Source organism: Pseudomonas anatoliensis (assembly GCF_017976235.1).
Lineage (GTDB): Bacteria > Pseudomonadota > Gammaproteobacteria > Pseudomonadales > Pseudomonadaceae > Aquipseudomonas > Aquipseudomonas anatoliensis.
On sequence record NZ_JACVHC010000007.1, the window covers coordinates 336,604 to 393,193 of the forward strand.

Genomic DNA, 56,590 nt, shown 5'->3' on the forward strand with positions numbered 1-56,590 from the left:
GCCCGCGCTCTGGCGATCCTCAAGGAACTGCAACCGGCGATGGATGTGATTTCCGGGGCCGTCAGTCGCGCCAAAGAGTTCGAACCGTCGAGCAGTTGCGACGTGTTCCGTATCGGTCTGTCGGACGATGCCGAGTTCGGTCTGTTTCCACCGCTGTTGCGCCAGTTGCAGCAAGAGGCGCCGGGCATCGTCGTGGTGGTGCGGCGTGCCAATTACCTGCTGATGCCGGCCCTGCTGGCCTCCGGAGAAATCTCCGTCGGCGTCAGCTACACCACGGATCTGCCCGCCAACGCCAAACGCAAGAAACTGCGCGACATTCCCTGCAAAGTCCTGCGCGGCGATGATCGCCCGGGGCCGCTGACTCTGGACGAGTATTGCGAGCGGCCGCACGCAATGGTGTCGTTCTCTGGCGACTTGAGCGGCAATATCGACCTCGACCTGGCCAAGCTTGGCCGCTCGCGCCGTGTGGTTCTTGGCGTGCCGCAGTTCAGCGGCTTGCGTGCCTTGCTCGCTGGCACCGAAATGATCGCCACCGTGCCGGATTACGCCGCGTGTGCATTGGTCGAGGGCTGTGGCCTGCGCGCCGAAGACCCGCCGTTCCCGATTGATGCCGCGCAATTGTCGATGGCCTGGAGCGGTGTGCACGACAACGATCCGGCCGAAAAATGGCTCAGGGCGCAGATCAGCCAGTTCATGTCGGCAGCGCTGGACATCCCCTCAATCTGAAACAACCCCAAACCCTGTAGGAGCTGCCGAAGGCTGCGATCTTTTGACTTTGGTTTGAAAAAAAAGATCAAAAGATCGCAGCCTGCGGCAGCTCCTACAGGAGTTGTCGAAAGTGAGCACACCCATCCAATTTCCTCGCGCCCGGCATCGGCATTATTCAGGCCAATGACATTTCAAGGGTCGGGTCATGAACGCTTCACAATGCGATGAACGGGCGGGCGACGTCGGTTTGCTGTTCCTGCGGGTCAGCGGCGGGTTGTTTCTGCTTTGCGTGCACGGCATGCCCAAGTTGCTCGACTTCACAGCGCAACTGCAACTGATCGAAGACCCGTTCCACCTCGGTGCCCACCTCACATTGATCCTGGCGATCTTCGCCGAAGTCCTCTGTCCGCTACTGATCGTCGCCGGGGTGCTGGCGCGATTGGCCTGCTTGCCTATTCTCTTTGTGCTACTGGTGGCCTTGCTGATCGTGCATCCGCAATGGTCTGTGGCCGAGGGGCAGTTCGGTTGGCTGCTGTTAATCCTCTTTACCACTGTATTCATCGCCGGGCCCGGACGGCTGGCGCTCAATACTCGTTTGCCCGGAGTGCTGCGTTATGCCTGAAGTCCTGAGTCCAACAGCACCGGGGGCCGGTGAGACCGTCACGCTGATCGTCAAGCACCGGGTCAAGGCCGGGTTTGAAAAGCCCTATGAAGCCTGGCTGCGCAATATTGTCCGGGTGGCGGGGCTGCGCGAAGGGCATCTGGGCGTTGACGTTGTGCGCGGCAAGCTGGCGGGACTCGACGCATACACCTGCGTTTTGCGTTTTAGTTCGACCGAAGCCATGCAAACGTGGCTGGAGTCGCCGCAGCGCCAGGCGCTGGTCGACGAAGCCGCGCCAATGCTGGCCGATGGCGACCAGACCGAAGTCGCCCCAATCAACGAATTCTGGTTCGCCCCGCTGGCCGATGCCGCCACGCCGCCGCCGCGCTGGAAGCAGGCCGTGATCACGCTGTTGGTGATTTTTCCGCACACCCTGCTGGTGCCGCTGATCTGGGGGCCGCTACTCGGGTTGCATCCACTGCTTTCCAACTACGTGGTCGCCACGTTCCTGATCACCCTGACCATCGTGCTGTCGGTGGTCTACGTATTCATGCCCCCCGTGACCCGTTTGTTCGCGCCCTGGCTGGAAGCCGGTCAGGCCCATGCCCACGTCGACCCCACAGAACACCCGTCACGCTGAAGCCCATTCATTTTTTGTCGAAGGAACTGCGATGAGCGCCGATCTGATTCTGTTCAATGGCCAATTTCATACCGTAGACCGCACTAAGCCGCTGGCCAGCGCGGTGGCGATCAAGGACGGCCGCTTCGTGGTCGTTGGTAACGACACGCAAGCCATGGCCTTGCGCGGTCCGGGCACGCAAGTCGTCGATTTGCACGGCCGCTGCGTCATTCCCGGGCTCAACGACTCGCACTTGCACCTGATTCGTGGCGGTTTGAACTACAACCTCGAACTGCGCTGGGAAGGCGTGCCATCGCTGGCCGATGCCTTGCGCATGCTCAAGGAGCAAGCCGACCGCACGCCGACCCCGCAATGGGTGCGCGTGGTGGGGGGCTGGAACGAATTCCAGTTCGCCGAAAAACGCATGCCGACCCTCGAAGAGATCAATCAGGCCGCGCCGGACACCCCGGTGTTTATCCTGCATTTGTACGACCGCGCGCTACTCAACCGCGCCGCATTGCGCGTGGCCGGCTACACCCGTGACACGCCGAACCCGCCGGGTGGTGAGATCGTGCGCGATGCCAACGGCAACCCGACCGGCATGCTGGTGGCCAAACCCAACGCAATGATTCTGTACTCGACGCTGGCCAAGGGGCCGAAGCTGCCGCTGGAATATCAGGTCAACTCGACGCGTCAGTTCATGCGCGAACTCAATCGCCTCGGCCTGACCAGTGCGATCGATGCTGGCGGCGGTTTCCAGAATTATCCGGACGATTATCAGGTGATCGAACAACTGGCCAAGGACGACCAGTTGACCGTGCGCATCGCCTACAACCTGTTCACCCAAAAGCCGAAAGAAGAGCTGACCGATTTCCAGAACTGGACCGGCAGCGTCAAGTTGCATCAGGGCGACGACTTCCTGCGGCACAACGGCGCCGGCGAAATGCTGGTGTTCTCGGCGGCGGACTTCGAAGATTTCCTCGAGCCACGCCCGGACCTGCCGCAGACCATGGAGCAGGAATTGGAGCCGGTGGTGCGCCACCTCGTCGAACAGCGTTGGCCGTTCCGCTTGCACGCCACTTACAACGAATCCATCAGCCGCATGCTCGACGTGTTCGAGAAGGTCAACCGTGACATTCCGTTCAACGGTTTGCCGTGGTTCTTCGACCATGCCGAAACCATCACCCCGCAGAACATCGAACGGGTCAAAGCGCTGGGCGGCGGTATCGCGATTCAGGATCGTATGGCGTTCCAGGGCGAGTATTTCGTCGACCGTTACGGTGCAAAAGCCGCCGAAGCCACGCCACCCATCAAGCGCATGCTGGCCGAAGGCGTGCCGGTCGGCGCCGGCACCGACGCCACGCGGGTGTCCAGCTACAACCCGTGGACCTCGCTGTACTGGATGGTCAGCGGTCGCACCGTCGGTGGGCTGGCGCTGTACGAAGAAGGTTTGCCACGCACCACCGCGCTGGAATTGTTCACCCACGGCAGCGCCTGGTTCTCCTCCGAACAGGGCAAGAAGGGCCAGATCAAGGTCGGGCAACTGGCGGATCTGGCGGCGTTGAGTGCGGACTTCTTCCACGTCGAGGAAGAGGCGATCAAGTGGATTGAGTCGGTGCTGACCGTGGTTGGCGGCAAGATCGTCTACGCCTCTGGCGATTTTCAGGACCTCGGGCCGGCCAGCGTGCCGGTGCTGCCGGACTGGTCGCCCGTGGTCAAAGTCCCGGGCCACTGGCGGCCGAATTCTCCGTTGCAGGCGCAAGTGCACCAGTGCAGCGGCCCCTGTGGCGTGCACTCGCACAGCCATGAAAAAGCGCGTTTGTCGAATGCGCCGGTCAGTGACTTCGCCGGTTTCTGGGGCGCGTTCGGTTGCTCCTGCTTCGCCTTCTGATCTCTTTCAAAAGCGTCGGCCATGCGGTCGACGCTTCACGCAACATCCATCCGTCCATCAAGGAGTTTCCCCATGAGCGTTCCTTACACACGTTTGAACAAAGACGATGCGGTTGTGCTGTTGGTCGATCATCAGACCGGCCTGATCTCGCTGGTGCAGGATTTTTCGCCGAACGAGTTCAAGAACAACGTGCTGGCGCTGGGCGACATCGCCAAGTTCTTCAAACTGCCGACCATCCTCACCACCAGCTTCGACGCCGGCCCCAACGGCCCGATCGTGCCTGAGCTGCTGGAGCAATTTCCGGACGCGCCGTTCATTCAACGTCCAGGCCAGATCAACGCCTGGGACAACGAAGATTTCGTCAAGGCGATCAAGGCAACCGGTCGCAAGCAACTGATCATCGCCGGTGTGGTGACTGACGTGTGCGTGGCATTCCCGACCCTGTCGGCGATTGCTGAAGGCTTTGAAGTGTTCGTGGTAACCGACTCTTCCGGCACCTTCAACACCACCGTGCAGCAAGCAGCGTGGGCGCGGATGTCGGCGGCCGGTGCGCAACTGATGAACTGGTTCTCCGTGGCGTGCGAGTTGCAGGGTGACTGGCGCAACGACATGGAAGGCCTGGCGAATCTGCTGTCGAATCGCCTGCCGAACTATCGCAACCTGATCAACAGCTATACCAAGTTCACCGCTAAGTAAGATCAAAAGATCGCAGCCTGCGGCAGCTCCTACAGGGGGAACGCAGTCCAATGTAGGAGCTGCCGCAGGCTGCGATCTTTTGCTTTAACGCTTCTGCAACCAGCCCAGAAACCCACCTTTTCTGACCGGTGCCGCGTTGGCCAACAACGCCAGTTGACTGCTCTGCTGCCGTACGGCCTGCAATTTGTTCAGCGCCGTCCCCACCTCTCTGCGCTTTTCCATGCACTGGCGCGTGAGGGTCTTGTCGAGACGGTAGATGATCGAAGACGTCATCGCGGTAAACGTCGCCTGCGAAGGCGTGTCCGCCAGAATGCTTTGCTCACCCATGACCTCGCTCGGCCCCATGCGCCCGGCTTCAGTCTGGTCAGCGCCATCCGGCACCGTCGCGCTGACCACGCCGGTAGCAATCACAAACAGACTGTCCGGCACTTCATTCAAATCAAGCACGACCTGGCCGGCGCTGTACTGCTGCGCGACCATCGATTCTGCCAGTCGGTCGCGTTCATCAGGACTCAGCGAACGGAAGATCTTCACTTCATCGAGCAATGCACGGGCGCGGGTCGTAGGCTCGATCACGCCGTCCGGATGCCGCGAAATTCCGGCAGCCTCAAGATGCCGATGAGCAAGGTCGAACAGTTGATTGCGCACTTCGCTTTTCTTGCCCAGCTCGGCAATAAAACCGCTGGCCACGTATTCGGACATTTCCTCACCGGCTTCTTTCAACACCACTTTCGGCGCCGGCGACAACAGCAGGCTGCTGCTGCCTTGCAGCGTGCGATCAAGGGCATCCAGTACGCGGCGCGGGCGAATGTGGTTGGGGACTTTGATGCTGATCGACACACCGTGCATGTTGTTCGGGCGACTGAGGTTGACGATCTTGGCCTTGGCCGCCACCGAGTTCGGCACCACGGCCATGGTGCCGGCACTGGTCAGCAAGTGCGTGGCGCGCCAGTCGATGTCGAGCACCTTGCCCTCGACGCCGTCGATCACCACGAAGTCGTCGACTTGATACGGTTTTGTGGTGTTGAGCACGATCCCGCTGAACACATCAGCCAAGGTGCTTTGCAGCGCCAGACCGACGACGATGGCGACCACACCGGAGGTTGCGAGCAAGCCTTTGACCGGCAACTCCAGCACGTAACCCGCCGCCGCGACAATCGCGACCAGAAACACCAGCGCACCGATCACGTCCTGCAACAAGCGACCGCTGTGGCCGATGCGGCGCATCAGCGCCAGGCCGATCACCTCCGTCAGCACTCGCGCCGCATACAGCCACCAGAGAATGCCCAACGCCGTCGCCCCGAGCTGCGCCACCCGGTCATCGACGAACAGCGGCGCCTGCAAAGGGCTGACACCGGCATTGATGACCAGCGCGCTAAACCCCAGGAACAGCGCCAGCCGCACCCCGACCCGTGGCGCACGATGGGTAAATGGCGTGAAGTGCCAGAGCACGGCGTCAACCACCAGCAGCAGGGCACTCCAGGACAGCAGGTGGGCGAAGAGGAAGGACATTGGGCATTCTCCGAGGCGGATGGGAGTCTGAGGCGAGGAAGCTTCAAGATCAGGCACAAAAAACGCAGCCCCGGCACGTCCCCTGTAGGAGCTGCCGCAGGCTGCGATCTTTTGCCGTCAAGGCTGCAAGTGAGTCTTGAGTTCAGCCGCCGCCTGACGCACCGCCGCCTTCACCTCAGGAATCTGACTCAGCGGATTGAGCAAACCAAAGTCATGAATCATCCCGTTGTAGCGCACCGACGTCACCGGCACGCCGGCCGCGTCGAGGTGCCGCGCATAACCTTCGCCTTCGTCACGCAGCACGTCGAACTCGGCGGTCTGCACCAGTGCGGCGGGCAGGCCTTTGAGCTGTTCAGTGCTGGCGTTGAGTGGCGAGGCATGGATCTGGGCGCGCTCGGCCGGGTTAGTGGTGTAGTTGTCCCAGAACCACTGCATCATGCCTTTGGTGAGGAAGTGGCCCTCGGCAAATTGCTGGTACGAGCCGTCGTCGAATTGCGCGTTGGTCACTGGCCACATCAACAACTGGAAGCGCAGGGCCGGGGTTTTCTGTTCCTTGGCCATCAGCGCGACGACCGCCGCCATGTTGCCGCCGACGCTGTTGCCGGCCACCGCCAGGCGCTTGCCGTCGACGCCGATGTCCTTGCCGTGCTCGGCCACCCATTTTGTGGCGGCGTAAGCCTGGTTGATCGCGGTCGGGTACTGCGCTTCCGGCGACGGCGTGTAATCGACGTACACCGCTACCGCGCCAGAACCCACAACCAGATCACGGATCAGGCGTTGGTGAGTCGGGTAGTCGCCCAGCACCCAGCCGCCGCCGTGGAAGAACATGAATACCGGCAGTTCACCTTTGACCTTGGCCGGACGCACCACTTTCAGGTTGATGGTCTGGCCATCGACCTTGATCGCCTTGTCGCTGACTTCAACACCGGACAGGTCCACTTTCACCGAAGCCTGCGCACCGGTCAGCACTGCACGGGCGTCTTTCGGGCTGAGTTGCTCCAGCGGTTTGCCACCCCCAGCGGCGAGGGCGTCGAGGAAAGCTTGGGTGTTGTGCTCGACACCGCTGGTCTCGGCGGCGAAAGCGTTGCCGATGGACAGGGCGAGGAGGGTAGCGGTCAGCGTCTTTTTAATGATCATGTTCAATTCCTTTTTCAAGTGTGTTCGCGATTGGCTCGTAGGTTGGTTTCAACACCGTGGACACAGATTAATAGGGTGCCGTGAAGTGAAAAAGCGGCTATAAAGCGTTTAACTGTCCACCAGAGAGTGACAATGAACCCGTTTGAAGACATGCGTATTTTTTGCCAGGTCATGGACTCCGGCAGCTTCACCGCGGCGGCCGATCAGTTGGGCCTGTCCAAGCAATTCGTCAGCCGCCGCTTGATGCAACTCGAAGACCGCCTCGGCGTGCGTTTGCTCAATCGCTCGACCCGCCGCCTCGACGTTACGCCGCTGGGCCAGAGCTATTACGAATCGGCGCTGCGCCTGCTCGGCGAAGTCGAACAGGTCGAACAAGGCATCGCCGGGCAGACTGCCGAGCCTCGCGGCACGATTCGTCTGAGCGCGCCGTTGTCTTTTGCCGTGGCGCATCTCGGTTGCTTGCTGCCGGTGTTTTTGCAGCGCTACCGCGAGGTCACGGTGGAAGTGGATTTGAGCGACCGTCCGGTGGATCTGCTCGGCGAAGGTTACGACCTGGCGCTGCGCATCGGTGTGCTGGAAGACTCGACGCTGATCGCTCGCCGTATCGCCAGCATCGAACGGGTGTACTGTGCCAGCCCCGCGTATCTGGCCGAACGCGGCACGCCACTCAAACCGGAAGATCTGCTCGGGCATGACTGCTTGCCGTATGGCCATGGGCGTTCAGTGCAGTGGCGGTTCAACGCGGGGCAGGGCAAACCGCTGCTGGTGAATGTCGCCGGGCGCATGCGCGTCAACAACGGTGAGTTGCTCAGGGATGCGGCGGTGCAGGGGATGGGGATTACCTATCTGCCGACGTTTATTGTTGGCGCGGCGTTGAAAGAGGGGCGATTGGTGGCGGTGCTGGATGATCTGCGGCCAGAGCCGCTGACCTTGTCGGCGGTCTACCCGCAGCACCGTCAGGCCTCACGCCCGGTGCAGGCGTTGGTCGAGTTTCTGCGGGAACGGTTGAATCAGAGCAACGTCGCCCTTTAAGCCGTACGCAAATCAACTGTAGGAGCTGCCGCAGGCTGCGATCCTTTGATCTGGTCTTTAAAAACAAGATCAAAAGATCGCAGCCTGCGGCAGCTCCTACAGGGATTGCGGTGTTTTCAGGATGGTTTAGTTAGTGCGTTTGTCATCGCCTGGTTCGCCACCGACATGCACGCCGCGATCGTCCCCGACCTCACCGGCACGGTGTACACCATGATCGTCGCCTGGCTCTGAGTGGGTGCCGCTGCGTCCCGAGGAGGATGCGGAACTGCCGGAGTGTCCGGCGCCCTGACCACCGCTGTCACCGCGGCCACTGTGACCGCCGCCGTCGCCATGGCCGCTGCCTCCACTGCCGCCATGTCCACCACCGTTACCTCCGCTGCCGCCACCGCTCCCTCCATGACCGCCGCCGCTGCCGCCACCACCGCTCCCTCCATGGCCACCGCCACCGCCGCCACTTCCGCCTTCCTTCGCCTGAACACTGGAAATGCCCGACAGGCTGTCTGGAATCATTACCGTAGACGCCGACAGAACCGCGCCGATGGCCATCGCGAGCATGAGCTTTTTAATGTGCATATCGTTCTCCGTTTTGTTGTCTGGGGTGGGAACGTGGATGTGCTTTGTTGCGATTGATCCGACCCGTTCCCGCGGTCAGTGAATGCTGGAAGCCAGTTCGAAAATCGGGATGTACATCAGGATCACGATCACCCCGATCAGCAGGCCGATGAAGGTCATCAACAGCGGTTCGAACAACCTCACGAACCACTCGATCCAGCGGCTGATTTCTTCGTCGTAGAAGTCGGCGCTGCGTTCCATCATTTGCCCCAGGTTGCCGGATTGTTCACCGGCGCGCAGCAGGCGTAGCGACACCGGTGTCACCAGACGATTGAGCTCCAGCGCGGTGGACAGCGACTGTCCCTCGCGCACGCGTTCGCAGGCCTGATCGAGCCGCGCCCGCGAAGCTACGGTGAGCAAGCCGCGCACCATGCCCATGGCAGTCACCAGTGGAATCCCGCCTTGCAGCAGAATCCCCAGCGAACGGTAAAAACGCGCCAGTTCATACATGAAAATCCGTTGGTGCACGGCGGGCAGTTTCTCCACCAGTCGATCCAGCCCACGGCGAAACCCAGGTTGTTTCTGCACCACGGCGAGGGCGGTGACGATCGCCGCCAGCCCGCCAAAAAACTCCAACTGATGCGCGTGCAGAAACAGGCCGCCGCTCATCAGTATCTGCGACAGCCACGGCAGATTCGAGCCCAGTCCTTCGAACACCAGACTGAAGCGCGGCACCACGTAGCCCATCAAAAACAACACCACACCCCCGCCGACCACCAGCAACAGCAACGGGTAGATCGAGGCGCTGACGATCTTCTGCCGCACCTCGTCCATGCGTTGGCGGTAACTGACGTAACGACCCAACGCCTCGCCGACCGCGCCGGTCTTCTCGCTGGACTGCACCAGCGCCACGTACAGCGGTGGAAACACTGCCGACAACTGACCGAGGGCCTGTGAGAAGGATTTGCCTTCATACAGCAGGCGCACCAGTTCACTCAGGGTTTTGCGCGCAGCAGGGGCGGTTTCTTTTTCGGCGAGGCTTTCCAGCGCATCGATCAACGGCAGGCCGGCATTGAGCAGGGTGGTCAGCTCCTGGCTGAACAGCACCAGATTGAACGTTTCGCGCTGACGCAGGCGCAACGAGCGCCAGTGTTTTTCGGCATGCAGGCTGAGCACACGCAAGCCTTGATCCTCGGCAATATGCCGCGCTTCGCTATGCCCCGGCGCCTCGATACTCAAGGAAACCACGCCCGCCTTGCCGACGGCTTTCAGATGAAATCGCATGGGCCGCGCTCCACTTACTGCCAGTTGGTCACTTCGGCGTTTTCGCCTTCACCGCCGGGTTGGCCGTCCTTGCCCATCGACAGCAAGTCGTACTCGCTGTTTTCGCCGGGGTAGCGGTAGGCGTAGCTGCGGCCCCAGGGATCCTGCGGGAGTTTTTTCTGCAAGTACGGGCCGGTCCATTTCGCCTCGTCACTCGGCGCAGCCACCAAGGCTTGCAAGCCTTGTTCGGTGGACGGGTAGTGGCCGACTTCCAGGCGATACAGATCCAGCGCCTTGCTCAGGCCTTCGATCTGCGCCTTGGCCACTTTCACTTCCGAGCGGCCAAGTTGAGCGAAGTATTTCGGCGCGACGATCCCGGCCAACAGGCCGAGCACCACCAGCACCACGAGCAATTCGAGCAGGGTGAAACCGCGTTGGGCACGCGGACGAAAATGCAGCTTCATGATGACCTCCCGTGAGTGGCAGTCGAGTCGCCTGAAGGGTCTATGCAATTGCCATGCTCAGCCTCGACAAAATTCGTCTGATGGCCGCAAGCCCTTGCATTACGGGGTTTTCACGAGTCGGCACAGTGCTTGCGTATGGCTCAAACGTGATCGGCCATTGGGGCATTTCCCCCAATTTATCGGGGTCGGTCCGGGGAGGCCCGACATGAAATTTCTGACTGGCGGATTGCTCGGTTGTGTACTGCTGAGCGGTGCCGCGCAAGCCGATGTATTCATCTCCGTGGACGCCAAGGGCAGCTACGTTCTGTCCAATGTGCATCGTCCCGGACGCACTTATGAACGGGTGATTCACGAGGCGCAAGCGCCCCTGGTCAGCCTTGATCAGCAGCCGCAAATGATCGCCAGACAGCCGTACGCGGAACTGGTCTCGGCGGCGGCCAAGGTCAATCAATTACCTGAAGCGCTGCTGCATGCGGTGATCAACGCCGAGTCGCGTTACAACCCCGGCGCCACCTCACCCAAAGGCGCGGGCGGGCTCATGCAATTGATGCCGGCCACCGCGCGGGAAATGGGCGTGACCGACGTCTACGACCCCAAGGCCAACATCCAGGGCGGGGCCAAATACCTCAAGCGCCTGATGACCCTGTTCGACAACGACATCACCCTCGCCGTGGCGGCTTACAACGCCGGGCCTGATGCGGTGCTCAGCCGGGGACGGGTGATCCCGCCGTTCGCCGAAACCCAGCGTTACGTGCCCAGCGTATTGCGCCAGTACCGGCGCTTGCAGGGGCTGGCAGTGGACGCGCCGTTGTAAAGGATGTCCCCGGTTTCCCCCACTATCGGGGCAATCCCGGCAAGCGCGAAGAGTGGGGAATCGGGTGGGGAATATCCCCCGGAATCTCAAGTGATTTAAGTAGACGGTTGAAAACAAACGGATTTTTTTGTGGCACGCGGATTGCTCCAAGGGTTTTGTCGAGCATCGTTCCCTGCGAGCACCCATTTCGAGGTTTCTGATCATGGCCGGCCTTCATTCCGCTCCGTCCCTCATCAAACTGCTGCTGTTGCTGGCCCCGATGCTCAGCGTCGACGTGGTCAGCGCGGCGGTGCGCTGCGAACGAAACCTGGTGGCCAACGTCGTGGCGTTCGATCAGCCGCTGATGTTCAACCGCCTCGGCGCGCAGAACGCCAACGGCATGATGTTCGCGCTGCGCCGCGACGTGGTCGATGACCACGACGTCTCGCTGGCTTTCGGCGGCGCGGCAGTGCCGGGCAAAGTCTCGTTGCGCGCCGACAAGCGTCCACGGCCACTGGTGTTGCGCGTAGCCGCCGGGGATTGCCTGACGATCAATCTGCAGAACCTGCTCGACTATCAGGCCAACCCGAACAAGCACTTCGAAGTCGAGGGTGAAGAGGAAGGCGAAGACGGCGTACAGAACGCCAATGCCGGCGAACAATTCAAGGTCGATGAGCAGGTCGCCGACCGCCACGTCGGGTTCCAGGTCAACGGCCTGCAAGCGGTGAACAGCATCGACGATATTTCTTCGTACACCGGCCGCAACGCCAATAGCCTGGTGGTGCCGGGGGCCAGCCGTTCCTATACGTTGTTCGCCGAACGCGAAGGCGCGTTTGCCGTCAGCAGCCGTGGCGCAACTTTCGGTGGCGAGGGCGCCGCGGGTAACGTTGCCAATGGCCTGTTCGGTCAAGTGGTCGTGGTGCCGAAGGGCGGCCGCACTTACCGCAATACGCTTACTGAAGAAGAAATGCGTCTGGCGACTTCGGGGCGCACGCCGGCCGGTCATCCAATCGTCGATTACCAGGCGCGCTACCCGCAGCGCGAACCGTGGCTGCGCGAAGGCAAGGCCGGCACACCGATCATCAATATGGTCGATGGCAACGAAATCATCTCCAGCGAAAGCGATGCCATCGTGATGGGCAGCAACGCTGACGGCAGCTTTCCAGCCAGCACCTATCCGCTGGAGTCGGTGGGCAAACGCAACCCGGCGATCCCCAATCGACTGGAACCGTTCCGCGATTTCGCCTCGCAGTTCCAGGACGAAACCGCTGCGACTCAAGCCTTTCCTGCCTACTGGGCCGACCCGGTGATGGCGCATGTGCTGGAGCCGACTCGCGACTCGTTCATGATCAACTACGGCTCCGGCGGCATGGGCGCGGAAGTGGTCGCCAACCGGTTGGGCGTGGGGCCGATGCACGACTGCCTGTCCTGCGCCTACGAAGAATTCTTCCTCAGCTCGCACACCGTCGGTGACGTGGCGATGCTGGTCGACGTACCGGCCAACGCCGGGCTTGAGAACATCGCGCCGGGGCAGATCCCCCGCGCCGATCAGATTGGCGTGAAAGCGACCATGGCCCTGTATCCGTCTGAACCGTCCAACGTCAACCACAGCTACATCGGGGACTTCGTCAAATTCCGCAACACCCATAACGGTCACGAGCAGCACATTTTCCACCTGCACGGCCATCAGTGGCTGTTCAATCCCAATGACGACAACTCCGATTATGTCGACGCCCAAGGCATCGGTCCGGGCGCCGGTTACACCTATGAAATCGCCAACGGCGGTTCGGGCAATCGCAATCGGGTAGCCGGTGACGCGATCTATCACTGCCACTTCTATCCGCACTTCGCGCAGGGCATGTGGGCCATGTGGCGCGTGCACGACGTCTTCGAAGAGGGCACTCGCCTGGAAGTCTCGCAGCAAGGTGAAGACGGCTATCACAGCGAACCGTTCGCCTTGCGCAGCGGCAAACCGGCAGCGGGTGCACGCGCCTTGCCGGACGGTGAAATCATCGCCGGCACGCCGATCCCGGCCATTGTGCCACTGCCCGGCAAAGCCATGGCGCCGATGCCCGGCAAAGTAGTGGTGGTGCCGAAAATCGGCGAAACCCTGATTGCCGGCAATGACGACGAAGAGGAAGAAGAGGGCGACGACGGCGAACATCACGGCGGCAACGCGGCTGGCCAAGCCATCGGTTCGCTGGCGCTGGTGGACCGCAGCGAAGCCAACCGCAACGCTGACGGCACATTGAAAAACCCTGGCTACCCATTCTGGATTGGCGGCATGGAAAGTTCGGTCGGCCAACGCCCACCCACTCCACCGCTGGACATGCTCGACGCTGCCACCGCACAAGCACTCAAGGCCAGCGGCAAAGCGCTGTGGGCCAACCTCGACCCTGCGCAATCGGGCGGCTGGGATGGCGGTTTGCAACGTCATACCCTCGACGGCGTATCCGCTGGTGGCGAGGCGAACACCGTGACCACCTCGCTGGATTTCTCCAAGGAAGTCACCCGCGCCAAGCCGATTTATCTGCCGGAAGAAGGCACCGAAGTCGAGCAATCGGCGATGGCCTTCCACGCGAAAAAAGATCACCCAAGCTTTGCCTTGCTGCCCGGCAACCAGGTGGTGGCCAAGGCCTTCCGTACCAACGGCGCCTTGCCGATGGCGGGCGCGCCGTACTACGAACCCTGCATGGATGATCGGGCCAAACGCCTGACCAGCAGCGCCGGCACCGGTGAATTCAACAGCGGCGAACGCATCGACGGCATGTCCTTCACCGGCGCCTCGACCTTTACCGCCGACCGTCCGCGCATCTACAAAGCGGCGAATATTCAGTTCGACGCGGTGTACAACAAGGTTGGCTATCACTTCCCGCAGGCGCGCATTCTGGCGCTGTGGGAAGACGCCTGGCCGGTGATCACCAAGCAGCGTCCGCCAGAGCCACTGGTGATGCGCATGAACACCTTCGACTGCGTGCAATACCAGCAAACCAACCTGGTGCCGGCCACTTATGAGATGGACGACTATCAGGTGCGTACGCCGACCGACGTGATCGGCCAGCATATTCACCTGCCGAAATGGGACCTGACCTCGGCCGACGGCTCGTCCAATGGCTGGAACTACGAGGATGGCGTGCTCTCACCAGGCGCCGTGCAGGAGCGCATTCTGGCGATCCGCGAGTTCAACCAATGCGAAGGCACCGACCCGCGCGATGGCACGCAAGCATGCCCGAAAGCCAAGGCGCACCCGTTCTTCGGTCAGTACGGACGTAGCGACTGGATGGGCGCACGCACGGCGATGCAACGCTGGTTCGTCGACCCGGTGGTCAATGCCAAAGGCGTTGATCGCGGCCTCGGCACCATCTTCACCCACGACCACCTCGGCCCATCGACGCACCAACAGATCGGGCTGTACGCCACCGTGCTCGCGGAACCTGCCGGTTCTACCTGGTTCCACGCCGAAACCGGCGAGCCTCTGTACAGCGGCGCACGTCAGGACGGCGGGCCGACTTCGTGGCAAGCGGTGATCAACACCGGCGACCTCGACGGCGACGGCAAGAACGACAGCTTCCGCGAGTTCTTCCTCGAATACAGCGACTTCCAGCACGCCTATGAAGCCGGCGTGTACGTGGGCGCCGGGCCGAACGGCGTGCCCAACCCGCAAAGCTTCCCGGCCACGGCTGACAGCTTCCGCTACGCGATCAACCCGCCGGTGCGCAACAACGCCAGCACCTTGCTCGACGGCATAGTGGAAGTGCAGGGCGGTCAGGTCCCAGGCTGCCCGAGCCGGCCTTGCCCACAGGCGATCTCGGTGGATGACCCAGGCATGTTCGTCGTCAACTATCGCAACGAGCCGCTGGCCCTGCGCGTCTACGACCCGAACAAACTCGGCCCGGACGGCAAGCGCGGCATGCAGGCTGACGGCCTCGGCGGTGATCTTTCGTTCGCCATGCACAGCCGCACTGATCGGGCGATTCCGGCGATGAACCTGGCGCCGAACCTGATCACGTCCGCCACCGGCCCAACCGGCGGCACCACGTTGTTCCCACCGCACATCAACAAGGGCGGCGCGGAACCTGGCGATCCGTTCACGCCGATGCTGCGCACTTACACCGGCGACAACGTGCGGCTGCGGGTGCATGCCGGCGGTCATGAAGAGGAACACAACGTCACCCTGCACGGCGTGAAGTGGCTGCAAAGCGGTTCCGGCTTCGGCAGCAGCTCCAACTCGGGCTGGCGCGCCTCGCAGATGATCGGCATCTCCGAGCAGATGGGCTTCATTGCGCCCGTGTCGATGCTGTCCAGTTCGGCGGCTACCACCGGGGATTATCTGTACTCGATGGACGCCTCGATCGAAGGCTATTGGAGCGGCATCTGGGGCGTGATGCGCAACTACACTGCGCAGCGCAGCGACCTGTTCGCCTTGCCGAACAATGCCAAACCGATGGGGATGCGTAACACCGTGGCGTTCGACGGCAGTTGCCCACGGATCAGCGCCAACCCCAACGGCATCGGCACCCGGCCGACTGTGCAGCGCAATTATGAAGTGGTCGCGGCACTGGCCAACGACATCCTCGGCAACTCGCTGGGCCTGACCATCGGAGACCCGGACGGTATCGGCCAGCATGTCGGCGGGCCATTGAATCCGGCGGGCGGCACCCTGGTCCTGAACTCGCGCACCGTGAGCATTCCACAGGTCACGGTGACCGATCCGGAGGATGGCGAAACCATCACCATCGGCGGCCAGAGCGGGCCGTTGCATGATCCGACCGCGATTCTGTATGTGCGCAAATCTGACCTCGATGCGACAACCGGCAAGCTCAAACCCGGTATCCCGGTCGAACCGCTGGTGCTGCGCGCAGCCGCCGGTGACTGCATCAACATCACCCTGGAAAACCGCCTGCCGAGCATGATGCCCGACCTGACCCAGACTGCGGTGATGCAAGGCATGGTCAAACGCGACCGCAACAGCGGCCAGGGTTCGACCACCTTCAGCAATAACCTGATGCGGCCGTCCAGCCATGTCGGTCTGCATGCGCAACTGCTGGCCTATGACATCACCAAATCCGACGGCGTCAACGTCGGTGCCAACCCGATCCAGACCGTGCCACCGAGAGTCGGCAGCAGCGGCGCGTACCCGACCCGTACTTATCAGTACTACGCCGGGCACCTGGAGCGTGAAGGCAAACCGGTGACTCAGTTGGGCCGCAGTGTCGACAACATCAACGCCACGGCCATCGAGTTCGGCGGCTTGAATTTCACGCCGGCTGACGTGATCAAGCAATCGCAAAAAGGTCTGGGCGGCGCGATGAGCATCCTGCCGATCGGCTCTACCTGGGTCGACGATGCGCGCAAGGCCAACGCCACGGTCACCGCGCCGGGGCAAACCGTCTACCGCGACTTTGCGATGGTCTGGCACAAGGCGTTGAACACGCGCTGGGCCAATGGCCGGCCGGTGGAAGGCATTGCCGCCGAGGGCTTCGGCATGCCGACCGATCCGCAGGACAACTCGAGCATGGCCATCAACTACAAGACCGAGCCGATGTGGTATCGCTTCGGCCTTGCCCCGGATGCACCGTTCGGACATGCCGATGGTGCCGGTTATGGCGACATGGTCAACGCGCACATGGCCTACAGCAACGCGCTGGTCGGCGGTGATCCGCAAACGCCGGTGCTTTACGCCAAACCGGGGCAACCGTTCCGTACGCACATTCTGATGCCAACCGGTGGCAGCCGCGGCAGCACCTTCCAGATGGATGGGCACGTGTGGTCGGTCAACCCGTTCCTGGCCGAGAAGAGTGATGTCGGCGGCTATCCGACGGGGACGCCGGGCGTGGGGTCGGTGCGGTTCGGTTACAACCCGATGTCGATGTACATCGGCGCCCGCGAAAGCGTGCTACCGGCGGCGCACTTCAGCTCGATGATCCCGAGCGCCGGAGGCAGCAACGCGATACCGGGTGATTACCTGTTCCGCGACTACGGCGCCTACGGCAACACCTCGGGCCTGTGGGGATTGTTGCGAGTGACCAACGAGCCAGAACCGGCACCGCCTGCGCAGTAGCTGGATGGTGAAGCAGATGCCGCCATCGCTGGCAAGCCAGCTCCCACAGGTTCAGGGGTTGGCAGGGAGAGTGCGGGATGAATGCGATCCCTGTAGGAGCCAGCCTGCTGGCGATTGGAATCGACGCGGTTTTTGCTGGTGAAGCAACTGCCGCCATCGCTGGCAAGCCAGCTCCCACAGGTTCAGTGGTTGGTAGAGGGAGTGGGGGATGAATGCGATCCATTGTGGGAGCTGGCTTGCCAGCGATTGGATCGACGCGGTTTTGGCTGGTGAAGCGGATGCCGCCATCGCTGGCAAGCCAGCTCCCACAGGTTCAGTTGATGTAGGGAAAGTGCGGGATGAATGCGATCCATTGTGGGAGCTGGCTTGCCAGCGATTAGGATCGACGCGGTTTTGGATGGTGAAGCAACTGCCGCCATCGCTGGCAGGCCAGCTCCCACAGGGGACGGCGGTGTTTTGCAATTAGAGTCAGGGGAGAGCGACATGGACAGGATCATCAATTTCATCGGTGTTTGTACGCTAGCCATCGCAGGCGCTTTGTTGACGCTTGGCGAGGTTGCGCTGGCGCAGACCGAGCCCGGCCAGACCCTGGCCCGCGACGGCGTATCCATCGCCTTCAACCTCCAGCCGCTGGCCAGCGACGGCAAGTTGCGTGAAGGCGAGTTTGCCGACGTGCAGTTCCGTGTCACTGACGGCGTGTCAGGCCAGCCATTGTCCGGCGTGGCGCCGGGGGCGTGGATCGATGCGCAGGCGCTGGCCGCCGATCAGGCCCAGGGCCGCGACCAAAGCTGCAAATCCCGCGTCGGCGTGTACCTCAAATCCAACATCGGCGCGCGGCCACTACTCGACCTCAACAGCTATTTCCTGCTGGTGATGAACCGCGATGCCAGCGTCGCAGTGGTCGATCCCTCAGTATCGGTCGGCGGCATCACCAGCACCCTGGCGCGCATCGAACTCAAGCAGCCGCCGATGGATTGGGTCACGCCCAAAGACAACAAACGCGTATTCATCTCGATGCCGATGGCCGGCGAAGTGGCGGTGATCGACAGCGAACAATTCAAAGTCATCGATTCAATCAGCGCCGGTAGCCAACCGGTGCGGGTGGCGCTGCAACCGGATGAACGCCTGCTGTGGGTCGGCAACAATGCCGCCAAACCCAACGAATCCGGCGTCACTGTGATCGATGCCCAAAGCCTCAAACCGCTCAAGCACCTGGCAACCGGCCTCGGTCACCACGAAATCACCTTCAGCAAGGACAGCCGTTTCGCCTTTGTCAGCAATCGCGACGACGGCACCCTGAGCGTGGTCGATGTCGCCAGCCTGAGCATCGTCGAGCAAATCAAGACTGGCTCCAGCCCGCTGTCGGTGGCGTACTCGCCATTGTCCGGCGCGGTGTACGTCGCCGATGGCAAGGACGGCACGGTGACGGTGGTCGACAGTGCCAGCCACAGCGTGCGCCGGGTGATCAAACTGCAACAGGGGCTCGGCCCGATGGGCTTCAGCGCCGACGGGCGTTTCGGTGTGGTGCTCAACACCGTGGAAAACCGCGCGACGGTGATTGATGCCTCCACCGATGCCGCTATCCACGACCTGGACGTGTCCGCTGAACCCTATCAAGTGGTGTTCACCAAGGCCTACGCCTACGTGCGCGGACTGGCCTCGCCAAAAGTCACCATGATCAACCTGGCCTCGCTCGGTGAGGGCCGCCAGCCGATCAGCCAAGGCTTCGAAGCCGGGCCGCAAGCGCCGCGCATGGCCGGTGACTTGCCGCTCGCCTCAAGCCTCGCGGTGTCGCGCGATGACAACGCGGTGTTCGTGGTCAACCCGGTGGACAACACCACCTATTTCTACGCCGAAGGCATGAACGCGCCGATGTCCGGTTACCCCAATCGCGGGCAGATCGCCCGGGCCGCGATGGTCATCGACCGCAGCCTGCGCGAGGTCTCGCCGGGGCTGTACAGCGCGCGAGTGAAACTGCCGGCGGCGGGACGTTTCGACGTGGCATTCCTGCTCAATCAACCGAACATCATCCATTGCTTCACCGCGCAGATCGAACCAGACGGCATGCCGGAAAAACATGTCGGCGTGCCAAAGGTCGAGTTCCTTCTGGACAAGACCGCCGTCGCGCTCAACGACCCCTACGTGGTGCGTTTTCGCATCGTGCAGGGCAAGCAGAAAATCCAGCGCAGCGGCGTCAAGGATGTGCAGTTGCGCTACTTCCTCGCGCCGACTTCACACCCCCGCGAAGTGGCCGCGCAGGAAGTTGCCGATGGCGTGTACGAAGCGCCCGTGACCCTCGACCGCAGCGGCGCCTGGTATTTGCATGTGCGCGCGGCATCGCTGGGTGCCGGGTTCGATGACAAGACATTTGCCAGTGTTCGGGTCACCCCCGGCCAGACTCAGTGAGAGGACATCACCATGAAAGACATCACTTGCCGTGGCTTGCTCAGCCTGTGTCTGCTGGCCGTCAGCGTCCAGCAAGTCCAGGCGCATTCGGCGGATGAACACGCCGGCCACACCGCGCCCGCCAGCAGTACGCAGGAACACGCCCAGGTGAAATTCGCCAACGTGCCGCTGCTCGATCAGAACGGCAAAACCGTGCGTCTGGAGCAAGATCTGGTGCAGGACAAAATCGTCGTCATCAGCTTCATCTACACCAGTTGCACCACGGTCTGCCCGGTGGTCTCGTCGATTATGGGCAAGGTGCAGAAACAGCTCGGTGCGCGGGTTGGCAACGAAGTGCAGTTGGTGTCGATCAGCATCGATCCGCAACGCGACGACCCCAAGCGCTTGCAGGATTACGCCCGCGCGTTCCAGAAAGGCCCGGGCTGGAGCTGGCTGACCGGTTCGCCACAATCGATCAATGAAACCCTCAAGGGTTTGGGCAGTTTCAGCGGCGACTTGAAGAGCCATCAGCCGCTGATCCTCGTCGGCGACGGCAACAGCCGACACTGGATGCGCTACTACGGCTTCACCGACCCGACAGTGCTGGCCAAGGAAGTCGAGAAACTCAGCGGCCAGCGCACTCATGCCAAACACACCGCCATCGCCATGGAGCAACAGCCATGAGAATGCTCGACTGGATAGCGCTCACCGTGTGTTTCTGGGTGTTCAGCAATGTCGCGTTTGCCCACGAGGGGCATGCCCCTGAGCCGTCAACCGCGGTTGCCGCCGCGCCCGCTAAAGGTACCCACGACGCGCAAGCCTGGTTCACCGATACGCCGCTGCAAAATCAGCACGGTGAAACTCTGCGCTTCTACAGTGATGCGCTGCAAAACCGCGTGGTGCTGCTCAACGTGATTTTCACCAGTTGCAACGACGCCTGCCCTTTGATCACGCGCAAGCTCAAGGAAGTCCGCGAGCTGCTCGGGGACAAGGCCGACGGCATCACCTTCATTTCCCTTACCAGTGATCCGCTGCGCGATACGCCGGCGGTGCTCAAGGCTTACACCTTGAAACAGGGTTCCGATGACCCTCATTGGCTTTTTCTCACCGGCGACAAGGCGCAGATGGATCTGGTGCTGAGCCGTATCGGCCAGATCGTGCCGACGCCTGAGCAACATTCCACACAGTTGATCGTCGGCGATGTCGCCAACAAACGCTGGAGCAAGATTCGCCCCGATGCGCCGGCCGCCGCCATTGCCCAGCGCCTGCAATTGCTGACAATGCCCGTGGCCGGTCGCTGAGTCCGCGCCATGAACAGCGCCCGCGTCCTCGCCCTGATCCTGCTCGCGAGCGTCAGCCTCGGCGCGGTGGCATTGCCGCTGACGCCGGAGGAGGCGGCTGGCAAACGCCTGTACCGCGAAGGTCTGTCGGCCAGCGGTGAAGCGATCATGGCGCGGGTCGGCGCGGCGGATATGTTGCTGCCGGCCACCAGTCTGCCGTGCGCCAATTGTCATGGCGCCGACGGCCTTGGGCGACCCGAAGGCGGGGTGCGTCCGCCGCAGTTGAGTTGGTCGCGACTGACCAGCGCTTACGGCCAGCAACAGGTCAACGGCCGCAACTATCCGGCCTATAACGATGCAAGCCTTGCGACAGTCATTCAACAGGGCCGCGACCCCGGCAACAACCGCCTCGACCCGAGCATGCCGCGCTTTGTGCTGTCGATGAAGGATCAGCGCAATCTCACCGCTTACCTCAAACGCCTTGCCGATGAACGCGACCCCGGCCTCGATGCCGAGACCTTGCATCTGGGCACGTTGCTGCCCAGCCAGGGGCCACTGGCCGAGGAGGGCGCGACGGTCGCAGCGGTGCTCAACGGCAGCGTGGCGCGGATCAATGAGGCTGGCGGGATTCACGGCCGGCAACTGCGCCTGACCATCGCCGATCCTGGCGCTGATCGCACCAGTGCCGAACAAGCGCTCAAACGCCTGATCGACGATGAACAAGTGTTTGCCCTGATCGCGCCGATGGCCCCGGCATTGGGCAGCGAACTGGCCCCACGGCTGGAACAGGCTGGCGTGCCGCTGATCGGCACTTTGTCGTTGCTCGGAGCGGTGCAGGCCAGCCCGCAAATTTTCGAGCCGTTGCCGGGCTTGCGTGAACAGTTGATCGCTCTGGCCGATTACGCGACCGCCAGCCTGCGCGTGTTGCAAGGGCCGACACTGATCGCTTATCTCGACGACCCGGCGCAGGCGCAGACAGCCAAAGTGCTTGGCGAGTATTTGCACAGGAACGGCTGGCAGAACGTCCAGATTCAGGCCTACGACCCGACAGGTGACAGCTTGCCGCTGGGCTCGCGCTCGGTGTTCTACCTGGGCAGCGGCGGCGGCTTCAGCCATTTGGCGGCGGGTTTGCAGCGTGCCGGGCAGGTGCCGTATCTGTTCGCGGCGTCGAGCCAGGTGGCCGGGGATCTGTTGAACGTGCCGCAAGGATTTTCACGGCGGGTGTTCCTCGCCTATCCCTTCGTTCCCAGCGACTGGACCCAGACCGGGCGCATGGCCCTGACGCTGCTGCGCGAGCATCAAGGCCTCGGCGCCCAGCATGCGGTGCTGCAAGTCGGCGCATACGCCTCGATGCTGCTGCTCGGCGAAGGCATGAAGCAGGCCGGACGTGACGCCAGCCGCGAGAAACTGGTGGCAGCGCTGGAAGGCCTGCACGACTTCGACACCGGCCTGACCCCGCGCATCAGCTTCGGCCCCGGACGACGTCTGGGCTTGAGCGGCGCACATGTGGTCACCGTGGATTTGCCCGATCAGCGTTTCTATCTGGTTGCACCCTACAAACCGATTGTCGCCAGCCCCTGAATGGAGGCTCTGCTCATGAAGCTCAAGATGCTGTTAATACTGCTGACGTGCTGGTTGCCGATGGCTTTCGCCAGTAATGGTCCGGCGGCTGCGCGGGTCAATGGCGAAGAGATTTCCGAGTTTCGTCTTGAGCGATTTTTTGCCGAATACCTGGAGGATCAGGGCCGCGCAGTGGCGAGCATTCGCAGTCCCAAGGCCTATAAACAGCTGCGTCAGGCCGCACTCGATGCGCTGATCGACAAGGAATTGCTCTGGCAGGAATCACGCAAACGCGGCCTGCAAATCGATGACCAAACGGTGCAGCAGCAAGTCGAGCAAACCCGCCAGGCCATCGGCGGCAACGAACGATTCGTGCGGCGTTTGCAGGATGCCGGTTTCGATGAAGCCTCGTTCACCGAATACACCCGCCGTGAGCTGGCCGCGCAGCAAATGTTCGCCCAACTGATCCGCGCCAACACTTTGCAACCACGGCACCTGCTGGTTCGGGTCGAGCCGCAAGCGGATGCCGCCACAGATGCGGCGGCGCGTCTACGCTTGATGAAGATGCGAGCTTCTATCATTGATGGCGCAATCTTCGCCAGCGATGCGGTACGCTCGCCATTCGGCTGGCATTTGATCTATGTGGCGAACCACTTGGAGGCGGGCGATGTCCCAGATTTGCAGGGGCTTGAAACAGCTCGGACGCAGCGCGCCCGACAGCAACAGACCCAGGCTCGTCGCCAGGTGCTCGCGCAATTACGGGCGCAGAACAGGATTGAACGAACTGACGACGATTGAAGGTTCCCCCCCAACAGTGGGGAATGGCTTCGATGCCCATTCAGGTGCTTCCCCGTTTCTGGGGAACGGGGTACCGGGACGAGCGGGCATTGTCATGAAATTCAAGGACATGAAGACTTAAATTTACCGGCACTCAGCCTGGCATGAAGTGTGCGTTAGCCATTGTAAGGCGCACTTCAGCGGGTTCAGTTTTCGGACTTGCAGGTTTCAAGGAGTCGACCTTGGTTAACAAAGTACTGGTTGTCGAAGACGAACAGCTGCTTGCACAGAACCTGCAGGATTATCTGTCGGCGCAAGGGCTGGACGTCCGGATTGCACATGACGGCGCGACGGGTATCGGCTTGGCCGAGGCGTTCGCTCCCCAAGTGTTGGTGTTCGATTACCGCTTGCCCGATATGGAAGGATTTGAGGTGCTCGACGCGGTCCGCCAGAACAGGACGTGCCATTTTGTGCTGATAACGGGTCACCCGACCGCTGAAGTCTGTGAGCGGGCGCGGCAACTGGACGTCAGCCACATCCTGTTCAAACCGTTTCCATTGGCGGAACTGGCCCGAGCTGTCTGCGACCTTCTGGGCATCCAGCGCGAAGCGAAACCCGGTGCGAGCCCTTCCGAGGGCTTCGTCGAACGACGCCAGAGCAGGACCGAGAGCTTCCCGTTGCAGTTGTACGATGGCAGTTGGGTGCTGGCGGATCGCCGAAGAAACAGGTTGGCGACCCTGGCACCGGACGACGATCAAATGCTCACCGGGGAGTAATGGCGCGATAGACGTTCCGGCACTCGCCGCAATTGCCTCCCGCGCCGTCAGGGCCTCAAGCCCCGGGTGTTGGAGAGCAAGCCATGGATCGTCTGTCCGTTGTCGTCGAACCGCAGGTTGCGCAAAACGTTGCATCCAGTTTTTCAAGTGAACAACTGTCCCAGGCCCGGGCGCGGGCCGCCAGTTCCGGCGAACGGGTGCTGGATGCGCTCGGCGTGCTCTGCGAACTGGCGCCGATGCCGTTCATTGATTGCCTCGGCGCGACCCTGCATTACCCGGTGCTCGACACCGACGGCCTGTTTGCCGCGACACCGGTGTTCGACCGGGTCACCCTCGCACAATGCCTCAAGCGTGAATTCATCCTGCTGCGCCACAACGACGAAGTCATCGGTGTGTTCGCCGACCCCTTCGATTCGGCGCGGCTGGCCTGGATCGACGACTGCCTGCACGGCGCGCCGCTGTATCTGGTGCACGCCGACGACCTCAAGGCTTATCTGGCTCGCCACGAAGAAAGCTTCCACGCCGTCGAATCGCTGAACGCCCAGGGCGACACCCACAGCGAAATCGACACCCTGCAAAGCCTGTCCCTGACCAGCATCAGCGAAGACGCCAGCAGCGTGGTGAAACTGGTCAACTCGACCCTCTACGACGCGCTGAAAATGCACGCCAGTGACATCCATCTCGGCACCACCGGCCACGGCCTGGTGATCAAGTACCGCATCGACGGCGTGCTCAACAACATCAGCAAGGTTCAGGGCGCCGAGTTCGCCGAGCAGGTGATCTCGCGGGTCAAAGTCATGGCGGAACTGGATATTGGCGAGAAGCGCGTGCCGCAGGATGGGCGTTTCAAGATCGGCATCAGTGGTCGGCAGATCGATTTTCGCGTGTCGATCATGCCGAGCATCTTTGGCGAAGACGCGGTGTTGCGGGTGCTCGACAAACAGGATCTGGCCGACAAGGTCTGCGGCGTGCAATTGCAGGCGCTGGGCTTTGAAGACGAAACCCTGCGTCAGCTGCGGCGCCTCGCCGCCGAACCCTACGGCATGGTGCTGGTGACCGGCCCCACCGGCAGCGGCAAGACCACCACGCTGTACGCGATGATCACCGAGATCAACCACGGTGTGGACAAGATCATCACCATCGAAGACCCGGTCGAATACCAGTTGCCCGGCGTCCTGCAGATCCCCGTCAACGAGAAAAAAGGCCTGACCTTCGCCCGTGGTCTGCGCTCGATCCTGCGTCACGACCCGGACAAGATCATGGTCGGTGAAATCCGCGATCCGGACACCGCGCAGATCGCCGTGCAATCGGCACTCACCGGCCACCTGGTGTTCACCACCATCCACGCCAACAACGTCTTCGACGTGATTGGCCGCTTCACCCAAATGGAAATCGACCCCTACAGCCTGGTCTCGGCGCTCAACGCGATTCTCGCTCAGCGCCTGATCCGACTGGTGTGCGCCAGTTGCAGCACGCCGGTCAATCCGAGCGATGAAGAACTGCGCGCCTCGGGCCTCGATCCGCAGAAAGTCGATCACTACCACTTCGTCCACGGCAAGGGCTGCGGTCACTGCCGGGGCAGCGGTTATCGCGGGCGCACGGCAATCGCCGAGCTGCTGCACCTGGACGACGAACTGCGCCAGATGATCGTCGAGCGCCAACCGATTACCAAAATCAAAGCCCTGGCTTGTGCCCGTGGTTTGCGCCTGTTGCGCGAATCGGCGCTGGAGCTGGTGGAGCAAGGTCGGACCACGCTGGAGGAGATCAATCGTGTCACTTTTATCGCGTGATCAATTTGTCGCCGTGCTTGGCGCCAGCGGTGTCGGCCTGGCGCAGCGGCGGGGTAGCGAAACCCTGTGGCTGGGCAGCGTCGGTTACATCGACGAAGGCTTCCAGAGCTACGCGGTGGCGCTGGATACCCTTGACCGTCTGCTCGGTGAACACGCCCGCGCCGGTGCCGAGTTGAGCGTGGTGATTTCCAGCCACTTCTGCCGGTTCTGCCTGGTGCCATGGAGCGCGCACATCAGTAGCCCTGAAGAACTGCGCGGCTTCGCACAACTGTGTTTCGAAGACCTGTTCGGCGCACCGACGCAAACCTGGGGGTTGGTGCTGTCCGCCGAACCGGCAGGGTGCGACCGCATCGCCAGCGCCTTGCCGCAAGACTTGCTTGATCGCCTGCGAGCCCTGGTCAGCGGTCGCCGTCTGCGCCTGCATTCGGTGCAGCCGTATCTGATGACGGCGTTCAACCGTTTCGATAAAAGCCTCGAGGCCGGCGACTTCTTGTTCGTTGTCGCCGAACCGCAGCGCAGCGTCTTGCTGCTGGCGCGGGAAGGGCGCTGGGCCGGCGTGCGCTCGGTGGGCGGCAGCGACAGCGACGTGGCGCTCAGAGCCTTGATCGGCCGCGAACGGCAATTGCAGGCGTCGACCAGCGAACGCGCCTTCAACGTTTATCTGCATGCACCGGCGCGCCTCGATGCGCAGCCGCAAGTGGCGGGCGTGCAATTGCGCACCCTCGAAGACAACGCGATGACCGTGCGTGACGGCTTGTACGTCATGTCCCGGGCGGTGGCCTGACATGCGCGCCCTGAATCTCGACTTTCAGCCACGTCGCCGTTCCGGCCCGTTGGGCTGGAGCCTGTTCGGCGGCGGTGTGTTGCTGGCGCTGCTGTGTCTGGGCGTGCAACAGCATCTCGATACCCAAGCCGAACAGCAGCAAGGTCATTTGCAAACCACGCAACGCCAGCTCACCGGCGACAGTGCAAGTAAAAGTACCTTGAGCCCGGCCGAAACCCGCGAGCAAGCGCAGAACCTCGCCGAAATGCGCAAGGTCTCGCAGCAGTTGCGCCGCCCTTGGGAACGTCTGTTTGCGATGCTCGAAAGCATGCCGCGCGACGATGTTGCCTTGCTGACCCTGACCCCGGATGCCCGCAAGGGGCAAGTGCGGATCAGCGCTGAAGCACGTGATCTGCCAGCGATGCTGGATTTCCACAAGCGCCTGGAGGCCAGTGACGAGCTGTCCGACGTGTCGCTGCTCAGCCATGAAATCGTCGTCAAATCGCCGGAGCAACCGGTGCAATTCAACCTGTCGGCGACTTGGGAGATTGGCGATGCGAATCCCTAGACTGATCGTTCACGAATATCTGCAAGGCCTCGGCCTGCCGGGCCTGGCCGGGCTGGCGCTGGTATTGATTGCGCTGGCCTGGGCACTGGGCGGCTTGCTGCCGGGCTGGCAATCGTTGCAGCACCTCAGCCAACAGACGCATGAAGCCAATGCCTACCTGGCCAAAGTCGAGGATGGCAGCATCGCGCCGCCCGTGGTGCCGCAACGCCAACTCGATGATTTTCGCAACAAACTGCCGTCGCAACCGCAGGCCACCGTGGCCATCGACCGCATCTACGCCCTTGCGGCGCAAGAACACATCACCCTGGCGCGCGGTGAATACGCCCTCGGCATCGATCCGAAAACCCATCTGGCGCGCTATCAGATCCTCTTGCCGGTGCGCGGCAGTTACCCGCAACTGCGCCGCTTCCTGCACGCCTTGCTCGGCCAGTTGCCTGCGGTGGTGGTGGAAGACGTCGAGTTTCAACGCAAGAAGATTGGCGACACCGACCTCAATGGCCGGATCCGTATGACCCTTTATCTGTCGAGGTCGTGATGAATACCAAGCGCGTGACGGGTTGGGTGGCGTTCTTCGGCGTGACGGCCGCGCTGGCCTGGTTGCCGGAATATTTTTCGCCGAGCGACGATGCGGATTCGACGGATGTTGCCGTGGCCACCCCGGCGAAAACCGCCGCCCGTGGCGCCTTGCCGGCAAACACCACAAAGGCCAAAACAGCAGCCATCAAGGACCTGACCCCGGCGGGCGATCTGTTCGCCGGGAAATCGTGGAAGGCCGCGCCAACCCTGGCCACGGTCACCGAAACAGCCGTCAATCTCACACCCGTGGTGCAAGCCCCGAGCCTGCCACCGGTGCCGTTTCAGTTCGTCGGCAAGCTGCATGACCGCAGCGACCTGCAAGTGTTTTTGCAGAACGGCGAAAAAATCTACGTCGTGCGCAACGGGGATGTGATCGACGACACCTGGAAGATCACCGGCATTTCCGATCTGGAACTGAGTCTGGTCTACCTGCCTTTGCATTTGTCGCAGACCTTGTCTGTGGGGAGTACGCAATGAACCGATCCCGTTTGCTGATGAGCCTTGGCCTGTGTGCCGGGCTGACGGCGTGCAGCTCCGCGCAAGTGGCCAACAAGGAAGCCGCCGACCTGATCGAACAGGGCCAGTACGAGGCGGGTCTGGCGCGAGTCGAGGAAGGCTTGCGCGAGAATCCGCGTGATACCGAACTGCACCTGCTGCTCAACAGCGGCCGGGCCAAAGCCATAACCGCGCTGCTGACCTCAGGCGACACCGACCGCTCACGCCGCGATTTCGCTTCGGCCCGCACCGCTTACAGTCGCGTGCTGACCATCGAGCCGAACAACCGCCGCGCCCAGGATGCGCTGCGTCAACTCGAATACCTGCGCAGCATGGACGAGAAACTCGAACTGGCCCGGGGTGACCTGCGTCGCGGCGACATCTACGGCGCCGACCGTCAGGTCAAACAGATCCTCGAACTCGACCCGAAAAACGACGGCGCGCTGGAGCTGCAAGGCAACATCCGTCTGGTGCAGAGCCGTAACGTGATTGCCTATCCGCAACTGCGCACCAAGCTCGACCGGCCGGTGACCCTGGAATTTCGCGACGCCAACCTCAAGACCATTTTCGAAGTGCTGTCGCAGGTTGCCGGGTTGAATTTCATCTTCGACAAAGACCTGCGTCCCGACATGAAAGCCACAATCTTCGTGCGTGACGTGCGTATCGAAGATGCTGTGGCGTTGCTGCTGCAACAAAATCAGCTGCATCAGAAAGTGGTCAACGAAAACACCTTGCTGATCTACCCGGACTCGCCGCAGAAAGTGAAGGATTACCAGGAACTGGTGATGCGCACCTTTTACCTGACCAGCATTGACGCCAACACCGCGCTGAACATGGTCAAGACCATGCTCAAGACCCGCGACGTATTCGTCGACGAGCGCCTCAACACCCTGACCATGCGCGACACCGAAGACGCCGTGCGCATGGCCGAAAAACTTCTGCAATCGCAAGACCAGTCCAACCCGGAAGTGGTGCTCGAAGTTGAAGTGATGGAGGTTGCCACCCAGCGCATTCTCGACCTCGGCCTGCAATGGCCAAACACTTTCGGCGTGGTCAACAGCGACGGCTCGGCGGTGACGCTGCTCGATCAGCTCAAGGGCATCAACTCCAGCCGCATCAGCATCTCGCCATCGCCGCAAGCCAAGATCAACGCGCAGGACAACGACATCAATACCTTGGCAAGCCCGGTGATCCGTGTCAGCAACCGTGAACAGGCGCGTATCCACATCGGTCAGCGCGTGCCGATCATCAGTGCCACTTCGGTGCCGTCGACCCAAGGCCCGGTGATCACCGAAAGCGTCACTTATCTGGATGTCGGTCTGAAACTCGAAGTGCAGCCGACCGTGCATTTGAACAACGAAGTGGCGATCAAGATTGCTCTCGAAGTGAGCAACGCCACCCCGCTGGAACCGACCCGCCAGGGCACGATTCCGGTGCAGGTCGACACCCGCAACGCACAGACCACACTGCGCCTGCACGACGGCGAAACACAGATCCTCGCGGGGCTGATGCGCAACGACCACGGCGCGACCGGCAACAAAATTCCGGGTCTGGGCGATATTCCGGGTCTGGGCCGCTTGTTCGGCAGCAACAAGGACACCGTCGGCAAGTCGGAGCTGGTGCTGTCGATCACCCCACGGATCGTGCGCAACCTGCCGTACCAGAGCCCGTCGGACATGGAGTTCTCCACCGGCACCGAAACCAGCATGCACATTCAGGCGCCGGATCGCTCGATGCAGACCTCCACCACGCCCGCGCCAGCCGCACAGCCTCGTGCTGTCGGTGAGTCGGCCGTGGCGACCCGTGTCACTGTCGAGAAGCCTTGATCATGAACGCCTCTCAGCGCGGTTTTACCTTGATCGAAGTCGTGGTGACGCTGGCCCTGATTGGCTTGCTGGCGAGCATGGCCGCGCCGTTGACCGAGACCCTGGTGCGGCGTGGCAAGGAGCAGGAATTGCGCACCGCGCTGTATCAGATTCGTGATGGTATCGACGCCTACAAACGCGCATTCGATGCCGGTTACATCGAGAAGTCGCTAAACAGCAGCGGCTACCCGCCGAACCTGAAAATACTGGTCGAAGGCGTGCGCGATGTGCGCAGTGCCAAAGGCGCCAAGTTCTACTTTCTGCGCCGTATCCCGCGTGATCCGCTGGTGCCGGCCAAACGTGATGACGAAGGGGGTTGGGGCGTCCGCGCCTACAACAGTTCGGCTCAAAACCCGCGCGATGGCGAGGACGTTTTCGACGTCTACTCCGTGGCACGCGGCAAGGGCCTCAACGGCATCGCCTACCGCGAGTGGTGAACCTCATGCGCCGCGAAAAAGGTTTTACCTTGCTGGAGCTGATGGTGGTGATGGCGATTATCGCCACGCTGATGACCATTGCGCTGCCGCGCTACTTCAACAGCCTTGAAGCGTCGAAGGAAACCACCTTGCGCCAGAGCCTGTCGGCGATGCGCGAAGCGCTGGACCACTTCTACGGTGACACCGGTCGTTACCCCGACTCCATCGAGCAATTGATCGAGCAACGTTACCTGCGCAATGCACCACTGGATCCGATCACCGAACGCAAAGACCAGTGGGTGCTGATCGCGCCACCGGACGGTGTGGCGGGCGGCGTGGCCGACATCAAGAGCGGTGCTACCGGGAGGGCGCGTGATGGCAGCCAATATGCCGAGTGGTAAACACGCGCAGCAGGGCGGTTTCACCTACCTGGGCGTGCTGTTACTGATCGTCGTGATGGGCATGGGCCTGGCCAGTGCCGGCGAATTATGGTCGACCGCGTCTCGCCGCGATCGCGAGAAGCAATTGCTCTGGGTCGGCACCCAGTACGCCCAGGCGCTGCGCAGCTACTACCGCAGTTCGCCGGGGCTGGCGCAGTACCCGAAAGAGCTTGCTGACCTGCTCGACGATCAGCGTTTTCCCGAAGCGCGGCATCACCTGCGTCAGCTCTATCCGGACCCGATCGGCCAAGGCGAATGGGCATTGCAGCGCGGTTTTGACGGACGCATCACCGGTCTCAACAGCCCTTCGACCGAGGTGCCGATGAAGCAATCGGGTTTCCCCACGCAGTGGTCGGATTTCGAAGGCATGCAGCGTTATTCGGACTGGCAGTTCGTCGCTGAAAAAGCCTTCCTCGACGGCACCAGTGGCCCGGCCAAGGGACAGTCGAACTTGCCGCAGGCGTTGCAACCATGACTCGCCAATGGTGGTGCGCGCTGGCCCTCACCGTGGTGGCGTGCTGCGCCCATGCCGGTGAAGAAGATGAATTGATGGGCTTCATCGTCGACGACACGATCTCGCACATCGGCCACGACTTTTATTACTCGTTCAGTGAACGCCTGCGCGACACCAGCAAGATGGATTTCAACCTGGTGGTGCGCGAGCGGCCCGACGCGCGCTGGGGAAGCCTGGTGACCGTGGAATATCAGCAACGCCTGGTTTATCGGCGCTTCCTGCCGCCGAACACCGTGGAACTGAAGGACGAGGCCTACGCGGCCGCCGACTGGGTTCGACGCCAGGTTGTCCAGCGCAAGCTGGAGGCACTGTTGCAGGACACCACCGACCTTGAGAAGGACGAATTATGAAAACCACAACGTTCTCACGGCGCAGCGGATTCTGGATCTCGGGGTTGTTGGTCGGCCTTGCCAGCGCTGCCGCCGTCCAGGCCACCGAGCTTGTCTACACGCCGGTCAATCCATCGTTCGGCGGCAACCCGCTCAACGGCACCTGGTTGCTCAACAACGCCCAGGCGCAAAACGATCACGACGACCCGGACCTCAAGAGCCGTTCGAGCGTGGCCGGCACTTCGGCGTTGGAGCGCTTCACCAGTCAATTGCAATCGCGACTGCTAGGGCAGTTGCTGGACAACATCTCCACCGGCAACACGGGGAGCCTGTCCACTGACTCTTTTATCGTCAACGTCATCGACGACTCCGGGGCACTGAGCATTGAAGTGACCGATCGGGTGACCGGTGAAATTTCGGAAATTCAGGTGAACGGCCTCAACCCATGACGGGCTGACGGTTCCGGGGAGTGCTGGACATGAAAAAAATAATCGCGCTAGGGCTGATGTTGGCGACATTACAAGGGTGCAGTCTGCGCGAGCCGATGTCGGCCGAGCAGGACACCGAAACCCCGACCCTGACACCACGGGCGTCGACCTACTATGACTTGCTGAAGATGCCGCGGCCCAAGGGGCGCTTGATGGCGGTGGTGTACGGTTTTCGTGATCAGACCGGGCAGTACAAGCCGACGCCGGCCAGTTCGTTTTCCACCAGCGTGACCCAGGGCGCGGCGTCGATGTTGATGGACGCAATGCAGGCCAGTGGCTGGTTTGTGGTGCTGGAGCGTGAAGGGCTGCAGAACCTGCTGACTGAGCGCAAGATCATTCGCGCGTCGCAGAAGAAGCCCAATACTCCGGTGAATATTCAGGGTGAGCTGCCACCGTTGCAGGCGGCGAACATGATGCTTGAGGGCGGGATCATCGCTTATGACACGAATGTGCGTAGCGGTGGGGAAGGGGCGCGGTATCTGGGGATCGATATTTCCCGGGAGTATCGGGTGGATCAGGTGACCGTGAATTTGCGCGCGGTGGATGTGCGTAGCGGGCAGGTGTTGTCGAATGTGATGACCAGCAAGACGATTTATTCGGTGGCGCGCAGTGCCGGGGTGTTCAAGTTTATCGAGTTCAAGAAGTTGCTTGAGGCCGAGGTGGGTTACACGACTAACGAGCCGGCGCAGCTTTGTGTGTTGTCGGCGATTGAGGCGGCGGTGGGGCATATGGTGGCCCAGGGGATCGAGCGGCGGTTGTGGCAGGTGGCGGGGGACAGTTCTTCGCCTTCGCAGGATGATGTGTTGAATCGGTATTTGAGTCAGAACAAAGTGGATCCGGAGGCTGAGGCTGACGCTGAGTGAACATGGCGGCCTTTGGGCCGACCAGGTTCTTGTTGATTGAGTACATATCCGTTGCTGCGGTAATGGCTGCTTAGGGTTTCGCCCTTACGGCGACTCACTTTTTTTACAAACGCCTAAAAAAAGTAAGCAAAAAAACGCTTGCTCCTACGTGCGGCCCGCTCGCTGAGGCTCGGGGTTCCTTCGCTCCGGGATCGATCCGGGCGCAGCGCCTACGGTTTGCTTCGCTGCACCTCCTCTCGCTGTGTTTGGCTGCGCCAAACGGTCGCTGCGCTCCCACGCCCGGATCAATCCCGGAACGAAGCCTTCCGACGTCGCTGGTGGATCAAGATCAAGAGCAGGCGAGCTGACACTCGGCCTAATGGCGGGCGCGTTTACTGTAGGAGCTGCCGAAGGCTGCGATCTTTTGCTCTTGCTCTTGCTCTTGCTCTTGCTCTTGCTCTTGCTCTTGCTCTTGCTCTTGCTCTTGCTCTTGTAGGAGTGAGCCTGCTCGCGATAGCGGCTGACCGCCGCCCCATTCCTGTCTGAATACACCGAATCCAAACTGTAGGAACCAGTCTGCAGGCAATGCCTCACCTGCAGGCGCAGGCGAGATTTTTGGGAGGGGTGACGTTAGAATGCCATCACTTTCGCAACGCAAATCAAAAGGAATGAATAAGGGCTCATATTGTTCGGGCTGGTGTTTGTGCTGACCGTCGTGTTTGCCGTTTATGGGGTGGTTGGCCTGATAGCACCGAAGGTATACAGGAACAAAAAAACCGGCAACGTCCCTGGCCGGTTGAGCAGTTTTCTGACGGGGATATTGCTGACGTCGCTGTCCTTCGCTCTTCTGACCTATCTCTCAACCCAAATTCAGCACGCCGGTAGATCTGAGGTGGTGTCCGCCAGCGCCAACCGCAACGCTGCACCTTCAGCGACCTCGTTGGGGCTGACTGCTCCCGAATTCCATGATGCGTTCAACGCTGCCATTGGCCGATACAATAAAAGTTATAAAATCGCCGACTTTGAAGTACGGACAGGTGGAGCCCAGCCAACGTTCTTGTATCAATTGAGCAACGATCTGCTGATGCAGGGAACCATTGATACTAATGATGCCAATGTAGATGGCGTGACCCTGATGATTTTTTCGCCGAGCGGAAGCGAGGAAGAGCAGCGGCGGATATTGACCGTTTTGCTTGCGACGACTGAGGCACTCAACCCTGATATCCCGGTGGAGGAAAACAAGAAAATCGTCATGGACGTGTTCCATGACTCTATTGCGAATTTCAACTCCAAGCTGGGCGTCCAGCGGATAGTCGGCGACCTGACTTACTCATCGATCACGCTTGAATACACGGGAATGTGGTTCGTTATCACAAAGAGCAACAAGAGCTGAGTGTTCACCAGCACATAAACATCCGCGACCTTTTCATCAGGAAGTCGCGGATTACCAATATCAAATTCCCCGTCGCAAAGCGTTTGCCTGGCACCGCCCATCCTTTATGAATGCATCCAATCGGTGTGGGTTCTGATTTTGCTTTTCTGTCGGAGCTGCGGTGTGATGATTCGACTTGCCAGCGATGGCGGCCTGACAGCCGGCCAATTTCTTGGGGTTGTACGCATCCCTGTAGGAGCTGCCGCAGGCTGCGATCTTTTGATCTTGCTTTTGAAAAATCAAAAGATCGCAGCCTGCGGCAGCTCCTGCCTTTGCGTATTTCAATTCTGGATGTTTAACGGTGTTTCGAATTCGCGGAACCTTCCCACAATGTTTTCAGGTTGTCCGTCGGACGTCCGGTCTCTAGCCTGTGTTCGTCGCTGCCAAATCAGCGACCGGGATTGGAAACCCCGACGTGAACCGAGCGCATTAGCGCTTTTCATGACGTATGCTTGCGCACCTTTATTGTGTGCACTCCGTTATGGCGGCTGTGCGCGGGAGACCTTCGGGTCAACCGGGTTCTCCGTTCCCCGGGTTTCCAGCCTGCGTACAGCTGCCACCTATTCGTTCGGAAACCGAATGGGCCAGCTCCACTTCAGGATCGGAGATTCACCATGAAAAAACCAACACCCAACCCGCCAGAATCCGAAGCCACCCCCGACACCACATCCCCCTACGCCACAGTCGACAGCAAAAAACTCCACGAAGCCGCCGACCGCGCCCTCGATTACTACCTCCGTCCCGACCCCGGCATCATGGCCAGCACCAACGAGCCGGAAGCCATGTACTTCGCTAACCCCAGGTACAACACCGAATCCCTGCTCGCCAACGCCAGCGAAACCCTCGGCTCGGCCAGTGAAATGCTCAACAACTTCGCTGCTTTGCTGCCGCCCTCACACCGCAAGACCGCGCTCGGTATTGCACAAGTCGTGATGCTGGGCGAACTGGCCGTCAATCAAGCCCTCGATCACGTCGAGTTGAAGGATGGCTAATTCCCCGAAGATCCAAAACGATCAGGAAGTAGAAAAGCGCCGTCTGACCTTGGAAGCGTTGGCCGATGTGGATGCTGGTCGCGTTATTGATGATCAAGCAGTGCAGGACTGGGCTGAATCTTTGAGTTGCCCGGAATCACCATCCAAGAGTCCCCCATAACTCAGGAAGGATGGGAAACAAAAAACGCGATCCTCGAAAAGGTCGCGTTTTTGTCGTTAACAAAATAATTACGTTTGATCTGCCGGCATTTTTCGGTCTGCGTTATGGATATTCCTGACGCGCATGCAAAATGCTCAAAATATTTATCCGACCCACCACTTGATAAATGATCAGGTAGTTGGGGTGCACAACCATCTCGCGAGTGCCGGGCGCTCGACCTATTCGATAGAGGTGTGGATGTTGAGCAAGGGTAACCGTAGCACCTTCGATAGCTTGGGAAAGTCTGTCAGCCGCTACTAAGTTCCGGTCACTGATGTAATCAAGGATTTTCAGGAGTTCAGCCCGAGCTTCGGGCTGCCACTCAACCTGCATCGTATTTTTTACGCTTTGCTTCCATTAGGGCACGCATCTCGACCATAACCTGATCATTTGGAATGCTCGGTCGTGGATCATTCATAGAAGCCTGCACTTTGGCGATCAACCAGCGATCATAGCTCGCAGCTTGCTCTTCAAGGTCAAGATCTGAAACGACTGGGCACAGTGGGTCGATTAAAGACGGGTCGATCATGGCACCTCCGGGTTTAATGCCTCGAAGTCTATTCGGTAAAGCATTTGCTGTCGTCGCTGGCTGGATGAATAGCACGTTGGTCAAGCTCCATGAGGATCAATTTGTCCCGAAGAATCCTAGACGCCGTACTTCCGACGGCCAACCGCCAGAAGTGGTAGGAAAACACCACCGATTTACTAAAAGCTTTCTTTTTTCTGTAGGACTCGGCTGATCTGACAAGCCTCGCATGTGGTTACGTCAGCCTACAAAAAAACCGCGACCCCCCCTTAACCAGAGAATCGCGGCCCATCAACACCCAACCCTTACTGCTGCAAAACACTCGCCTGGTTAGCCGACCCAAACTGCTGAATATTCGCCGTCTGCGTAACCCCACTCTGATCGACATTGGCGATGTTCCCCATCCCCCCCTGGGTCACATACGCCACGTTCATCGTATCCGCCTGCTTGACAGTGATCATGTTGTCGCTGCCATACAGCTGCGCGGTGTACGCCTGGTTGCCAGTCCCGGATTGATCAAACTCAGCACTGTTGCCGGTGCCGTTCGACGAGCCCTGCACCAGGTTGGTAGTCCCGCGCTGGTCGGCGATGAGGATGTTGTCGCTGCCGTTCTGATCAAAATACAACTCGTTGTAGGAATCAGCCTGACTGACCGTGGTTTTGTTGCCGGTGCCAGTCTGGTTGGTGGTCATGATCTGGCCGACCCCATCCTGAGTGAAGCTGGCAATGTTGCCACTGCCGGCCTGGGTGACCGTCGCGCGTTGGGCGCTGCCGAACTGGCCACCCGATTGCGGGCCTTTCCAGTTGCTGGCGTAGACCTTGTTGTCGTTGCCCACGGAGGTGGCGGTCAACACGTGGCTGTCGCCGTTCTGGTAGGTGAAGTGCACGTTGCCGTTGCCGACTTGATACAGCGCCAGCGTCGAGTTGACCGACTCGAACTGGTCGGCATAGATCGCGTTGGTATTGCCGATCTGGGTGACGGCGGCGTTGTTGTTTTCGCCGAAGCTTTGGTCGACCACGGTTTCGTTGCTGTCGCCGTATTGGTTGATGGTGGCTTGGCTGGCCAGTTGCGAGTCTTGCCAGACTTCGCTGCCGTTCATGTTGCCCAACTGGTTGACGGTGATGTTGCCGCCCGTGCCGTTGCGCTGGTCGGCGTAGGCGTAGTTACTTTCGCCGGCCTGGTTGATGCCGATCTGCCCGCCGTTGTGGAGGACCTGCTCGGCGGTGCCGTAGTTGGCGGTGCCGTATTGGGTGATCACTGAGCTGTTGCCCACGCCTTCGTAAAGTTGTTCGATGTTGGCTTCGTTGCTGTCGCCGAACTGCAAGGTTTTGCCTTCGCTGCCGTTCTGCGAGTCCTGATAGACGAACGAGAAGTTGCCGGTGCCTTGCTGTTGTTGCAGCGCCTGGTTGCCGGCGCCGAAGCCGAGCGACTGGCTGGCGTGGCTGGTGTTGAACGCGCCGACCTGTTGCTGGGTGATCACACCGTTGTTTTCGAACAGTTGCTCGGCGTAACCGGCGTTGTAGTCACCAACGGCATCTTGGGTGATGACGCTGGTGGCGTTGTCTTGCACGGCAGCGGCGTCGTTGCCTTGACCGAGCTGGGTCTGGGTGGCGGTGCTGAACGGGGCCTGTAGCTGTTTTACATCGGCGATGTTGGCGGTACCGGCCTGGTTCTGGGTGGAGAGGCTGTCGTCGGCCATGGCCTGGGCACTGATCATGACCAGGATCGCGGCGGTGAGGGGCGTCAATTTGAACATGATGATATCTCCAAGGGGTTGCAGTGCTTTAGCGGTATTGCTTGACCGAGACGCTCATGCCGTTGCCCGACTGGGTCACGGCGCTTTGCAGCCCCGCGCCGGCCTGGTCGATGCTGGCGTCGTTGTTGTTGCCGTTTTGCGAAATCTGCGCGCGGTTGTGGCTGCCGTTTTGCGTGATCGAAGCGGCGTTGCCGGAACCGTTCTGGGTGATCAAAGCCATCAGGTCGCTGCCTTGTTGCAGGATGTACGCCTCCTGATTGCTGCCTGACTGAACGATCCGCCCAAGCAGCGACTGACCGTTCTGAGAGAGCAGGGCGACGTTGGCCTGGCCGATCTGCTCGATCAGGGCTTGCTGGCCCATGGGGAGGGGCAGTTCGCCGAGGTCGATGCTGGTGGGCGCCAGGTCATCGTTCTCCATTAAATCGTCGGCGCGTACACCCGCACTGGCGCACAAGGCGAGCAGGCAAAGCAGGGTGGCGGTCGGCGTGTTCATGGCGTTGTCCTGTGTTGATGTGGCCGAGCCTTTGCCCCACCCACCGGAAGGTGGGCGGGGCGCAGGGTCAGAGTGTGTTTACCGAGACCGTGCGCACGGTGCCTTGGGACGAACGAATGGTTGCGGTCGGGTTAGCCGATGGCACTATCAACGTGTTGGCCAGCGTCAGCCGCCAGCGTCCGGTCAACGGCACCGTGGTCGTGCCCAGCGTTACCAGCCCGGTCGGGGTGGTGACTTGCACAGTGATGGTGTTGCCAGTGGTCACTGAAGAAGTGCCGGTGAAGTCCCAGTTGAAGCGACCGCCGGAACGCGCCTGCACGGTAGAAACGGTGACCGCGAAGTTTTCCGCCGCTGGCCGTGGCGACACTTGCACCGTGACCGTGGCCGGCGTCGACAGGGCGCCTACGCTGTCCCGGGCGATGTAGGTGAAGGTCGTGGTGAACGCGGTTGTCACGGTGGCCGGTGGGGTGTAGGTGACCACCGCGCCGTTAGTGCTGACCGTACCGCGGCCGGCGGCCGGTTGAGTCAGGCTGTTCACTGCCAGTGGTACGTTGCCTTCCGGATCGCTGTCGTTGGCGAGCACGTTGATCGGGATGGCTACCCCTAAAGTGGCGATGCTGTCGGCTACGGCGGTTGGTGCCTGGTTCGGCGCGACAGTAATCGTCACGGTCGCCGGGTTGGCCGAAGCCAGGCCCTTGGCGTCCTGCGCCTTGTAGGTGAAGGTGGTGGTCAGCGGTGCATTCACTACGGCTGGCGGGGTGTAAACCACCGATGTGGTGCCGTTGAGGACGACGCTGCCTTGGCCGGCTGCCGGTTGCGTCAACGCGGTGATACCCAGCGGTGTGTCGCCGTCAGGGTCGCTGTCGTTGGTCAGCAGGTTGAGGGTGACTGGCACACCGAAACTGGTGGAGCCTGCGTCAGCGACGGTCAGCGGGGCCTGGTTTTCACCGGTGTCCGGCGCATTGCCTACGACCACGACGGCCTCGGTGTCACTGCCGCCAGCCGCGGACTTCACCGTCACGGTGGCCGGTGGCTGAGTCAGGTCGGCGACGGTGATGCGTTGCAGGGTGCCGGTTTTCGACAGGCGTCCGTAGCCCTGGGCAACCATGTCCGGGATCGCCACTTCATCGGTCGATGTCGCTTCGATCAGCAGGCTGTGGTTGGCCCAGTTGTAACGTGCAGTCTGCACTTTCACCACGTCGGTAAGTTTCGCCGACACGGCGGTTGGACGGGTCGTTCCGGTCGGGTTGGTCGCGGTCACAACCACCACCGGTGGGACTGCGCCAGTGCCAAGGCGTTGGCCGAAGAACAGTCCGTTGTTGTCGCCCAACAGATTGGTCTGGCATGGCGTCAGCGGCGGACCAGGGAGCAGCGCGACGCTTTCGCGAAAGCACAGGGTCGAGCTGTTATCAGCCTTGGCGAACACTTCAGCGCGCACGCCCGCGGCGGTGCGACGATAGGTGGCGCGGTCGATTTCGACCTGGGTTTGCTGACGGTTGTCGAGCACTTTGCCGGACAGGCTGAACACGGTGGACTGGATCGTCCCCGCAGGCCCGGTGATGCGCAGGAAGTTGGTGTTGAAGGGGCTGCCGGTCACCGCTTCGTTGAGGTTCGGGTCGCCGACGAAGGTTTCCGTGGCGCCGGTGTCGGGGTTCACTTCGGTGTAAGGGCCGTTGACGCTGCGCAGGAACGGCCCGATTGCGCCACCGACGGCGCCGCTGAAATTGCCCGGCGCACCAATGCCGATGTCGCGAGTGATATTGATCGCGCGGCGGCCCGGCGTGGTGACATTGACCGTTTCGACGCCGTACGGGTGAGTGATGGTGTAGGTGCCGGCAACCGGGACGTTCACCCGGATGCGGATCCGCGCGAAGCTTTGCTGATCACCGTCCGCCGGATTTTCCGAGGCGAACGCCGCTTCGATCCCGGCCACGTAGGCGTCCACGCCATAACCGGCGCCATTGTCGGCGATGGTGGTTTCGGCGAGAAACCAGAACGCTTCCGGCGGCCAGTTATCGGGGAAGATCATCGGCTGGGCATCGTCGTAGATACCCGGCTCAGCCAGCAGAATGCACATGTACGATGGTGGGTTGCTGGCCGGTACCCGCGAGCTGGCAGCGCGCGACTGGCAAAGCTCCATCGAGAGCTGGTTTTCGTCCTGATACCACATCGGGAATTTCCCGGTGGCGAAGGTGTAGGGGCCGGGGTCGACGGCGGCCAGTTGCGCGTACGCACTGCCGGTCAGTGAAAGAGCAAGCCCGAGCGCGTTGAGCGCGAAGCGTGGCCACTTGTTCATGATGCCTCCTGATACGGATCTGGGCATGTGAGCGTTCATTGCACGATGACCACTTCTTCGGTATCGCTGCCGCCGTTGGACGACGTCACCAACACCCTGGACGGTGGAATCGGCGAGATCCCGGTGGCCAGGGTTTTCACCGCGCCGTCGCCGCCCAGCGCACCGATGGCGGCGCCGCTGCCGGAGGTGGCGGTGAGTACGGGTGGCGACGTTTCGTCACTGGTCGAAGCGACCACGGTCAGTTGCCCGGAGCTCAGGCTGTACTGGGCGCTCTGGATAATCACCAGATCGGTCAGGACCATCGGCAGGGTGGTCGGCGTGCTGCTGGCGATGGCCAGGTGGTTGTCGGCGATCACTTGCAACGTGGTCGGCAAGGTCGGGTTGAGCGAAGATTGCGCGTACCAGCTGCCGGTGCTGTTGGCTTCGGTCATGTTCAGCACTGGGGTGCTGCTGGTGATTGCTGCGGTGCCGGGCGCTGGCGGTGCGAGGACAAACACGTCTTGCTGGGCCACGGGTGCGCTTTCACCGGCCTTGCGCGAATAGGTGCTGCGCTGCGGGATCATTGGCGTTGGTCGCACCACGGTCGACAGCTTGCCGGAGACGGCAAACGTGGTCGTGCGTAAATCCAGACCGTTAGGCCCTTCGATCCGTACGTAATTGGTGTTGAACGGACTGCCGGTGACCGCTTCGCTGAGGTTCGGGTCACCAACGAATTGTTCGGCGGCGCCGGTCAGCGGGTTGGTCTCGGTGTACGGCCCGTTGACGCTGCGCAGGAACGGGCCGATGTCGCCTTTGAGCGCGCCATCGTAGGTTTTCGGCGAGCCGATGCCGATGTCGCGGGTCATGTTGATCGCACGCCGGCCGGGGGTGTCGATGTTGAACACGTCGACGCCGTAAGGGTGGGTGATCACGTAGGTGCCGGCGGTCGGCACATCGACGCGAATGCGGATTCGCGCAAAGCTGACCTGATCGCCTTCGACGGGTTCTTCAGCGGCGAACGCGGCTTCGATGGCGCTCACGTAACCGAGGTCAATCCCGCGTGCCGCATCGACCAGTGCAGTTTCACCGGTGAACCAGAACGCTTCATCGGGAAAGTTGGTGGGGAAGACAATCGGCTGCGCGTCATCGAACACACCGGGGGTCGGCAGCAGCGAGCACATGTACGAAGGCGCGCCGGGTGCGCTGGGCACCCGAGAACTGAGCGCTTTGGACAGGCACAGCTCCAGCGTGCGACCGTGGGTGTCTTGATACCAACTGGCGAAACCGCCGGTGGCCGGGGCGTATGGGCCGGGGTCAACAGCAAACAAGGCGGCCTGGGCAATGCCCTGGGCCAATGCGCTCACGACCAGGACGGTCGCGGTTTTGGACAGTAAAGGGTGCATGAGTTAAGCCCTCTATCGAAGTACCTGCCCCTTGGGGGTGGGTCAGTTGCAGAGGGCCTGTACACCTTCCATGCCAAGGTCTGGCGAATGGGCTTGAAAGGCTCGGTTTAGAGGGGTTTGTCAATAAGCGGCCGGGCGATACAGCATTCGGGGGATAGGGCATGAGTCCCCAGCATTGGGGCCGGTGGGGCACCCCTGTAGGAGCTGCCGAAGGCTGCGATCTTTTGATTGTGAAGATCAAAGGATCGCAGCCTCGTTTCACTCGACAGCTCCTACAGAAGGTTTTTGGTTGATCGGGAAATTGGTGCCCCCGCATCCGGGCAAACACCCAACCGTGGGCTATAACCCTATAGGGAAGTTTCGGGAAGTCGCCGCCATGAACATGCAGTCGAAATCACTTCCAGTCGATGAGAGCAGCCTGCGGCTGGGCTCGCGCAAGCAGCCGTTCAATCTGTTGCGCTGGTTTTCGTTGATCAGCATGGCGGTGATCGGCACAGTCGCCGTCGCGCTCGGAGCGGTGTCGACGCGATTTGTGATTGAGGAGAGCGTGCAGCGTGATGCATTGCTGACGGCTCAGTTCATTCAGGCCATCGCTTCGGCCGAGGTACGCCACGTTGCGATTCCCAATGTGCGGACCATGGGCGAATTGCTCGATCCGCGCCAGGACAAGGATTTTCCAGACGTCAATCCGCAAGCCCGGGCCGATGCGCGGGGCGAGTTTCTCGATCACATCGAGCATTTGCCGGATGTGATTCTCGCCAATATTTACGCGCCCGACCGGCGAGTGATCTGGTCAACCAACCGCGAGCTGATCGGCACCAGCATTCATGCCGATGAAGATCTCGATCGGGCCTTCAACGAGAAGATTCCGGTGTCGGCCAGTTACCACGACGTCGACAAGGACCGCGCCGAGCAGAAATTCGTGGTGCCGCCGCAGTACATCTTCATCGAGAACTACATCCCGCTGTTCGACGCCGAAGGCAAAAATGTCACGGCGATGGTCGAGATCTACAAGGAACCCAAGGACCTGATCGCCCGCATGGAGCGCGGCATGGTGCTGATCTGGCTGGCCACGGCGCTTGGCGGCGGGCTGATTTACCTGGGTTTGTACTGGATCGTGCGGCGCGCTGCGATATTGTTGGCGGCGCAGCAAAAGCAACTGATCGCCAACGAAACCTTTGTCGCGCTGGGCGAGATGTCCTCGGCAGTAGCGCACAGTCTGCGCAATCCGTTGGCGACCATCCGCTCCAGTGCCGAGCTGGCGCTGGAGTTCGATGCCGGGCCGGCGGAGAAAAATATCAAGGACATCATCGGTCAGGTCGACCGCATGTCGAAATGGGTGAGGGAGCTGCTGCAATCCCTGCGCCCGCTCAACGATGATCCTGAGCCGGTAAACCTGGTGGCCGCGCTGTACGAAAGTCTGGTCGCCTTCGAACAGCAGATCGCCAAAAACCAGATACACGTGGCGTTTCATCCGCAGAACACGCCGATGGTGCTCAGCCAGCCGGTGCAACTGACGCAGATCCTCAACAGCCTGCTGGCCAATGCCCTGGAAGCGATGGACAAGGGCGGCACGCTGACCATTAGCCTCGAACCGGCCGACAACCGCAGCGTCTGCGTGGTGCTCAGCGACACGGGCAAAGGCATGAACGAAGAACAACGCAGCCTGGCCTTCCGTCCGTTCTTCACCACCAAACAGGGTGGGCTCGGCGTCGGCCTGGTGCTGGTCAAACGGATCATGGAGCGCTTCGGCGGCGGCGTGACCCTCGACAGCCGCGAAGGTGAGGGCACCACCGTGCGTCTGGCGTTCCAGCTCATCCATTAACGCCCATCGGGTGCTTGTCGGGTTGCCCCCGCGGGTGGCGATGAAGTGGGCAGATCTGCTTTCTCGACACTTGCCCCACTATCGGGTGATCGTCCCCATTCGTCGCGTGGCGAAATTGGGTCCGTTCCGCTAACTTAATGTTTTATAAGCAATTACTGAAGTGGCGAGTTAGTTGCAAGGCGTCATTAACGCAATCTCGGCCCGGTGCGCAGCCAATAGCGGCAAAATAGAATCATCAGGCCGTGAGTCACGTTCATTGCCGCCTACACTGATCAGTGATGGCGGCAACGAACGGATTGATGCACAACCTCCAGGGCACGGCCATGCAGCGACAGGAATCACAAAAAATACCTGCGCCGAGCGCAACGGCAGCAGTGTGCACAGGCTGGCGCGGGCAGTTCAATTTGCTGCGCTGGTTTTCGCTCGGCAGTTTTCTGATCATCGCGGCCGTTGCGCTGGGGTTGGGCTATATTTCCACGCGCTTCGTGGTCACCGAAAGCGTGGAGCGCGATGCGTTGCTCACTGCGCAATTCGTCCAGGCCATCGGCGAGGCCGAAATGCGCCACGCCAAAATCAACCCGAACCGCACCATGGGCGAAATGCTCGACCCACGCGAAGACAACAGTTACCCCGACGTCGATCCGGCGGTGCACGCTTCGGCACGCATTGAGTTTCTCGACCATGTCGAACATTTGCCCGACGTTCTGCTGGCCACTGTTTATGCGCTTGATCGCACGATCATCTGGTCAACCAACCCGGAGCTGATCAACGTCAAGATTGAAGACGATGACGAGTTGCACGAGTCGTTCGAAATGAAAGTCCCGGTGTCCTCCAGCTACCACAAGATCGACGACGAGAAGCCTGAGCAGCGACTGTCGCGCGAGCCGAAATACCTGTTCATCGAGAATTACATTCCGATGTTCAATGCCGACCAAAGCAAAGTCGTCGCCATGGTCGAGATCTACAAGGAACCGTCCGATCTGGTCGACCGGATCGACCGTGGATTCGCCTCGATCTGGGCGGCGACCCTGCTCGGCGGCGCAGCGATTTATCTCGGGCTGTTCTGGATCGTGCGCCGCGCCGCAACGCTGCTGCAAAGCCAGCAACAGCAACTGATCAGCAACGAAACCTTTGTCGCGCTGGGGGAAATGTCCTCGGCGGTGGCGCACAGTTTGCGCAACCCGTTGGCAACCATTCGCTCCAGCGCCGAACTGGCTCAGGAAGTCGCCAGCGACGGCGCCCAGCGCAATATAGGCGACATCATCAGCCAGGTTGACCGCATGTCACGCTGGGTGCGCGAGTTGCTGGTGTCGTTACGGCCAATGAGTGACGACGGTGAGGCGGTGGACTTGCTCGCGACGGTCGAAGACACCCTCGGCGCGTTCGAGGCGCTGATTCGACGCAACGGGGTTGTCGTGCGATTCACCCCGCAAGATTGCCCGCCCATCGTCAGTCAGCAGGTGCTGCTCACGCAAATTCTCAACAGCCTGTTTGCCAACGCCCTCGAAGCCATGCCCAAGGGCGGCGTGTTGACCGTGGAGATCGAAACGCTGCAGCCCGATCAGGTAAGCATGATCCTGGGCGACACAGGCAAAGGCATGAGCGCGCAGCAGCAGCAACTGGTGTTCAAACCGTTTTTTACCACCAAGCAGGGCGGGCTCGGCGTAGGTCTTGCTTTGGTCAAAAGAATCATGGAACGGTTTCAGGGGTCGGTCGTCTTGACCAGCCGCGAGCAGGAGGGAACCCGCGTCAGTCTCAACTTTAAGGTGGCATCGGGAGGGGAATATGGAACACAGCATTCTGCTGGTCGAGGATGATGAACTGCTGGCCGACAATATTCAGACCTACCTGGAGCGCAAAGACTTCGAGGTGACCGTCTGCCACTCGGCTGAAGACGCGCTGGAGCAACTGGAAACCTTCATGCCGGACATCGTGCTGACCGACAACTCGTTACCGGGCATGAGTGGTCATGACCTGATCCAGAAGCTGCGCATCAGCGCGCCGGATCTCAAAGTGATCATGATGACCGGTTACGGCAACGTCGAAGATGCGGTGGTGGCGATGAAGGAGGGCGCCTTTCATTACGTCACCAAACCGGTCGCACTGCCGGAACTCAAACTGCTGCTCGACAAGGCCCTGGCCACCGAGCGAATGGAACGCACGCTGTCGTTTTATCAGGAGCGCGAGGCGCAGAAGTCCGGGGTGCAGGCGTTGATTGGCGAATCGGCGCCGATGCAGTACCTGAAAAACACCATCGGCCAGTTGCTCGACGCCGAACGCCGCATGGCCAACACCGATCTGCCGCCGGTGCTTGTAGAGGGCGAAACCGGCACCGGCAAGGAACTGGTGGCCCGCGCGCTGCACTTCGACGGCCCGCGCAGCAAAGGCCCGTTTATTGAATTCAACTGTGCGTCGATTCCGTCGAATCTGGTGGAGTCCGAGTTATTCGGTCATGAGAAAGGCGCGTTCACCGACGCCAAGGATCGCCGTGTCGGTCTGGTGGAAGCGGCGGACGGTGGCACGCTGTTTCTCGATGAAGTCGGCGAAATGGATCTGCTGTTGCAGGCCAAACTCTTGAAGCTGCTTGAAGATCGGACCATTCGCCGCGTGGGTTCGGTGAAGGAGCGCAAGGTCAATTTGCGGGTGATCAGCGCGACCAACTGCAACCTTGAGCAAATGGTGCAGCAGGGCAAATTCCGGCGCGATCTGTTCTTCCGGTTGCGGATCATTTCGATCAAGGTCCCGCGCCTGCATACGCGTGGCGAAGACATTTTGCTGCTGGCCCGACACTTCCTCGCCAGCCATGGCAAGCGCTATGGCAAACCGAATCTGCATTTCAGTGATCAGGCCGAAGAGTTGCTGCTCAGTTACACCTGGCCGGGCAATGTGCGCGAGCTGCGCAACATGCTTGAGCAAACCGTGCTGCTGGCGCCGAACGACACCATTGCCGCGCACCAGTTGAACGTCTGCATGAGCCTTTGTGACGAGTTGCCACCGCAACATCAGCATCAGCAGCATCAACATTACGAACCGGCGCCGCATTACGAGCCGCGTCCGGCCAGCAACATGGAATCAATGAACCTGCCGGAAGTCGAGCGCGACATGGTGCGCAAGATGCTCGACAAGACCGACTGGAACGTCACCAAGTCCGCTCGCCTGCTGGGCCTGAGCCGCGACATGCTGCGTTATCGCATCGAAAAACTCGGCCTGGCCAGACCGGACAAACGCCAGTGGTGAGTCCAGTCTCACCGTAACTCCGCTGTGCGAACGATGGAACAATGGATACGCACCCTGTAGGAGCTGCCGCAGGCTGCGATCTTTTGATCTTTAAAAATCAACATCAAAAGATCGCAGCCTGCGGCAGCTCCTACAGGAGGTGTTCAGGGCTCAGTCTCAATGCTGCTGGCGGCTGAGGCAAGCCAACAGGCACGTCGGATCCAGCACCTCATCATTCACATAAATCCCGCGCTCGGCATCGTACGTGCGAACAAATACCCGCACCGTCGCATCCGCCACGGTCGGCAGTTGCGAATCACGAAACACGTGGCGATCCGGGATGACCACGAAATCCTCCGGCGCGGTGTCATCAAACGGCCGTGGCGGCTGCGCGGACAACGACGGCGGAGCAGGGTGGGCGAAGGGCTGGTTCGGCCCGTAGTAGATGAAATTGCTGTCCAGCGCTTGCGCCTGTGTGGCGGCGAGCAGACAACCGGTCAACAACAGCCGTTCGAACATATGCATGGCGGCACCTGCGAGTGCGGTTTTCCCCAAGGCTATTAACTATAGCTGCCCTGCGGCAGGTCCCGCATTCAAGACGCCGATTGATTGATCACATGCCCCGGCTGTGCGCAAAGATCGATTCCAAGGGCATGGATGATCTTCAAAACCGTATCGAAACGCGGTTTTGCGCCTGGCGCGAATGCCTTGTACAGACTTTCACGACCCAATCCTGAGTTTTTGGCTATTTGCGTCATTCCGCGGGCCTTGACCACATAGCCGATTGCTCGAAGAAACTCTTCGTTATCCCCGTCCAAGAGGACTTGAGACAGGTATTCGCTGATGGCTTCGTCACTGTCCAGCAGCGCTGCCATGTCGAAACTCGTCAAGGTCTGGCTCATGGTTAAACCTCCTTTGCCATTTTTTTTGCGCGTCGGATGTCTGCGCTTTGTGAGGATTTATCGCCTCCGGCCAACAGGACGATCATTGCACCGTTACGCATTGTGAAATACACCCGGAACCCCGCGCCGATATCTACGCGCATTTCGGACACGCCATCGCCCACTGATTTAACATCGCCGAGATTACCTGTAGAGGCTCGATCAATGCGACGTGCGATGGCCACCTTGGCCCGCAGGTCGCGAATTGATCGATGCCAAGCGTGGAAGACTGCTGTCTGTTGAATAAGATAATTCATTGCCCGACTGTATCCAAGTGGATACGAATAAGAGGTCGGCCGAATCCTTTATCAATAATGGAAGCATCGGCAGCGTATGTAGGCAGAAAGCCCCAAACGTGTAGGAGCTGCCGAAGGCTCGGGCCGCGATCGGACGATCTTTTGATTTTTAAAAGCAAGATCAAAAGATCGCAGCCTGCGGTAGCTCCTACAGAGTTGGCTTACAAGTTTGCAACAACCGCAACTGGCGGTTGATCTAGACTCGGATCCGCTCAATCAGGAGCATCGTCCGGAGTGCGCCATGGAAGTGCCCAACAGTAAAACCGCCATCGAAAGCAATCGTCAGGCGTGGAACGATTCTGCTCGTCATCACCAGGATTCGCCGGACTGGCAGGCATTGCTCAGCGAAGTCGCGCAGGCGGATTTTTCCTGCCTGGACGACACTTTGCGTGGCGTGCTGGAACAGGTCGGTGTCGACCGTAAAGAGGTGATTCAACTGGGCTGCAACAACGGCCGGGAGAGCCTGTCGCTGTTTGCCCTCGGTGCGCGGCAAGTGGTTGGAGTCGACCAGTCGAGCGCCTTTCTCGAACAGGCCCGCGAACTGAACAGTCGGTCACCGCACAACGCCGAATTCATCGAAGCCGATATCCATCACCTGCCGGCGACGTTGCACAACCGCTTCGACGTCGCGCTGATCACCATCGGCGTGCTGAACTGGATGCCCGACATCGGCGAATTCTTTCGCCACGTCGCGCAGGTTCTGAAGCCGGACGGACAACTGGTGATCTACGAAACCCATCCGTTTCTGGAAATGGTCGATCCTGATGGCGAAGACCCGTATCGCCTCGCGAGCTCGTACTTCCGCGCTGAGCCGTTCGTGCAGGAAGAGCCGATCGTCTATGTCGGCAAGGTCGAACAGCAGGCGGCGAAATCCTACTGGTTCGTGCACACCCTCGGCGCGATCTTCAGCGGCGCCATCGGGGCAGGGCTGAACATCGCGCACTTCAAGGAGTATGCGCATTCGAATCGGGAAGAGGTGTATGACCAGTACCTGAATCAAGAAGCGCAGTTGCCGATGTGTTTCACCCTCATCGCCGTCCAGAACTGAGGTCTGTATTGCCCTGACTGGCCTCATCGCGAGCAGGCTCACTCCTACACTGGATCGGCGTCTACACAAAGTTTGTGCTCGCCGAAGCCCACTGTAGGAGTGAGCCTGCTCGCGATGGCGGCCCAATAGCCGCCATCAATCTCGGGACTGATTCAAGCCTGCGCCGCTGCCGTCACCACCGGTCTTTCCGGCTTGCGTAAAGCCTCCAGTCTTGAGCCGCTGTAGCGTGTTTCGCGGAAGAAACGCCAGTGCCCGAACAGGTCGTAGACATGCGTGATACGCCCCTGTTCCTGATAGCCCAAACGCATATGCATCTTCAGGGCCTGTACATTGGCGCCGTCGCAGATATCCACCACTTTTTCGAAACCTCGGGTAGCCATGACTTGCCAAAGTGCGGTCTGTGCATCGACGGTCAAGCTACTGCCGAAATACTGCCGGGTGATTTCGGCACCGAACTGAAAGTATTCACCGGGCTTGACCGGGAACGTGCAGCGGTAGAAGTGGCGGTCGTAATAGTCGCGAGTGCTGGCCCAGACGAACCCGACGGTGTGATCGTCCTGGTCCAGGTACATGTGCCCCGTATGCCCTTCAGCGGCCAGCTCGGCCATGGTCTGCACGCGGTCACCAAAGTACTTGCTGAATGCCTTGGCGTTTTCTTCGGTGATGTCGACTCTGCGCAAACCTTCACAAGGGCGCAGTTTGTTCGGGGCAATCGGCGTGACCAGATCGCGCTCCATCCACAGCAATTCACGGTGAGCGAATACGTAACGTTTGCCCAGCGCGCCAAGGGTGCGGCGCAGGCCTCTTTCTCTGATGCGCAGAAGCAGTTTTTCGATGGCTTTCATGATGCTCTCCGAGGTGCTAGCCCAGGTGTGGTGGATGGTGTTGCCGGTTGAATTTCGGATGTGTTCGCCGCTGTCGACTTGCCGGCACGCCGTGCGCGCCATTTTTGCAGGGACGGTTTGACGTGGTGCCAAAGGCGTAGCCCCAGGCCCAGCAGCAAGCCGCTCGGGCGCCACGAGTAGAAACTCCAGCGCCAGTGCTCCAGTTGTCCGGTCATGCGTTCGTGCAGTTGGTGGCTGGAGCTTTCCAGGCTGACCCGGGACGCATCGATCCAGCGCCAATGCTCATCCAGCCCCCAGCGAATCCATTCCTCCAGCAACACCCGGCCGCTACCGAGGTCGGCGTACTGTGGCAAAAACGCCAGGTTGTAATCGTAGAGCCGGCCCTGTTCGAGCAGGCCGAGGCGATAGCTGATGCAGCGGCCGTCCAGCTCCAGCGTAACGACCCGCACCAGGCCTTGGTCGGCGAGGGCGGTGAAGGCGCTTTCCATCCACTGACGACTGCGTTCGGTGGCGAAAATCCCGACGCCCTCGTCACCTTTCCAACTGACCGACTCGACTTCCTGCAGCGCTTCTAAAATCGTAGGCATCGACAGCGCATCGGGGGTGATTCGCCGCACTTGCGCGCCGCATGCAGCTATCCGTTTGCGCGCCCGACGCAGCTTGTAGCGCGGGTCGCCGGAGACCTCGCGATGATCGGCATCGCTGATCAGATGCACCGGCACCCGGCAACTCAGGCGTCGTTCAGCAGTGGAACTGCGCGCCATCCATTCGGTGAGCGCACTTTCTTCACCGGCAGGTTCTGACAGTTCATTGAGTTGCAGCAGCGCATGGGGCAGACGCTCACGGATCAGCACCAGCGCTTTGTGCATGTCTTCGCTGCCGAGCAACGACAGCAGGGCCAGGCGATCGGCCAGCGGATAACCCAAGTGATGCAAAACACGAAACGGCACGCCAGCGAAGCGTTCGCGGCTGGCCACCAGTGGCAGGCACAGATGCAATTGCTCTGCTTCCCAGCCGAGCAGAATGTGCAGGCGCTGATCTTCGCCCAAGGCCTGTTCTGCCGCGCACAACCAGCCAAGGTTGTTGAACGGCGTGTGGTCGGCCACACGCAGACGCAGTGCCTCGTAGGCCGCTGCCGGGAAATCGGCAGCGCACAGGGACGTGCGCCATTCGAATCGCATCACCATAGGTTCAGGCCGCCGTTGCTGTGACAGGTGGACGGGAAGGTTTACGCAGTTCTTCCAGGCGCGAGCCGCTGTAGCGGGATTCGCGGTAGAAGCGCCAGCGACCGAACAGCGTGTAGATATTCATGATCCGCTGTTGTTCGGTATAGCCCATGCGCACGTGCAGCTTGAGTGCCGGGATGTTTGTCGACTCACAGACATCGACCACTTTGCTGCAGCCTTCCTCGGCCATGGCTTTCCACAGGCGCACTTGCACATCGACTGACAATTCGGTGCCCCAGTAGGCGCGGGTCATTTCGCCACCGAATTCGAAGAACTCGCCGGGTTTCACCGGGAACCGGCAACCGTAGTAATGCCGATCGAAATAATCGCGCGGCGTGCCCCAGATAAACGCCACGGCATCGCCATGCTCGTCGACATGCATATGCCCGGTGCGACCTTCATTGGCCAGCTCGGCCATGACGCCGACACGGTCGCCGAAGTAACGGGTGAAGGCACTGGCGTTGTCTGCGGTGATCTTCATTACGCGCAGCGGTGGGTAGGGTTTGAGGTTGTGCGGCGGCACGGGGCTGACCAGATCACGCTCCATCCACAGCAATTGCTGATGGGCGAAAATGTACTTTCTGCGGATCTTGGCCAAGGTCGCTCGCAGGCCGTTACGACGGATATGTCCGCTGAGTTTTTGCAAAAGATCCATGGTCTCTTCTCCTAATGAAGGTAGCCACGCGCGGCATGACGCTCGCAGGGCAGAAGGGCGGCTCATGAAGCGCTCCAGCTCAAGGCAAACAGGGTTTGCCCCGGCAATTCGAAACGCACACGCCCGTTTTCACAGACAAACGGTGCGTCCTGTCTGCGATTGTCGGCGCCGAAGTAACGCAGGGCGCCATGTTTCAGCGGGCATCTGGCACCGCTTAGTTCAACCCGTTGCAGGCGCGTGCCTTTGTTCACCCCAAGCAGTGCGCGCTGCTCGTCGCCGGCCATCGCCAGGACATCCACCTCAAAAGCGTCGTTATCCAGTTGCAGCACTTGCGGCAGCCAATGCCGCGCGATGAATTGCTGGGCAAGGCCCACCGGTTTCAATTCAAAACGACCATTGTCCAGCACCCGCACCATGCCTTTGCCGTAGGGCGGTTCATCGGCTGCCTGAAACCAGTTGAGCATGGTCAGCAGCCCATCCTGAGAAGCGTTGATCACCACCGAGGCCCACCACAGCGAGGTGAAATGGGTTTCCTGATCGTAGGGGCTCAGGGCTGAGCCACTGGACAGATTGGTCTGATCCAGCAGCAACGCTTTGCGTGGTTGCCCTTTGGCGTCCAGCCCCACCAGGTCTGCTGCGCGGCGCACGCTGTCGCGGTAGACCCGGGTCGCGAGCAGGTCGCGAATCATCCATTCATGCCAGGCCAAGGCATCGACCTGATCGGCAGATTCACCGAGCAGACGCCGTGCCCAGTCGATGCCGCGCTTGTCCGCCGCGTTTTCGGTGAACGGCCCGTTGACCAAGCGTGAGCTGGCCGGCATCGCGATGCGCACCCCTGCCTTGGCGTTGGCCGGGTCGCTGCGCACCTGCTGCGCCATGCTGTTGAAGATCGCCCGGTATTGTTCGTAGCTTGAATAGTTGAGGTTAGGCTCGTCGGCGAAACCGATGTAATGCGTGCCTTTGCCACCCAGGGCGCGGGTGCCCGCGAGCCAGGCGTCGAGGCCACTGTTGCTTTGTACATCGGCGCGCAGATCGGCCTGTCGCCCGGTGCCGGCGAGCAGGGTGATGTCCTGGCGGATGCCGAAGCGATTTTGATAAAGCTGACGAAAAGCGTCTTCGAAATGCGGATTCTTCGAGGTGACGTCAACGAAGCTGTAGTAACTCGCAGCGCTGGGTTTCAAGGCATCCAGTAGGGCGTGACTGGACGGCGGCGGTACGAGGTAAGGCAGTGCGATTCCCAGATCCGGCGTGCGTCCGAGGACTTTGTCGTGCAGGGTCAGACGCGTCTGCCCCGGTTCTGACTGCAAGGGTTTGAGCTGCTGCGGATTCTGCGCAAACAGATTCGCCGTGCCGTCGAGCCAGAATGCTGCTTTGCCCCTGCCTTGCAGAAGCAGGCGCCAGACCTGCGGTTGTTCGCTGACGGGCAGCGCGACTTGATCGAACTGCCAATAGGCACGATAGGGTTTCAGTGCCAATGACAGTTGCTGTCCATCGCCAACCCGCTGTGCCTGCAAACCGCTGATGCCGCCATGGAACTTGCCGGCCAGCACCGCATGTTCGCCGGGTGCGACCCTGAAATACAGCTCAGTGCCGTTACGCACTTCCGCGCTGAAATGCACCTTGGCCGGGGCAAACAGCGCCACGGTTTTTTCGTCATGTTCGATCCGGTAACCGCGGAAACTGTAGCCGGGAATCTCCAGTTGATAACTCGCCGCGCCAGGCGCCAGCGGCCAGCTCTGGCTGCCACGGGTTTCATTGGCCTTGATCAACCGTTCGCCCTGCAACTTGCCCTGACCGTCGAGTAGATACAGATGTTCTTCATTGGCCTCTGCCTGCCACGCTGGCACCCAACTGACGGTCACGGTGTCGGCGCGATCGGCCTGCAGATACAAACTGCCGTCGCGGATATCGCCCCAGCGCATCGACGCCGCGTAGGCGTCCAGCGACAGGCCGATACCGAGCAGCAGGGCCAGGCGTTTCATGCTGCCTTCCGGCGTTGCAACATCAGCCACATCGGGGTGATGTCGCTGGGCAGAATGATCAGGGTTTGCCAGAACGGCACGCCACTCAAGCGGCAATAAAGCACCAGCATCGCCACGGTGACGGCCAGATAGGCAATCGATGAAGCCGCCGCTGCACCGACAATGCCGTAGGCCGGAATCAGCAGCAGATTCAGCGCCAGATTGAACACCGCGCCCAAGCCCATCAGTAACGACACCGTGCCGGGGCGGTCTTTGCCAATCAAGTCCAGACGCAGAATGCTCGCGTAGCACAGGCCCAGCAGGCCCGGCAGTAACGCGAGCAGCGCCGGATAGGCCGGTTGATACGCAGCGCCGAACAAGGTGATGATCAACCACTCGCCGATCACCGCCATGGTCAGGCAGGCACCGAGCATCACCGTCGCCGTCAGTCGCAGCGCCAGCGGAGTGACTTTGTCCATGCCTTTGTCCTGTTGCAGCAGGCGTTTCATCAGCGGCGTGGTCACCGCTTCCGGAACGATCAGCAGCAGTTCGGCGGCGGCGCTGGCCATTGCGTAGTGACCCAGCGCGGTGCTGCCGAGCAGGGCGCCGATGAACAAGTAGTCGGAGCGCAGGATGACTTGCTGGAACAGCAGATCCGGATGGCTGCGTGCACTGAAGCGCAGCAGTTCGTTCTGGCTGGCGCGGTCCCATTGCAGCTGTATCGGTTGCGCGCGTTTGAGCCACATCCATCCCACCAGCACCACCAGGCTGATCCCGGCCAGCCAACTGATCAGCGCCGCTTCCAGCGCAGCACTTTTCCACATCCAGAACAGCGCAAGAAACAGCAGCAGCGGCGCCAGCGATTCGATCAGGCGCAGCACGTTGAACGCGACCACGCCGCCAGAGGCGTTGTGCAATGTCAGCAGGCCGCTTTTGAGTACGGTGAGCGGCACCGCCAACAGCAACAGCCAGGCCAGCAGACCGAGTTGCATCGTTATATCCAGTTCGCCGCCGAACTCACGCACCAACGCAACCACCAGCAAGGTCAGCAGCCCCGCCAGCAGACAGCCGAACACCAGCACCTGAGCGAGTAGCAAACCCATCGGCCGCTGCTTGGCCGCTTGATAGCCGACCGCTGAATTCAGCCCGCCGCTGGTGGCGGCGCTGATCAAGTCCGGCAGGGTGCTGAGCAAGGCAAACAAACCGCGTTCACTGGGGCCCAGTATCCGCGCGAGCAACACGTTGCGCAGCAGACGCAAGGCGATCATCGCCAGCTTGGTGCCCATGCTCAGGGCCAGATGCTTGAGGTAGTTGCCTCGGCTCATGTGCGTGCCCCGCGAAAGATGCGTAACGACAGCAGTTCGGGATTGCGTGCGGTGCGTTGACTGACGCCGAAGCGCGGCAGGTTCAAAGGGTCGCCGGCCCCACGATAGAGACCGGTAGCGGTGCCGAGGGCAAACGGATAATCGTGATTGGCGACCTGCTCGCGCACGCGCTCATCGTTATCGCCGTTGGGGTAGCAATACACCGGTAACGGCCGATTGCAGCCGTTGTTCAAGGCGTCGCGACTGCGGCTGATTTCCTGGGTCAGGCGCGCACTATCAAGGCCTGTAAGAATCGCGTGGCTGGCGCCGTGCGGACCGAACCGCACCAGCCCCGAAGCTTCCATTGCGCGCACCTGATGCCAATCCAGGGCCTGCGGCAGAGAATCCTGCGGGCACTCGTCGGTGAGCCGTTCCAGCACCTGCGGGTCGAGATCTTTCAAACTTTGCAGATAATGCAAAAGGGCCAGACTGCGCCGCTGCACATCGATGTCATCGACCAGCACCGGCAATGGCTTACCGATCGAGCGCAGGTATTCGATCAAGTGCATCCGCGCCTTGTCGCCATGGCTGCCCCACAGCGTTTCGCCCAGGCTTTCCCACCAGAATCGTTGACGACTGCCAATGAAATCGGTGGAGAGAAAAATACTCGCCGGCACCTGATGTTTTTGCAGCAGCGGGAAGGCGTTGACGGCGTTGTCGCGCCAGCCGTCATCGAAGGTCAGCGCCACTTGCGGGCGCTCGGTGCGCAGCGAATTTGGTTGAAGGATTTCCATCAGCGGCACGCAATCGAAATGCTTGCGCAGCCACACCAGCAAATGCTCGAAGGCCTGGGGCCCGACGCACAGTTCATTGCGGTGCGGCAGATCGGCGGCGCGGTCGTTGGCCAGCACCCGATGCAGCATCAGGATCACCCCGGCGCCGTGCAACTGATTGCGGCCCACGGACGAGTTGAGATAGAGCCAGCCACTGGTGCGTTTTAGAA

General features: G+C 60.9%; 53 protein-coding genes and 1 pseudogene (2 of these 54 running past the window's edge). 34 read left to right on the forward strand and 20 right to left on the reverse strand.

Annotation, left to right across the window (positions count from 1 at the left end; genetic code table 11):
* The 5 genes from ICA16_RS23240 to ycaC all read left to right on the forward strand — a co-directional run.
* Positions 1-726, forward strand: the 3' portion of a protein-coding gene (locus ICA16_RS23240; protein ID WP_150616559.1) for a LysR family transcriptional regulator. The gene continues 198 nt to the left of window position 1, outside the view; only the last 726 of its 924 coding nucleotides appear in the window; its start codon lies off the left edge, out of view; its stop codon occupies positions 724-726.
* 187 nt (positions 727-913) lie between these two features.
* On the forward strand, positions 914-1,330 hold the full coding sequence (locus ICA16_RS23245; protein WP_150616558.1) for a DoxX family protein: 417 nt from the start codon (positions 914-916) through the stop codon (positions 1,328-1,330).
* Positions 1,323-1,949: an antibiotic biosynthesis monooxygenase gene (locus ICA16_RS23250; RefSeq protein WP_210701726.1), complete on the forward strand. Its 627-nt coding sequence runs from the start codon at positions 1,323-1,325 to the stop codon at positions 1,947-1,949. The genes ICA16_RS23245 and ICA16_RS23250 overlap by 8 nt, the downstream gene beginning before the upstream one ends.
* A 31-nt stretch (positions 1,950-1,980) precedes the next feature.
* The gene (locus ICA16_RS23255) at positions 1,981-3,819 is read left to right on the forward strand and encodes an amidohydrolase (protein WP_210701727.1); all 1,839 of its coding nucleotides are present in this window, start codon (positions 1,981-1,983) and stop codon (positions 3,817-3,819) included.
* A 72-nt stretch (positions 3,820-3,891) separates the two neighbouring features.
* Positions 3,892-4,515, forward strand: a complete 624-nt coding sequence (gene ycaC / locus ICA16_RS23260) for an isochorismate family cysteine hydrolase YcaC (protein WP_042558727.1) — start codon at positions 3,892-3,894, stop codon at positions 4,513-4,515.
* A gap of 84 nt (positions 4,516-4,599) precedes the next feature.
* Here ycaC and ICA16_RS23265 read toward each other — a convergent pair whose 3' ends face one another.
* A complete protein-coding gene (locus ICA16_RS23265; RefSeq protein ID WP_210701728.1) occupies positions 4,600-6,027 on the reverse strand; it encodes a mechanosensitive ion channel family protein in 1,428 nt (475 codons plus the stop codon).
* A gap of 117 nt (positions 6,028-6,144) precedes the next feature.
* A complete protein-coding gene (locus tag ICA16_RS23270; RefSeq protein WP_210701729.1) occupies positions 6,145-7,164 on the reverse strand; it encodes an alpha/beta hydrolase in 1,020 nt (339 codons plus the stop codon).
* A gap of 132 nt (positions 7,165-7,296) precedes the next feature.
* Between ICA16_RS23270 and ICA16_RS23275 the strand changes: the two genes are divergently transcribed.
* Positions 7,297-8,196 carry a LysR family transcriptional regulator gene (locus tag ICA16_RS23275; protein WP_210701730.1) on the forward strand — a complete coding sequence of 300 codons (900 nt, stop codon included), beginning with the start codon at positions 7,297-7,299 and terminating at the stop codon, positions 8,194-8,196.
* Between the two features lie 126 nt (positions 8,197-8,322).
* Here ICA16_RS23275 and ICA16_RS23280 read toward each other — a convergent pair whose 3' ends face one another.
* The 3 genes from ICA16_RS23280 to gspG form a co-directional block, all read right to left on the reverse strand.
* Positions 8,323-8,769 carry a hypothetical protein gene (locus ICA16_RS23280; RefSeq protein ID WP_210701731.1) on the reverse strand — a complete coding sequence of 149 codons (447 nt, stop codon included), beginning with the start codon at positions 8,767-8,769 and terminating at the stop codon, positions 8,323-8,325.
* A gap of 75 nt (positions 8,770-8,844) precedes the next feature.
* Positions 8,845-10,032 (reverse strand): type II secretion system F family protein, encoded by a 1,188-nt coding sequence (locus tag ICA16_RS23285; RefSeq protein ID WP_150602314.1) that lies wholly within the window; start codon positions 10,030-10,032, stop codon positions 8,845-8,847.
* Positions 10,033-10,046: 14 nt separating this feature from the next.
* Positions 10,047-10,475, reverse strand: a complete 429-nt coding sequence (gene gspG, locus ICA16_RS23290) for a type II secretion system major pseudopilin GspG (protein WP_150602313.1) — start codon at positions 10,473-10,475, stop codon at positions 10,047-10,049.
* Between the two features lie 205 nt (positions 10,476-10,680).
* Here gspG and ICA16_RS23295 point away from each other — a divergent pair, with 205 nt between their 5' ends.
* The 24 genes and pseudogenes from ICA16_RS23295 to ICA16_RS23410 all read left to right on the forward strand — a co-directional run.
* Positions 10,681-11,289 carry a lytic transglycosylase domain-containing protein gene (locus ICA16_RS23295; protein WP_150602312.1) on the forward strand — a complete coding sequence of 203 codons (609 nt, stop codon included), beginning with the start codon at positions 10,681-10,683 and terminating at the stop codon, positions 11,287-11,289.
* Positions 11,290-11,491: 202 nt separating this feature from the next.
* On the forward strand, positions 11,492-17,329 hold the full coding sequence (gene mnxG, locus ICA16_RS23300) for a manganese-oxidizing multicopper oxidase MnxG (protein WP_210701732.1): 5,838 nt from the start codon (positions 11,492-11,494) through the stop codon (positions 17,327-17,329).
* A 208-nt stretch (positions 17,330-17,537) separates the two neighbouring features.
* A complete protein-coding gene (locus tag ICA16_RS23305) occupies positions 17,538-17,795 on the forward strand; it encodes a hypothetical protein (RefSeq protein ID WP_210701733.1) in 258 nt (85 codons plus the stop codon).
* A gap of 17 nt (positions 17,796-17,812) precedes the next feature.
* Positions 17,813-19,735, forward strand: a complete 1,923-nt coding sequence (locus tag ICA16_RS23310; RefSeq protein ID WP_210701734.1) for a YncE family protein — start codon at positions 17,813-17,815, stop codon at positions 19,733-19,735.
* 12 nt (positions 19,736-19,747) lie between these two features.
* Positions 19,748-20,398, forward strand: coding sequence for an SCO family protein (locus ICA16_RS23315; RefSeq protein ID WP_210701735.1), 651 nt, complete (start codon positions 19,748-19,750; stop codon positions 20,396-20,398).
* On the forward strand, positions 20,395-21,015 hold the full coding sequence (locus ICA16_RS23320; protein WP_150602308.1) for an SCO family protein: 621 nt from the start codon (positions 20,395-20,397) through the stop codon (positions 21,013-21,015). The genes ICA16_RS23315 and ICA16_RS23320 overlap by 4 nt, the downstream gene beginning before the upstream one ends.
* A 9-nt stretch (positions 21,016-21,024) precedes the next feature.
* Positions 21,025-22,575: an ABC transporter substrate-binding protein gene (locus ICA16_RS23325; protein ID WP_210555528.1), complete on the forward strand. Its 1,551-nt coding sequence runs from the start codon at positions 21,025-21,027 to the stop codon at positions 22,573-22,575.
* Positions 22,576-22,590: 15 nt separating this feature from the next.
* Positions 22,591-23,352, forward strand: coding sequence for a SurA N-terminal domain-containing protein (locus ICA16_RS23330; protein WP_150602306.1), 762 nt, complete (start codon positions 22,591-22,593; stop codon positions 23,350-23,352).
* Between the two features lie 221 nt (positions 23,353-23,573).
* Entirely contained in the window at positions 23,574-24,107 is a 534-nt protein-coding gene (locus tag ICA16_RS23335; RefSeq protein WP_150602305.1) for a response regulator, read from the forward strand.
* Between the two features lie 83 nt (positions 24,108-24,190).
* A complete protein-coding gene (locus ICA16_RS23340; protein WP_210701736.1) occupies positions 24,191-25,897 on the forward strand; it encodes a GspE/PulE family protein in 1,707 nt (568 codons plus the stop codon).
* On the forward strand, positions 25,878-26,681 hold the full coding sequence (locus ICA16_RS23345; protein ID WP_210701737.1) for a hypothetical protein: 804 nt from the start codon (positions 25,878-25,880) through the stop codon (positions 26,679-26,681). The genes ICA16_RS23340 and ICA16_RS23345 overlap by 20 nt, the downstream gene beginning before the upstream one ends.
* A 1-nt stretch (position 26,682) precedes the next feature.
* Positions 26,683-27,228, forward strand: coding sequence for a PilN domain-containing protein (locus ICA16_RS23350; protein ID WP_210701738.1), 546 nt, complete (start codon positions 26,683-26,685; stop codon positions 27,226-27,228).
* Complete coding sequence (locus tag ICA16_RS23355) at positions 27,215-27,763, forward strand: GspMb/PilO family protein (RefSeq protein ID WP_210701739.1); 549 nt, start codon at positions 27,215-27,217, stop codon at positions 27,761-27,763. Before ICA16_RS23350 ends, ICA16_RS23355 begins: the two co-directional genes overlap by 14 nt.
* The gene (locus ICA16_RS23360) at positions 27,763-28,281 is read left to right on the forward strand and encodes a hypothetical protein (RefSeq protein ID WP_150616544.1); all 519 of its coding nucleotides are present in this window, start codon (positions 27,763-27,765) and stop codon (positions 28,279-28,281) included. The genes ICA16_RS23355 and ICA16_RS23360 overlap by 1 nt, the downstream gene beginning before the upstream one ends.
* The gene (locus ICA16_RS23365) at positions 28,278-30,125 is read left to right on the forward strand and encodes a secretin N-terminal domain-containing protein (protein ID WP_210701740.1); all 1,848 of its coding nucleotides are present in this window, start codon (positions 28,278-28,280) and stop codon (positions 30,123-30,125) included. The genes ICA16_RS23360 and ICA16_RS23365 overlap by 4 nt, the downstream gene beginning before the upstream one ends.
* Before the next feature lie 2 nt (positions 30,126-30,127).
* Positions 30,128-30,601 carry a type II secretion system protein gene (locus ICA16_RS23370; RefSeq protein ID WP_150602298.1) on the forward strand — a complete coding sequence of 158 codons (474 nt, stop codon included), beginning with the start codon at positions 30,128-30,130 and terminating at the stop codon, positions 30,599-30,601.
* A gap of 5 nt (positions 30,602-30,606) precedes the next feature.
* Complete coding sequence (locus tag ICA16_RS23375; RefSeq protein WP_150594830.1) at positions 30,607-30,981, forward strand: type II secretion system protein; 375 nt, start codon at positions 30,607-30,609, stop codon at positions 30,979-30,981.
* Positions 30,956-31,495 carry a type II secretion system GspH family protein gene (locus tag ICA16_RS23380; protein ID WP_210701741.1) on the forward strand — a complete coding sequence of 180 codons (540 nt, stop codon included), beginning with the start codon at positions 30,956-30,958 and terminating at the stop codon, positions 31,493-31,495. The genes ICA16_RS23375 and ICA16_RS23380 overlap by 26 nt, the downstream gene beginning before the upstream one ends.
* Positions 31,492-31,884 (forward strand): curli production assembly/transport protein CsgE, encoded by a 393-nt coding sequence (csgE, locus tag ICA16_RS23385; RefSeq protein ID WP_150602296.1) that lies wholly within the window; start codon positions 31,492-31,494, stop codon positions 31,882-31,884. The genes ICA16_RS23380 and csgE overlap by 4 nt, the downstream gene beginning before the upstream one ends.
* Complete coding sequence (locus ICA16_RS23390; protein ID WP_150602295.1) at positions 31,881-32,312, forward strand: curli assembly protein CsgF; 432 nt, start codon at positions 31,881-31,883, stop codon at positions 32,310-32,312. Before csgE ends, ICA16_RS23390 begins: the two co-directional genes overlap by 4 nt.
* A gap of 29 nt (positions 32,313-32,341) precedes the next feature.
* A complete protein-coding gene (locus tag ICA16_RS23395; RefSeq protein ID WP_047300539.1) occupies positions 32,342-33,214 on the forward strand; it encodes a CsgG/HfaB family protein in 873 nt (290 codons plus the stop codon).
* Positions 33,215-33,878: 664 nt separating this feature from the next.
* Positions 33,879-34,586 (forward strand): hypothetical protein, encoded by a 708-nt coding sequence (locus tag ICA16_RS23400; RefSeq protein ID WP_210701742.1) that lies wholly within the window; start codon positions 33,879-33,881, stop codon positions 34,584-34,586.
* Positions 34,587-35,239: 653 nt separating this feature from the next.
* The gene (locus ICA16_RS23405; protein ID WP_210701743.1) at positions 35,240-35,617 is read left to right on the forward strand and encodes a DUF6124 family protein; all 378 of its coding nucleotides are present in this window, start codon (positions 35,240-35,242) and stop codon (positions 35,615-35,617) included.
* Positions 35,618-35,636: 19 nt separating this feature from the next.
* Positions 35,637-35,777, forward strand: a pseudogene (locus tag ICA16_RS23410) (CopG family transcriptional regulator); the annotation flags it as partial.
* Between the two features lie 102 nt (positions 35,778-35,879).
* Here the strand turns inward: ICA16_RS23410 and ICA16_RS23415 are convergent.
* From ICA16_RS23415 to ICA16_RS23440, 6 genes are all read right to left on the reverse strand, one after another.
* Positions 35,880-36,149 carry a type II toxin-antitoxin system RelE/ParE family toxin gene (locus ICA16_RS23415; RefSeq protein ID WP_150602292.1) on the reverse strand — a complete coding sequence of 90 codons (270 nt, stop codon included), beginning with the start codon at positions 36,147-36,149 and terminating at the stop codon, positions 35,880-35,882.
* Positions 36,139-36,345 (reverse strand): type II toxin-antitoxin system RelB family antitoxin, encoded by a 207-nt coding sequence (gene relB, locus ICA16_RS23420; RefSeq protein WP_150594836.1) that lies wholly within the window; start codon positions 36,343-36,345, stop codon positions 36,139-36,141. The genes ICA16_RS23415 and relB overlap by 11 nt, the downstream gene beginning before the upstream one ends.
* Positions 36,346-36,647: 302 nt before the next feature.
* Positions 36,648-38,099, reverse strand: coding sequence for a curlin (locus ICA16_RS23425; RefSeq protein WP_210701744.1), 1,452 nt, complete (start codon positions 38,097-38,099; stop codon positions 36,648-36,650).
* A gap of 28 nt (positions 38,100-38,127) precedes the next feature.
* The gene (locus tag ICA16_RS23430) at positions 38,128-38,592 is read right to left on the reverse strand and encodes a curlin (protein ID WP_210701745.1); all 465 of its coding nucleotides are present in this window, start codon (positions 38,590-38,592) and stop codon (positions 38,128-38,130) included.
* A 67-nt stretch (positions 38,593-38,659) separates the two neighbouring features.
* Positions 38,660-40,888, reverse strand: coding sequence for an Ig-like domain-containing protein (locus ICA16_RS23435; protein WP_210701746.1), 2,229 nt, complete (start codon positions 40,886-40,888; stop codon positions 38,660-38,662).
* Positions 40,889-40,923: 35 nt separating this feature from the next.
* Positions 40,924-42,270, reverse strand: a complete 1,347-nt coding sequence (locus ICA16_RS23440) for a hypothetical protein (protein WP_210555536.1) — start codon at positions 42,268-42,270, stop codon at positions 40,924-40,926.
* Between the two features lie 376 nt (positions 42,271-42,646).
* Here ICA16_RS23440 and ICA16_RS23445 point away from each other — a divergent pair, with 376 nt between their 5' ends.
* The 3 genes from ICA16_RS23445 to ICA16_RS23455 all read left to right on the forward strand — a co-directional run bounded on the left by ICA16_RS23445 (position 42,647) and on the right by ICA16_RS23455 (position 47,332).
* A complete protein-coding gene (locus ICA16_RS23445) occupies positions 42,647-44,095 on the forward strand; it encodes a sensor histidine kinase (RefSeq protein ID WP_210701747.1) in 1,449 nt (482 codons plus the stop codon).
* Positions 44,096-44,418: 323 nt separating this feature from the next.
* Complete coding sequence (locus ICA16_RS23450; RefSeq protein WP_150602495.1) at positions 44,419-45,912, forward strand: sensor histidine kinase; 1,494 nt, start codon at positions 44,419-44,421, stop codon at positions 45,910-45,912.
* Positions 45,881-47,332 carry a sigma-54-dependent transcriptional regulator gene (locus ICA16_RS23455; RefSeq protein ID WP_210701748.1) on the forward strand — a complete coding sequence of 484 codons (1,452 nt, stop codon included), beginning with the start codon at positions 45,881-45,883 and terminating at the stop codon, positions 47,330-47,332. The genes ICA16_RS23450 and ICA16_RS23455 overlap by 32 nt, the downstream gene beginning before the upstream one ends.
* Before the next feature lie 156 nt (positions 47,333-47,488).
* Here the strand turns inward: ICA16_RS23455 and ICA16_RS23460 are convergent, their stop codons facing one another.
* The 3 genes from ICA16_RS23460 to ICA16_RS23470 form a co-directional block, all read right to left on the reverse strand.
* Positions 47,489-47,836 (reverse strand): hypothetical protein, encoded by a 348-nt coding sequence (locus ICA16_RS23460; RefSeq protein WP_210701749.1) that lies wholly within the window; start codon positions 47,834-47,836, stop codon positions 47,489-47,491.
* Between the two features lie 68 nt (positions 47,837-47,904).
* Positions 47,905-48,213, reverse strand: a complete 309-nt coding sequence (locus ICA16_RS23465; protein ID WP_150602284.1) for an addiction module antidote protein — start codon at positions 48,211-48,213, stop codon at positions 47,905-47,907.
* 2 nt (positions 48,214-48,215) lie between these two features.
* Positions 48,216-48,509, reverse strand: coding sequence for a type II toxin-antitoxin system RelE/ParE family toxin (locus ICA16_RS23470; protein WP_150602283.1), 294 nt, complete (start codon positions 48,507-48,509; stop codon positions 48,216-48,218).
* 280 nt (positions 48,510-48,789) lie between these two features.
* On the opposite strand from ICA16_RS23470, the gene ICA16_RS23475 reads away from it, so the two are divergent.
* Complete coding sequence (locus ICA16_RS23475; RefSeq protein ID WP_210701750.1) at positions 48,790-49,596, forward strand: class I SAM-dependent methyltransferase; 807 nt, start codon at positions 48,790-48,792, stop codon at positions 49,594-49,596.
* 152 nt (positions 49,597-49,748) lie between these two features.
* Here ICA16_RS23475 and ICA16_RS23480 read toward each other — a convergent pair whose 3' ends face one another.
* The 6 genes from ICA16_RS23480 to ICA16_RS23505 all read right to left on the reverse strand — a co-directional run.
* Positions 49,749-50,441 (reverse strand): N-acetyltransferase, encoded by a 693-nt coding sequence (locus tag ICA16_RS23480; protein WP_210701751.1) that lies wholly within the window; start codon positions 50,439-50,441, stop codon positions 49,749-49,751.
* Positions 50,438-51,628: a GNAT family N-acetyltransferase gene (locus ICA16_RS23485; RefSeq protein ID WP_210701752.1), complete on the reverse strand. Its 1,191-nt coding sequence runs from the start codon at positions 51,626-51,628 to the stop codon at positions 50,438-50,440. Before ICA16_RS23485 ends, ICA16_RS23480 begins: the two co-directional genes overlap by 4 nt.
* 4 nt (positions 51,629-51,632) lie before the next feature.
* Positions 51,633-52,322 carry a GNAT family N-acetyltransferase gene (locus ICA16_RS23490; protein ID WP_150602279.1) on the reverse strand — a complete coding sequence of 230 codons (690 nt, stop codon included), beginning with the start codon at positions 52,320-52,322 and terminating at the stop codon, positions 51,633-51,635.
* Between the two features lie 62 nt (positions 52,323-52,384).
* Positions 52,385-54,304 (reverse strand): hypothetical protein, encoded by a 1,920-nt coding sequence (locus tag ICA16_RS23495; RefSeq protein ID WP_210701753.1) that lies wholly within the window; start codon positions 54,302-54,304, stop codon positions 52,385-52,387.
* Positions 54,301-55,608, reverse strand: coding sequence for an oligosaccharide flippase family protein (locus ICA16_RS23500; RefSeq protein WP_210701754.1), 1,308 nt, complete (start codon positions 55,606-55,608; stop codon positions 54,301-54,303). Before ICA16_RS23500 ends, ICA16_RS23495 begins: the two co-directional genes overlap by 4 nt.
* A protein-coding gene (locus tag ICA16_RS23505; protein WP_150616526.1) for a polysaccharide deacetylase family protein crosses the window boundary here: on the reverse strand, positions 55,605-56,590 show its 3' portion. Its footprint extends 16 nt past the window's final position; the window shows 986 of its 1,002 coding nt (coding positions 17-1,002); the start codon falls outside the window, past its right edge; its stop codon occupies positions 55,605-55,607. The genes ICA16_RS23500 and ICA16_RS23505 overlap by 4 nt, the downstream gene beginning before the upstream one ends.

Excerpts from the sequence above, each read along its gene's own strand:
- ICA16_RS23245 (WP_150616558.1), top strand. The coding sequence starts at position 914 with ATGAACGCTTCACAATGCGATGAACGGGCGGGCGACGTCGGTTTGCTG.
- ICA16_RS23250 (WP_210701726.1), top strand. The coding sequence starts at position 1,323 with ATGCCTGAAGTCCTGAGTCCAACAGCACCGGGGGCCGGTGAGACCGTC.
- ICA16_RS23255 (WP_210701727.1), top strand. The coding sequence starts at position 1,981 with ATGAGCGCCGATCTGATTCTGTTCAATGGCCAATTTCATACCGTAGAC.
- ycaC (WP_042558727.1), top strand. The coding sequence starts at position 3,892 with ATGAGCGTTCCTTACACACGTTTGAACAAAGACGATGCGGTTGTGCTG.
- ICA16_RS23265 (WP_210701728.1), bottom strand. The coding sequence starts at position 6,027 with ATGTCCTTCCTCTTCGCCCACCTGCTGTCCTGGAGTGCCCTGCTGCTG.
- ICA16_RS23270 (WP_210701729.1), bottom strand. The coding sequence starts at position 7,164 with ATGATCATTAAAAAGACGCTGACCGCTACCCTCCTCGCCCTGTCCATC.
- ICA16_RS23275 (WP_210701730.1), top strand. The coding sequence starts at position 7,297 with ATGAACCCGTTTGAAGACATGCGTATTTTTTGCCAGGTCATGGACTCC.
- ICA16_RS23280 (WP_210701731.1), bottom strand. The coding sequence starts at position 8,769 with ATGCACATTAAAAAGCTCATGCTCGCGATGGCCATCGGCGCGGTTCTG.
- ICA16_RS23285 (WP_150602314.1), bottom strand. The coding sequence starts at position 10,032 with ATGCGATTTCATCTGAAAGCCGTCGGCAAGGCGGGCGTGGTTTCCTTG.
- gspG (WP_150602313.1), bottom strand. The coding sequence starts at position 10,475 with ATGAAGCTGCATTTTCGTCCGCGTGCCCAACGCGGTTTCACCCTGCTC.
- ICA16_RS23295 (WP_150602312.1), top strand. The coding sequence starts at position 10,681 with ATGAAATTTCTGACTGGCGGATTGCTCGGTTGTGTACTGCTGAGCGGT.
- mnxG (WP_210701732.1), top strand. The coding sequence starts at position 11,492 with ATGGCCGGCCTTCATTCCGCTCCGTCCCTCATCAAACTGCTGCTGTTG.
- ICA16_RS23305 (WP_210701733.1), top strand. The coding sequence starts at position 17,538 with ATGAATGCGATCCATTGTGGGAGCTGGCTTGCCAGCGATTGGATCGAC.
- ICA16_RS23310 (WP_210701734.1), top strand. The coding sequence starts at position 17,813 with ATGGACAGGATCATCAATTTCATCGGTGTTTGTACGCTAGCCATCGCA.
- ICA16_RS23315 (WP_210701735.1), top strand. The coding sequence starts at position 19,748 with ATGAAAGACATCACTTGCCGTGGCTTGCTCAGCCTGTGTCTGCTGGCC.
- ICA16_RS23320 (WP_150602308.1), top strand. The coding sequence starts at position 20,395 with ATGAGAATGCTCGACTGGATAGCGCTCACCGTGTGTTTCTGGGTGTTC.
- ICA16_RS23325 (WP_210555528.1), top strand. The coding sequence starts at position 21,025 with ATGAACAGCGCCCGCGTCCTCGCCCTGATCCTGCTCGCGAGCGTCAGC.
- ICA16_RS23330 (WP_150602306.1), top strand. The coding sequence starts at position 22,591 with ATGAAGCTCAAGATGCTGTTAATACTGCTGACGTGCTGGTTGCCGATG.
- ICA16_RS23340 (WP_210701736.1), top strand. The coding sequence starts at position 24,191 with ATGGATCGTCTGTCCGTTGTCGTCGAACCGCAGGTTGCGCAAAACGTT.
- ICA16_RS23350 (WP_210701738.1), top strand. The coding sequence starts at position 26,683 with ATGCGCGCCCTGAATCTCGACTTTCAGCCACGTCGCCGTTCCGGCCCG.
- ICA16_RS23355 (WP_210701739.1), top strand. The coding sequence starts at position 27,215 with ATGCGAATCCCTAGACTGATCGTTCACGAATATCTGCAAGGCCTCGGC.
- ICA16_RS23360 (WP_150616544.1), top strand. The coding sequence starts at position 27,763 with ATGAATACCAAGCGCGTGACGGGTTGGGTGGCGTTCTTCGGCGTGACG.
- ICA16_RS23365 (WP_210701740.1), top strand. The coding sequence starts at position 28,278 with ATGAACCGATCCCGTTTGCTGATGAGCCTTGGCCTGTGTGCCGGGCTG.
- ICA16_RS23370 (WP_150602298.1), top strand. The coding sequence starts at position 30,128 with ATGAACGCCTCTCAGCGCGGTTTTACCTTGATCGAAGTCGTGGTGACG.
- ICA16_RS23375 (WP_150594830.1), top strand. The coding sequence starts at position 30,607 with ATGCGCCGCGAAAAAGGTTTTACCTTGCTGGAGCTGATGGTGGTGATG.
- ICA16_RS23380 (WP_210701741.1), top strand. The coding sequence starts at position 30,956 with ATGGCAGCCAATATGCCGAGTGGTAAACACGCGCAGCAGGGCGGTTTC.
- csgE (WP_150602296.1), top strand. The coding sequence starts at position 31,492 with ATGACTCGCCAATGGTGGTGCGCGCTGGCCCTCACCGTGGTGGCGTGC.
- ICA16_RS23390 (WP_150602295.1), top strand. The coding sequence starts at position 31,881 with ATGAAAACCACAACGTTCTCACGGCGCAGCGGATTCTGGATCTCGGGG.
- ICA16_RS23395 (WP_047300539.1), top strand. The coding sequence starts at position 32,342 with ATGAAAAAAATAATCGCGCTAGGGCTGATGTTGGCGACATTACAAGGG.
- ICA16_RS23405 (WP_210701743.1), top strand. The coding sequence starts at position 35,240 with ATGAAAAAACCAACACCCAACCCGCCAGAATCCGAAGCCACCCCCGAC.
- ICA16_RS23415 (WP_150602292.1), bottom strand. The coding sequence starts at position 36,149 with ATGCAGGTTGAGTGGCAGCCCGAAGCTCGGGCTGAACTCCTGAAAATC.
- relB (WP_150594836.1), bottom strand. The coding sequence starts at position 36,345 with ATGATCGACCCGTCTTTAATCGACCCACTGTGCCCAGTCGTTTCAGAT.
- ICA16_RS23425 (WP_210701744.1), bottom strand. The coding sequence starts at position 38,099 with ATGTTCAAATTGACGCCCCTCACCGCCGCGATCCTGGTCATGATCAGT.
- ICA16_RS23430 (WP_210701745.1), bottom strand. The coding sequence starts at position 38,592 with ATGAACACGCCGACCGCCACCCTGCTTTGCCTGCTCGCCTTGTGCGCC.
- ICA16_RS23435 (WP_210701746.1), bottom strand. The coding sequence starts at position 40,888 with ATGAACAAGTGGCCACGCTTCGCGCTCAACGCGCTCGGGCTTGCTCTT.
- ICA16_RS23440 (WP_210555536.1), bottom strand. The coding sequence starts at position 42,270 with ATGCACCCTTTACTGTCCAAAACCGCGACCGTCCTGGTCGTGAGCGCA.
- ICA16_RS23445 (WP_210701747.1), top strand. The coding sequence starts at position 42,647 with ATGAACATGCAGTCGAAATCACTTCCAGTCGATGAGAGCAGCCTGCGG.
- ICA16_RS23450 (WP_150602495.1), top strand. The coding sequence starts at position 44,419 with ATGCAGCGACAGGAATCACAAAAAATACCTGCGCCGAGCGCAACGGCA.
- ICA16_RS23455 (WP_210701748.1), top strand. The coding sequence starts at position 45,881 with ATGGAACACAGCATTCTGCTGGTCGAGGATGATGAACTGCTGGCCGAC.
- ICA16_RS23460 (WP_210701749.1), bottom strand. The coding sequence starts at position 47,836 with ATGCATATGTTCGAACGGCTGTTGTTGACCGGTTGTCTGCTCGCCGCC.
- ICA16_RS23465 (WP_150602284.1), bottom strand. The coding sequence starts at position 48,213 with ATGAGCCAGACCTTGACGAGTTTCGACATGGCAGCGCTGCTGGACAGT.
- ICA16_RS23470 (WP_150602283.1), bottom strand. The coding sequence starts at position 48,509 with ATGAATTATCTTATTCAACAGACAGCAGTCTTCCACGCTTGGCATCGA.
- ICA16_RS23475 (WP_210701750.1), top strand. The coding sequence starts at position 48,790 with ATGGAAGTGCCCAACAGTAAAACCGCCATCGAAAGCAATCGTCAGGCG.
- ICA16_RS23480 (WP_210701751.1), bottom strand. The coding sequence starts at position 50,441 with ATGAAAGCCATCGAAAAACTGCTTCTGCGCATCAGAGAAAGAGGCCTG.
- ICA16_RS23485 (WP_210701752.1), bottom strand. The coding sequence starts at position 51,628 with ATGGTGATGCGATTCGAATGGCGCACGTCCCTGTGCGCTGCCGATTTC.
- ICA16_RS23490 (WP_150602279.1), bottom strand. The coding sequence starts at position 52,322 with ATGGATCTTTTGCAAAAACTCAGCGGACATATCCGTCGTAACGGCCTG.
- ICA16_RS23495 (WP_210701753.1), bottom strand. The coding sequence starts at position 54,304 with ATGAAACGCCTGGCCCTGCTGCTCGGTATCGGCCTGTCGCTGGACGCC.
- ICA16_RS23500 (WP_210701754.1), bottom strand. The coding sequence starts at position 55,608 with ATGAGCCGAGGCAACTACCTCAAGCATCTGGCCCTGAGCATGGGCACC.